Genomic DNA, 55,861 nt, shown 5'->3' with positions numbered 1-55,861 from the left:
ACAATGGGGTTAGTGAGTCGAAAGCCTATACAGATATGAAATTTGAGACATTAAATTATGCAGTTGAGGATGTCCGTAAGGAGGCAAGACAGGCGGCAGCTATTGGCTTGGCGGTATCTAATTTACGCTACTATGATATACCAGGATCTTTAAGTGTTTCATTTGGTAGTGGTATATGGCGCAGTCAATCTGCCTTTGCTATCGGTGCTGGTTATACATCGGAAGATGGAAATATCCGCTCTAGCCTATCTGTAACAAGTGCTGGAGGTCATTGGGGTGTAGGTGCTGGAATTACTCTGAGGCTTAAATGATGATAAAAAAACAAACTATTTTTGTGAAGATTTTGTTAGTTCTTGCCTTATTAGGTAAGGGAGAAAGTTTTGCCAACGACAACAATAATATTTATACGGTGCAACCACCGCATTTAACTATTCCTAAGGGAGAACCTGGTGAAACGCGTCGTATTATTATGCAGTTTTATCATTGGACTTTGATTTGCGATGAAAAACAAGATAACAAACAAAAGCTTAAGCAAGGCATATGTAATGTAACGCAGACGGTTCATGATCAGGAAGATAATACTATTTTTAGTTGGTCTCTTGTTTCTACGAAAAATGGTCAAGCAATAATGCTCTTTCGAACATTGCCTAATGCTGATACAACCGTTCCCATTCGAATATTTATGGAAGGCATTAAAAAGCCTCTTCTCGTTCACTATAAGCAATGTAATGAAATGATCTGTTTGGCTCAATCGCCGGTAGAATCAATTCTTAGTAAACAAATAGAGCAAAATAAAAAAGTGCGTATTTCCTATAAGGTTAAAGAGGGAAAAGTATTTTCTTTGGTTGTGCCATTTAAAGGGTTAAGTGCAGCAATTAACTCTCTCCAACGATAGATGACATAGGGTGTTTTAACGAAGGATTTTTTCATAAATTAGTGTGTTGCATTGCAGATTTATAAGAGTAAGAAATTCTACATGATATGATATAGATGCGGATTCAAAAAAGAATACATTTTATAAATGTACAATTACACTAAGAATTATATGTAAGAGAAAAATTAGGTGTTTTTCTAGAAAGCTTATAGAGCTAATTATGTTAGTTGTTAATCATAAAAACTATAAAGATAGTTAGTTTAAAATATTCAGAATATGGTTTTCTTGAACACGAAAGAAGGCCGGCCTATTTTATTTCTATAAGAGCTCTTTACGGATGTTAGAGTGATCTGATTTGATATCAATAACTCTTCAATTGAAATACTGTAGTCATTTTATAAAATACAATTATAACACTAAGATCTCGTGAATACAAAGGACAATAATAGTTTAAAAATACTCTAAGAATATAAATTTATCTGTATAAAATAAAGTTACATTCCATACGAGTGATGTGATATAAAAAGAAATTGGCAAATTGCAAAAATAGCTAGAAAATCTTGATAGTAGAAAAAGCAAAAATGTTTTCTTGATATTTGTCATTTAATACCGCATTGTTACTTTAGCTTTATAAGTGAACAGAGGAGTTTTCGCGTTTATTTATTGGGGGAAACGCTTAAGGAATAAGGAAAAATGACCCCATTAGATTATGATTTAAAAGAGTCAAAGCGAGGAAAAGTATCTGATACTAAAGCAAAGCAAAAGCAATTGTGTAATCACGGCAGGTGCCACCAAAATAATCGTTCTGTATTGTTACAAACACAGATGTGCTCCATTTCTGTTGATATAGAAAAACAGCAGCGAAAAAGACAAGATAAACAGAAACGGGCATTTTTGCAATCGAATACAACTTTTGAATTACATGAGCGAGCAATTTTAAGTGTAAAAAAAACAAAACGTTTCAAAACGCCTTTTCTTCTACGTTCTTCTCAACTAAAATCTCCGCCTCTTTATGCTGCACTTGATTTAGGAACGAATAATTGTCGTCTTCTTATAGCATCTCCTAGTAAACCAGGATACTTTCACGTTGTGGATGCTTTTTCACGTATTGTACGATTGGGAGAAGGTTTAGTAAATAACGGATTTCTTAATACACAAGCGATGGATCGTGCAATTGAAGCATTAAAGATTTGTCATTTAAAGTTAAAACAAAGGCGTATTAAAAGTTATCGTTTAGTAGCAACAGAAGCTTGCCGTTCGGCGAAAAATGGTAGACATTTTATTCAACGTGTTTTGGATGAAACTGGCCTTGAATTAGAAATAGTTGATCGTAAAACAGAAGCGCGTTTTGCTGTTGCAGGATGTGGTACGCTTGTTGAGCACAATACCGATGCAATTGTGCTTTTTGATATTGGAGGAGGCTCATCAGAAATTGTACTTCTTGATGTTTCCAAAAAGCGTTCTTTTCGTTTAGCTGAACAAATTACAGCGTGGACTTCTCTCCCCGTTGGTGTTGTCACGCTTGCTGAGCGCTTTGGAGGAAATGAAGTTAGTGTAGACGATTTTGAAAACATGAAAAGCTATGTACGAGGTTTTTTAAATAATTTTTCAGATCGTCATAAATTAGGAGCTTTAACGCAGAGTTCGAATTTTCATCTTTTGGGAACCTCTGGTACGATTACAACTTTAGCAGGAATACATCTTAATTTAGAGCGTTATGATCGGAAAAAAGTTGATGGCATGTGGATGAATGATGCAGACATTACTCTTATGACAAAACGCTTATTATCATGGGATATAAAGAAACGTGTAATAAATCCTTGTATTGGACGAGAGAGAGCAGATTTAGTTTTAGCTGGTTGTGCAATTTTAGATGTTATTCGAGAAGTTTGGCCAAGTCAGCGTTTAAGAGTTGCTGATCGTGGGTTGCGAGAAGGAATTTTGATAGAGTTGATGCTGCGCGATGGTGTATGGTGCCGTCATAGGAAAGGAAAAAACTTCAAAAACTAGGGATTATTAAGAATAGGAAGGTGAATGAATAACAATGAAGAAAACGATAAAAACACCGACTGGCGGCTATGGTGGTTCAGGATCGCATGAATTATATCAGCGTGTAAAAAAAAAGGCAGGAACCATTAAAGCATCGTCACGGCGATGGTTAGAAAGGCATTTGAATGATCCTTATGTCCATCAGTCGAAAGTGGATGGTTATCGTTCCCGTGCAGCCTATAAGCTCATTGAAATTAATGAGCGCTATAAGTTTCTCAAAAAAGGTCAAAAGATTATTGATTTAGGAGCGGCTCCAGGAGGATGGTGTCAGGTGGTAAGCCGTGTCGTAGGTTCAAGTGAGCAAAATCCTAATGTGGTTGGCATTGATTATTTACATGTTGCTCCATTGCCTGGAGTTGTTATGCTAGAAATGGATTTTTTACACGCTGAAGCTCCGCAAAAATTAGTTGATGCTTTAGGAGCCAAACCGGATGTGGTACTTTCTGATATGGCAGCACCAACAACAGGTCATCGTCAGACAGATCATTTAAGGACAATTTATTTATGTGAAGTTGCAGCTGATTTTGCTCTTTCAGTTCTCAAACCTGGAGGGCATTTTTTAGCAAAGGCTTTTCAAGGTGGGGCAGAAAACAATCTTCTTACAACATTGAAACAGAATTTTAAAACAGTTCATCATGTTAAACCACCGGCAAGTCGATCAGAATCTGTAGAGCTTTATCTTTTAGCACTTGGATTTAAAGGAAAAAACAAAAACACAAAAATAGCTTCTTTTCAGTAAGCTTGAGTTTACTTCACATTGAGAATGCAAGGGTATTTTCAATACGCTTACCGATGATATTGTAAGGAGTTTTTTTTATTTAAATAATGAAAAACTGGTAAAATGAACATATTGCCTATAGAGATAGAAAAATTGATTCTTCAGTGAGTATTTCTAATGAAATTTCTTGATCAAGCTAAAATCTATATCCGTTCTGGTAATGGAGGAGCAGGGGCAGTATCATTTCGTCGTGAAAAATTCATTGAATTTGGGGGACCTGATGGGGGCAATGGAGGACGTGGAGGTGATGTTTGGGTGCTTGTTGTTGATGGGCTCAACACACTGATTGATTACCGTTATCAGCAACATTTTAGAGCAAAAATAGGAGGGCATGGTAAGGGACGGAACATGACGGGAGAAAAGGGCGATGATATTGTCCTTAAAGTACCGGTTGGAACACAAATTTTTGAAGAAGATAATGAAACATTAATTTGTGACTTAACACAAGTGGGGCAACGTTATCGTTTAGCAAAAGGCGGGAATGGTGGTTTTGGAAATTTGCATTTTACGACATCGACAAATCGAGCACCTCGCCGTGCAAATCCTGGATTGGCAGGAGAAGAGCGTACACTGTGGCTTCGTTTAAAATTAATTGCTGATGGTGGACTTATTGGTTTACCTAACGCTGGAAAATCCACTTTTTTAGCTTCTGTGACAGCAGCAAAACCCAAAGTTGCGGATTATCCTTTTACCACTTTATATCCTCATCTTGGTGTTGCTCGTATTGATGGCCGTGAGTTTGTTTTGGCTGATATTCCGGGTCTGATTGAAGGAGCACATGAAGGTATAGGAATTGGAGATCGTTTTTTAGGACATGTAGAACGTTGTCGTGTTTTACTCCACTTGATTTCTGCTCAAGAAGAAAATGTGGCGAAGGCATACCAAATTGTGCGTAATGAATTAGAAGCTTATGGAAACAATCTGAGTGATAAGACTGAAATTATAGCTTTAAGTCAGATAGATACTCTCACCATTGAGGAACGGAGAGCTAAACAAGAGGTTTTGCAAAACGTAACGGGTAAATCTGTGATGATGTTTTCTGCTGTGAGTCGTGAGGGTCTAGAAAATGTATTGCGTGCGGTTGCACATATTATCGAAACGGCATGTGGAGAGGAAGATGGTAAAGAAAAGTAGGATTGCTTAAAATGGCCATTGGATTACAAAAACTCGCGCAATATAAACGCATTGTGATCAAAGTTGGATCGGCACTTTTGGTTGACTCTCAGACAGGTTTACGGGCTGAATGGCTCAACAGTTTGATAAGTGATGTTGCCAAATTGCGCCAAAAAGGCGTCGAGATTTTATTGGTGTCTTCAGGTGCTATTGCTTTGGGAAGAACATTGCTACAACTTCCTAAGGGAGCTTTGAAATTAGAAGAGAGTCAAGCATGTGCTGCTTTAGGGCAAATCGAATTAGCCAAGACCTATGGTGATGCACTTGCACGGTATGGATTAAAAACGGGACAAATTTTACTCACTCTATTTGATACAGAAGAACGACGGCGTTATCTTAATGCACGTGCTACGATTAACGTACTTTTGCGTTTTGGAGCTGTGCCTGTTATCAACGAAAATGATACTGTTGCAACAAGTGAAATTCGCTATGGTGATAATGATCGTTTAGCGGCACGTGTAGCGACAATGATGGGTTCAGATCTTCTGATACTTTTATCAGATATTGATGGTCTTTATACCAGATCTCCCCATCGTGATCCGACGGCTGAATTTATTCCTTTTATTGCATCAATTACCGGCGATATCGAAAAAATGGCAGATGTTGCTGCTTCAGAACTCTCTCGCGGAGGAATGAAGACCAAGCTTGAAGCTGGGAAAATAGCAAATTCTGCTGGAACAGCGATGGTTATTACTTCGGGCAAGCGTATGAATCCTCTTACAGCCCTTGATAAAGGGGAACGTAGCAGTTTTTTTGCTGCCGGTGAAAAGTCTGTTAATGCTTGGAAAACTTGGATTTCAGGTCATTTAGATCCTTCTGGTATTTTGACGATTGATCAGGGAGCGGTTAAAGCTCTTGAAGCTGGGAAATCATTATTGGCTGCAGGAGTTATTGCGGTTGAAGGAAAGTTCAATCGTGGAGATAGCGTTGCGATTGTTGATATAAAGGGCGTTGAGATTGCTCGTGGGCTTGTAAGCTATGGTAAAGAGGAAGTTGTACGCATTATGGGGCGTAAAAGTGAAGAAATTGAATCTATCCTTGGATATGCGGCGCGTTCTGCTATGGTACATCGTAACGATATGGCTTTACGCTGCTTGACCGATTCTGCTTGAAAAAGTTATCTTTTACTTTCTTTATTGTTTTGGCAGAATGGATGATACTATGGCTTTAAAAGAACAGATGCAAGAGATGGGGAAAAAAGCACGTCGTGCTGCCGCTGCGTTGGCTGTAATGTCTTCTGAAGAGAAGAACCAAGCGTTAAAAATGATAGCTTTAAGTTTAGAGGCTCAATCAGCTGAAATCTTACGGGCGAATCGTCAAGATTTAGAAAATGCTGTTCAAAATAATTTGAAGGCAGCATTGATTGATAGACTTAAATTAGATGAAGCGCGTTTGCATGCAATTATAGAAAGTGTTCGCCAAATTATTTCTTTGCCTGATCCTGTTGGACAAGTGATGAATGAATGGACTCGTCCCAATGGACTTCATATAAGCCGTGTTCGTACACCTCTTGGTGTGATTGGTATTATTTATGAGAGCAGGCCAAATGTTACAATTGATGCAAGTGCTTTATGCTTAAAAGCTGGGAATGCTGCAATTTTACGCGGTGGTTCGGATAGCTTTCATTCTTCCCATGCTCTGCATTGTGCATTGGTGAGAGGATTGGAGAAGGCTGGTTTCTCTAAAGATACCATTCAAATGGTTGAGACGAAAGATCGTGATGCCGTTGGAGAAATGCTCAGAGGGTTGGATGGAACAATTGATGTGATTGTGCCTCGTGGAGGAAAAAATCTCGTTGCACGCGTTCAGTCTGATGCGCGCATTCCAACTTTTGCACATTTAGAGGGGCTCTGTCATATCTATATTGATCAATCGGCAGATTTAGATATGGCGCGTAATGTTGTTTTAAATGCAAAGCTGCGACGAACAGGGATATGTGGTGCTGTTGAAACAGCTCTCATTGATCGTCGGGCATTAAAAAAGTTTCTGCCTGTTTTAACTGCATTACAGGAGAAAGGATGTGAAATTCGTGCAACAGAAGATATTGTTTGTCTTTTGCCCGATCTCAAATTAGCTTCTGAAGAAGATTGGTCGCATGAGTATCTTGATGCAATTCTTTCTGTCAAAACAGTTGAAGGTATTGAGGGAGCCATTGCGCACATTCAGCGTTATTCATCGGGGCATACAGAATCAATTATTGCTGAGGATATGAGGGTGGTCAAAATATTTTTTAATCGTTTAGATTCAGCTATTTTGCTGCATAATACATCAACACAATTTGCTGATGGGGGTGAATTTGGTTTTGGGGCAGAAATTGGTATAGCAACAGGAAAAATGCATGCGCGTGGTCCTATAGGTGTCGAACAACTCACGTCATTTCAATATCATGTTAAAGGAAATGGACAGGTTCGGCTTTGAAAAATTCATTTTTCCCGTGGAAAGATCGTATGCCCCATGTTGAGAGATCGAATGTTGTGGGGCTTTTTGGCGGATCTTTTAATCCTCCCCATGCTGGACATCTCCTTGTTGCAAAAATTGCTATCCGGCGTTTGCGACTTGATCAATTATGGTGGATGGTAACTCCAGGAAATCCCTTAAAAGATTGTACAAAGTTAGCCTCTTTAGAGGAGAGAATGCATTTGAGTGTTGGACTTGTTGATCATCCGAAGATTCGTGTCACGGGTTTTGAGCAGGCAATAGGTAGTAAAGTGTCCGTAGATACAATTTCTTATATTCTGGCACATTGCCCCGGGGTTCGTTTTGTGTGGGTTATAGGTGCAGATAGTTTTGTAACAATTCATCATTGGTATAGATGGCATAATATTATATCGATGCTTCCTATTGCGGTTGTTGATCGTCCTTTTGTGCATATGCCAGCACTCTCTTCTCCTATGGCACATATCTACCGTTCTTTTCGTTTAGATGAAAGAGAAAGTGTACGATTACCTTTTATCAAACCACCTGCTTGGACTTATTTGCATGGACCTTTGTCTTTTCAGTCTTCAACGGATCTTCGTTTAAAGGAGAATGATTTTTCTTGAACATTTTATCTGTAATGCTGTAATATGCCGCGTTTGAGATGGTAATATAGGGCATATATATGTATATTAAGGATACAATGATATTTTCATCTGATTTTAATTTTTGCATCAATGAAATGTAAAAAAATGAAATTAAACAGAATATTCAAGGTAAAGCTTGCTCTATAAGTTTATAACGTGAAGCAAATAATGAGCCGATGAAATAAATTTGAGAGAACACCAATCTGATGATAGATTGGTTAGGATTGAAAAATTTTCGTCATATAAAGGGCAAAGAGGAGAGCTAAAATTTTTCTCTCTTGAGAATGCTCTCTCTTCATTATGTTTTAAATGATAAGAAAGGATATGGGACTGGAAAACATTTGCCAAAAAAACTCTTATATTATTGCATCACGCGTAGAAAAGAATTTTTTTTCTGCGCGTGATGGTCTTGAAATTATTCTCAAGAGCTTAGAAGATATAAAAGCAGAAGATATTATCTCTATCGATATTCGGAAGAAGTCATCTTTAGCTGATTACATGATTATAGCCTCAGCACATTCACAGCGCCATGTATCTGCTATTGCTGACCATTTATTACGCACTTGGAAAGACAGTGGGTGTGGTCTTGCAAGTGTAGAAGGACTTGCGGGAGGTGATTGGGTATTAATTGATACAGGTGATATTATCATTCATCTTTTTCGTCCAGAAATTCGTCTCTTTTATAATTTAGAGAAGATATGGCAGGCTCCAGATTTTGACAATACAAAACCGCTTTTCTTCGGGGATCATTAACATGCAAATTTCTATTTTTGCTGTTGGTCGTATGAAAAAAGGGGCGGAGCAAAAGTTGGTTGATCATTATTTGGATCGTTTTTCTAAAGGTTCTGGAGCTGTAGGGTTTCATTTGAAAAAATTGCAGGAAATATCAGAAAGTCGTGCGCAAACAGTGTGCCAGCGTATGGAAGAGGAAGGAAGAAAGCTTATTGAATTTTTGCCTGAAAAATGTCGATTAATCGTTTTAGATGAACGTGGAAAATCGATTTCATCATCTGCTTTTTCTGAGAAACTGGTATTTTATCGTGATGGAGGTATTCGTGATCTCATCATTGCTTTGGGGGGACCTGATGGGCATAGCGAAGAGATAAGACATCGTGCTGATTTTCTTTTATCTTTTGGTTTTATGACATGGCCACATCAAATTGCACGTATACTTCTTACAGAACAACTTTATCGTGCTGTAACGATTTTAAGTAATCATCCTTATCATCGTTTTTAGAATTTTTATGCAATTTTTAGCACTTATTGATATATTTGTTAATATTGTTTTAGCTGACATTCTTTAAAGCATCGCTAGTTTATGCGATGATGCTTAATGGTTGGGCAAATGAAGAAGCTTCTTCATAAAAAGATACGATGTTTATATGAGGAATGCGTGATATTTGTTTTGCTGTTCTTGAGTATAGGGCTTTGTTTTTCTGTATCGCATGCTGAAAATACAATCGGGAGTATAGAAGAAGCACAAAAAGCATTGGGAGAAATTCGCCAAAATATTTCCATTTCGCGTGAACGTTCTGCTTTTCTTGTGAAGCAAGTTGAGCGTTTAAAAAAAGATCAGCGAGCTTTGAGTGATGCACTTATAAAAACTGCTAAAGGAGAACGTGTAATAGCAAATGATATTGCTGAAAGAGAAGCAAAACTAAAAAAAATGATAGAAAAGCGGACAAAAGTTCATCAAATTTTAAAAAGTCGTCGCGCTGAATTTGCAGAAGTTCTTGCCATTTTAGAACGTATGGGATTAAAGCCGCCTCCTGCTCTTATAGTTCGGCCTGAGGATATCTTAGCTTCTGTACGGAGTTCTGTTTTATTAGGAGCTGTTGTTCCTCAGATGCAAGAGAAAACACGAGATTTAACAGAGAGTCTCAAGGAATTGACAATTTTGAGCAATTCGATTGCTATGGAATATGCAACATTAAAGACTAAAATGCAAAATCAAGCAGAGCAGCGAAAACATTTAGAGCTTTTATTAGAGGAAAAAGCAAAACTGCAAAAGAAGTCAGAAGTAGAACTTACAGACCAACAACAAAAAAATATTATTTTTGCTAAAAAAGCTCAATCTTTGGAAGAATTGATTTTAGAACTTGACCGCCAATCAAAACTTAGTTCTGATACATCAATACAGATGCAGAAAAATTTACAATTATTAGAGCAATCTAATTTTGAAAGCCGAAAAGGCTCTTTGTTATTTCCTGTTTTGGGAACAAGGGTTCTGCATGCCCATAAGAGTTCGCAGATTACGCGCTTTGGTGAAATGATTGAAACAGAAGCATCAGCAGTTGTTATATCGCCTGCTGATGCTCTTGTGGCTTTTGCTGGCCCATTTCGTTCTTATGGACAGTTAATTATTCTTAATGTTGGAAATGGTTATCATATTATTCTTATTGGAATGTCGAGAATTAATGTTACTCAGGGACAGTTTGTTCTTGCGGGTGAACCTCTTGGAACGATGGGGATGCAATTTATTGCGAACAGTGTTGCATTGGATATAGGCAAAACTGTTCCAATGCTTTACATTGAGTTTAGAAAGCAGGGTAAGCCTGTAAATCCAACTCCTTGGTGGCGTACTGAAAAAAACGAGAAGGAACCAAAATGATTCGTAAAGTTATTCTTTTGGTCGCTGGGGTATTGCTCGGCGCCAGTTCAATGATTATGGTGCAGTCAGTTGCTGCCAATAATGAAGGTGATGCGTATAGAGAGCTGGCCCTTTTTGGCGATGTTTTTGAGCGAGTACGTATGCAATACGTAACAGTTCCAGATGATAAAAAGCTTGTTGAAAATGCTATCAATGGAATGCTTACATCACTTGATCCCCACTCATCTTATATGAATGCGCAAGAAGCCAAAGAGATGCGGGATTCTACGAAAGGAGAATTTGGAGGGCTTGGTATTGAAGTAACTATGGAGAAAGGTTTAATTAAAGTTGTTTCTCCAATGGATGATACACCCGCTGCAAAAGCAGGGATTTTGGCGGGAGATCTTATTTCAAAAATCGATGGTGAGCAGACCAATGGCCATACATTAAATGAAGCTGTTAATAAGATGCGAGGTGCTCCTGGAACTCCCATTACGTTGACGATTATTCGTTCTGATGTTGATAAGCCACTCGAAATTAAAGTTGTTCGTGATATCATCAAAGTGAAGGCGGTTAAATATCGTGTTGAGGATGATCTTGGTTATTTAAGAATCATCCAATTTTCTGAGCAGACTTTTGGTAATCTTCAAGCTGCAATTAAAGATATTCAATCTAAAATTCCTCAAGATAAGTTGAAAGGGTATGTTCTTGATTTACGACTTAATCCTGGTGGGCTTTTAGACCAAGCTGTTAATGTTTCGAGTGCCTTTCTCAATAAAGGTGAGATTGTCTCAACCAGAGGACGTAAAAAGAGTGATATAACGAGATTTGATGCCAAGCCTGGGGATATCATCAACGGAAAACCTCTCATAGTGCTCATTAATGGTGGCTCAGCTAGTGCTTCTGAAATTGTTGCAGGTGCATTACAAGATCATCGTCGTGCGACAATTTTAGGAACGCAATCTTTTGGTAAAGGGTCTGTTCAAACGATTATCCCTTTGGGTGAAGATGGTGCTTTACGCTTAACAACAGCGCTTTACTACACGCCGTCTGGTACTTCAATTCAAGGAACAGGGATCACGCCTGATATTATTGTAGAGCAACCATTACCTGAAAAATATAAAGGCTATGATGTAAAGGTCGGTGAATCTGCATTAAAAGGGCATATCAAAGGAAAACGAGAAGACAATAAAGGGTCTGGTTCAGCTGCTTTTGTTCCGCAAGATCCGAAAGATGATGTTCAATTGCATGAGGCTTATAAGCTGTTACGAGGTGAAATGGCAAATGCAGCATTTCCGTCCGATCCCCATAAGGATGTTTTGAAGTAAAAAAGGCGTGTATAGCGCATGCATTTGGGAGATAATTGAATGAATGCGGTGGTTGATCTGAAGGCTCTTCCTTATCGAAAATCTGTTGGGATTGTTGTTTTTAATGATGTGGGTAAAGTTTGGGTTGGGCGTCGTTTAATGGCATGCGCTCATACTGATACTGAAATGTCTCATCGTTGGCAGTTTCCTCAAGGGGGGATCGATGAGAATGAAGAGCCTTTTGACGCAGCATGTCGTGAACTTTATGAAGAAACAGGTATCCGATCTATAAAGTTAATTAAAGAAGCACGGGATTGGTTCCATTATGATTTTCCACAAGAACTTGTTGGATGTACATTAAACAATAAATATCGTGGACAAATACAAAAATGGTTTGCTTTTCAATTTACTGGAGATCCATATGAAATCATGATAAACCCTCCACCGGATGGGAATAAAGCAGAGTTTGACCAATGGAAATGGGTTGACTTAGAAATTCTTCCTTCGATAGTGGTTTCTTTCAAAAAGCACGTTTATATGAAAATTGTTAACGAATTCCGAGGTAGCCTTAAAAAATTATAAAAGCTATATAAGAATAGAAGGCTCTTTTTTATTAAGATGTTTTATATTATGTAAATCATTGAAAGATAATAGATGTGTCTCTCTTTTATGTAAAGAACTGGAATATAAGATGAAAAAGTTATTTAATTTACTTATAGTTTTTACTCTTTTGAGTATTTCTTCTATAGCATTTGCTTCAGATTCAAAGCCAACTGCAACCAAACCTGCGGCATCTACATTGCCCAATGGTGCTTCTTCTTTGACTGAGACTTATGACTTGTGGAGCCTTAATTGCGGTATGCAGGAAGGTAAGAAAATTTGTTTTATGGGACGTCAGGAAGTGAATGATCAGGGCCGTGTTGTTGTGGCTATGAACGTTATTCTCAATGCTGATGGTATTGTCTCTGGTAATTTAACGGTTCCTTTTGGTATTTTGGTCTCTAAACCTGTTCGTTTACAAGTCGATGAGGGAAAAGCTGTGATTGAAACCGGTATTCGGACTTGTGTACCAGCAGGTTGTATTGTTCCAATAGTTTTTGACAAAAATCATGTAGCAGCTTTACGTGCTGGAAAACATTTGAAGTTAGCTATGACAATTGCTGCTCCAGGCGAACCACCTTTGAATGATTTATTCATTCAATTAAAGGGTTTTAGTAATGCTCTAAATCGTTTAGCTGCTTTACAGAAATAATCTTTGAAATAGAACTAAAGACGGCCTTAAAGGCCGTTTTTTGTTTAAGCGTTTTCTTAAACTTACGGTTAAGACAACGAGATTAAAGGATATTCAGAGTTTTTTGAGGGTTCTCTAGATAATTTGCTGTTTTTCTGCTTTGTCCAGCTATTTTTATTTCGATATTTGTTTTTTTGAGGTTCATTGTCAATGAGAGAAATGAAGCATTTTTTCTATTCATAGAAAAGGAACGATGAAGTATAAAACCATTGTTCGATAAACAGGCTTATTTTAATGAAAATTCTTAATATCTTCTATTTCTTTGCTTAAAAGAAGGATAGGGTATGGTTTATACATTGTTTCAAGTGATTGATTTAATTCTTAATATCTATCTTGATATTCTCATTGCGAGTGTCATTTTTTCTTGGCTTTGTATTTTTAATATTATAAATGTACGCAATCGTTTTGCTGTTTTAATAGGAAGATTTTTGTATCGCCTTACAGAACCAGTTTTAAGCCGTATAAGGCAGATTTTGCCAAATCTTGGAACAATTGATATTTCACCTGTTGTCGTGTTTGTGATTATTTATTTTATTCGCACTTTTATGTGGCGCGCTTATGCGAACATCTATCTGTAAAATATTGCATGAGGCAAATGCAAATGTTTTATCAAGTTGATAAAAATGGTTTGATTTTGTTTGTATATCTCACTCCAAAATCTTCTGTAGATCAAATAATGGGGGTTGAATGTAGGAATAATGGAAAGCAATATTTAACTATACGCCTTCGTGCTGTTCCTGAGGATGGCAAGGCAAATAAGGCACTCATTAAATTTTTAGCTAAGCAATGGAAAATTCCAGCTTTTTGTATTTCTTTAAAAAGTGGTACAACATCACGCTATAAACAGCTTCATTTTTCAATACACTTAGAAAAGCTAAAGCAAATATGGCAATTTTTAGGAGATAGTAGTTCAAAAGAAAAGCCTATTTTTTAAATAGGCTTTATTTTTAAAAAAATCACACTTCTTTATTTTGATTGCGCTCGATAGCTTGTTTAATGAGTTCATGGGCAAAATCTTTATTACGCCAACCTTCAATTTTGGCCCATTTTCCAGGTTCAAGATCTTTATAATGTTCGAAGAAATGCTCAATTTTCTTGAGTGTAATTTCGGGAAGATCTGTATAGTCATGAATATTGATATAATGTTGTGTTAATTTTGGGGTAGGAACAGCAATAATTTTTTCGTCTTTACCACCATCATCTTCCATAATCAGAGCCCCGATGGGAAGCACATTGATAACACAACCAGGAAAGAGAGGACGGGTATTACAGATAAGAACATCAATAGGATCACCATCCTCTGAAAGTGTATGCGGGACAAAACCGTAATTTCCAGGATAAACCATTGATGTATGAAGAAAACGGTCAACAAATAATGCTCCCGATTTTTTGTCCATTTCATATTTTATTGGCTGGCAACCAAGAGAGACTTCTACAATAACATTGACGTCTTCTGGTGGATTTTTACCAACGGGGATTTCTTTAATATTCATATAAATATCCTTTCCGGAGTATGAGGAAGTAAAGTCTCATAAAATCTTTAATCGAAGAGGTTATAAGATTAGTTTGAAATTGATGCACGTGTTTTTTCAAAACGTTTACGTTCATTGGGATCGAGATAGAGTTTACGGAGACGAATATTTTTAGGGGTTACCTCTACAAGCTCATCATCTTGTATCCACGATAGAGCACGTTCTAATGTCATTTTCAGAGGAGGGGTTAATTTTACGGCTTCATCTTTTCCAGAAGCACGCATGTTGGTTAGCTTTTTTCCTTTTAATACATTGACTTCTAAGTCATTATCACGTGAATGAATGCCAATAATCATACCTTGATAGACTTTCACACCGGCATCGATTATCATAGGCCCACGGTCTTCAAGATTAAAAAGAGCATAAGCAACGGATTCACCATTATCATTTGAAATCATCACACCATTAACACGACCACTAATATCTCCTTTATAAGGTTCATAGGCATGGAAAAGACGATTCATAATGGCGGTACCGCGTGTATCAGTTAAAAGCTCCGATTGGTAGCCGATAAGTCCTCGCGTTGGTGCATAAAAAACAAGACGGACTCGATTTCCTCCGGAGGGGCGCAATTCAACCATTTCCGCTTTACGTTCAGACATTTTTTGCACGACAGTGCCAGAATATTCTTCGTCAACGTCAATAACAACTTCTTCAATTGGTTCAAGAGTGGTTCCGTTTGCATCTTTTTGCATAACAACACGTGGACGTGAAACACTTAGTTCAAATCCTTCACGGCGCATATTTTCAATCAATACAGCAAGTTGCAATTCTCCTCGTCCTGAAACATAGAAAGAATCTTTATCAGCTGATTCTTCAATTTTAAGGGCGACATTGCCTTCTGCTTCTTTTAACAAACGATCACGAATAACACGGCTTGTTACTTTATCGCCTTCAGTTCCTGCAAGGGGGCTATCATTAACAAGAAAGCTCATAGTCACTGTAGGAGGATCAATAGGTTGAGCGGTAAGTGGTTCATTGACGCTAAGATCACAAAAAGTATCAGCAACGGTACCTTTTTGTAGGCCTGCAATTGCTATAATATCCCCAGCAATACTTTCTTCGATAGCTTGCCGTTCCAGTCCACGAAATGCCAAAATTTTCGAAATACGTCCAGTTTCCAAAAGCTTGCCATCTTGTCCGAGAACTTTCACATTTTGATTAGGTTTTATGGAACCTGAATGGATACGGCCTGTAATAATACGTCCAAGAAATGGATCTGCTTCAAGAATAGTCCCAATCATACGGAACGGTCCTTCCGCTACATTAGGAGCAGGGACATGGCGGATTACAAGATCAAATAAAGGACTAAGTCCTTGATCTTTTTGTCCCTCAGGGGTTTCTGCCATCCATCCATCACGACCTGACCCGTAAAGAATAGGAAAGTCAAGCTGTTCATCATTTGCGTCAAGAGCAGCAAAAAGATCAAAAACCTCGTTAATCACTTCATCAGCACGCGCATCTGCTCGGTCAATTTTATTGATAGCAACAATGGGGCGTAACCCCACTTTCAATGCTTTACCAACGACAAATTTTGTTTGCGGCATAGGACCTTCAGCAGCATCGACAAGCACGATGACTCCATCTACCATGTTCAAAATACGTTCAACTTCTCCACCAAAATCGGCGTGTCCTGGTGTATCAACAATGTTAATTCGCGTGTTTTTCCAAACAACGGATGTTACCTTTGCTAGAATTGTAATGCCACGTTCTTTTTCGATGTCATTTGAATCCATCATACGTTCACTGGTCCGCTGATTATCGCGAAAGTTCCCTGATTGTTTGAGAAGCTCGTCTACGAGTGTTGTTTTGCCATGGTCAACGTGGGCAATGATGGCGATATTGCGCAATTGCATAAATTTTCTTCTTTTCGTTTAGTGAGATCTTATCTGAAGCAACAATTTTGCATTTGTTACCTTACTATTAAAGGAACCTTTTACATGTTTTTTTATAATTTTGGAAGAGGAGGAAATATTTTTATGGCAAAGTGTTTATAAAGGCTTTTTGATGGTTTGTTGGTTTAGAAAAATTTCAGCGTAGGAACCTTTCCTATGAGGTATGCACTAAAAAAGTAAGTACGCAATTTTCTTTCTTAATAATCAAATTATGTATTTTAGCTATTGCCTGATTTATTTTTTGTTTACACACAATTCCGTTTCTGAAGTTCACTCAAAAATATCACAAAGCAAGATCTATTGAATATAGTAGTATTATATTTGCAATTATAAGCATGCTTTATTTTTAATTGCCTCTTATGCTACATCAATTTATGTATTTAAACGGTATTAAAAGTACTTTTCTTTACGTGCTGATTGCTCTTTTTTATCTTAATCATTGAAACGTTTTTTCTCATTCAGAACTACAAAATATTTGAAACAGCATAATATGCATCATGCTGTTTGTGTTTAACAATTGAGTTGCGCTTTTATAAGAAGAAATTTGAGGTTATATAAGAAACTTTTTGCTTCCTATGTTAGAGTAGAGTACCAGAGAGAATAAGAGAAGCAACAGAAAAATAGATAACGATCCCCATTACATCTACTAAAGTTGCGACAAGAGGAGCTGAAGCACTTGCTGGATCAAATCTAAGACCTTTAAGGATAAAGGGAAGCATAGAGCCGGATAAAGAACCAAAGGTGACAATTCCAACTAAAGCAGCACCTACTGTTATGGCTATGAAAATCCAATGTTCACCATAGTTGTAAATACCCAGTTCTTGCCAAAGAGCAATACGCATCATTCCAATAATTCCCAGTAAAAGACCAAGAGATATACCAGCTGGAATTTCACGAAGAATAATTTTCCACCAGTCTTTGAGTGTAAGTTCACGTAATGCGAGTGCACGAATAATAAGAGATGTTGCTTGCGAACCAGAGTTTCCCCCCGAGCTCATAATAAGTGGGATAAAAAGTGTTAGAGTAATGGCTTTTTCAAGTTCTGTTTCGAAATATTGCATAGCACTTGCTGTGAGCATTTCGCCAAGAAAAAGCAAAGCAAGCCATCCCCCGCGTTTTTTCATCATCCCAAAGAAATTGATCTGCATATAGGGTTTATCAAGGGCTTCCATACCTGCGAATTTATAAGCATCTTCACTCATTTCATCAACCATTGTATCAAGCACGTCATCGACTGTTACAATGCCAATGACGTGATTGTCATCATCAATCACTGGTACAGAGAGAAGATCATGGCGCTGAAAAAGACGCGCGATATCTTCATGATGTGTAAAGGGAGATATTGTAATAGGAGTATCGTGTGTGTAGACATTTAAAATTTGTTCATCAGGTGAGGCAAGGATGAGGTTACGCAATGAAACAGCCTTGAGAAGAGTACCAGTTTTGGGATCAATGACATAGCTTGTATAAACTGTTTCACGGGTTCGTTCGACATCACGAATGTGATCAAGAGTTTTTTTTACGGTCCAGTTTGCAGGTACAGCTATAAACTCTGTTGTCATTAGTGCTCCAGCTGTATGTTCAGGGTAGCTGGTCAGTTTTTTTATCTCAGCACGTGTTAAGGGTTTAAGCAATGCATAAAGCCGCGTGCGGGTTTCTTTATCCATTTCCTGAAAAACGTCGGTGGCAGCGTCAGCAGACATACCGTCAAGAATTTCAACGGAACGATTGACAGGAAGAAGTTCAAGAATAGCTGCTGGTTGTTCAAGTTCTGGTTTGTCAAAGAGTTCAATGGTATAATCAAGAGGTAAAAGGCTTAAAATAGCCACGCGTTCCATGATATCGAGATCATTAATGATATCAATTGAATCAGCAAAGTGATGATTTTTTAATTCTTCGGCGAGAGCTCTAGGAGAAGAATTTTTAAAGTCGAAGGTCGTTTTAATTTCAGTCATAATAAAGTACCTTCTGAAAGGTTAGAGAATGGTAAATTCAAATCATGGATTAAGATAAAACAAAACTTGTGGAAGATTTTTAAAAGCCCTCCCCAATTGTATTCTCCCAATTGTTAATATTTGCAATAAAGTCAAGGATAGATCACAGGTTATAAACAATTTCATGAATCAAACAGGCAGTGATTCTTGTTTTTGTTTATCGCAGAGAGTTAAAAATATCCTTTATTTTTGCTCCTACAATAGTAGTCTGAAAGGCATTTTAAAACACACGAACAGGTTTAGTGTACCAATTTATATCGTAAGTAATGATTATACCTTAAATTTATAATTGGAGATAGGTCATATTATGACAAAAGCAGCAGTACTGGACTGGAAGGGATTTTCAGGGCTTCCTGATTTCTCTGCGATAGGTGATGAAGATTTCAAACCCGCTTTTGAACAGGCGCTTCAAGAAGCAGAAGAAGAAATGGAAATGATTGCAACAGTGCAGCAAACGCCAACAGTTGAGAATTTTTTGCAGCCTTTTGAGCTTTCTAGCAAAGCACTTAATCATGTATGTTCAATATTTTTCTTGCGCTCTGGTGCTCATAGTAACGCTCTTATTCAGCAATTAGAACAAGAATTTGTTGTAAAACTTTCCCGTTATTCTTCGAAAATAATGATGGATGCACGGATATTTGCAAAAATAGATTGCCTTTATAAACAATCGCAGCAGGGCATGTATGATAGTGAAACAACACGTGTACTTGAGTTATGGTGGAAAAAATTTGTTTGTAATGGTGCAAAACTGGATGAAGCAGGAAAGAAACGGCTTGTAGAAATTAATGAAAAGCTTGCTTTTTTAAATGCTACTTTTGGCCAAAATGTCTTAAAAGATGAAGCTGAATGGGTTTTATTTTTAAAACAAACAGATTTGTCTGGTTTGCCTGATGATCTCATAGCTTCAATGAAAGAAATTGCACGTGAAAGAGGAAATGAAGGAGCGTATGCTTTAACATTAGCGCGCTCTGTTGTTGAACCTTTTTTGAAATTCTCTCAGCGCCGTGATTTACGTGAGAATGCTTTCCAAGCTTGGTCTAAACGTGGTGAAAATGAGAACGAGAATGATAATCGAGCAATTATTATAGAGATTGTTTCACTTCGAGATGAAAAGGCTAAATTACTAGGATATCAATCCTTTGCAGATTTGAAACTTGATCATACCATGGCCAAAAATGTTGATGCGGTTATGGATTTGCTCAGACCTATATGGGAACGAGCAAAAGCTAAGGCTTTTAGCGAACAAGCTGAATTGCAAAACTTTGCAAATAATCAGGGAAGCAATGAAACTTTAAAAGCTTGGGATTGGCGTTATTACGCAGAAAAATTACGTGCAGAAAAATTTTCTTTTGATGGCTCTGAAATTAAATATTATTTTCAACTTGATAACATGATTAAAGCGGTTTTTTGGGTGGCAGAACAACTTTTTGGCATTACATTTGAAGAAAAGAGCGCTGTTACACTTTGGCATCCTGATGTACGTTTGTGGGAAGTAAAGAAATCCGATGGCAGTTTACTTGGGCATTTTATTGGTGATTATTTTGCGCGCTCATCCAAACGCTCTGGAGCATGGATGAACAGTTTGCAATTGCAACATCACTTAAATGGTGGACAAAAGCCTATTATTTACAATATTTGTAATTTTGCTAAGCCCCCCAAAGGGGAGATTGCTCTTTTATCCCTTGATGATGCACACACACTTTTCCACGAGTTTGGCCATGCATTACATGGCTTACTTTCTGATGTTACATGGCCTTCCATTGCGGGAACGTCAGTTGCGCGTGATTTTGTTGAACTTCCTTCTCAACTGTACGAACATTGGTTAACGGTACCAGAGGTCTTAAAATCTTTTGCTATCCATACAAAAACAGGGCTTTCTATGCCACAAACTTTGATAGATAAGGTTTTGGCAGCACAGACATTTAATGCTGGTTTTTCTGCAGTTGAATTTATCTCATCAGCTCTCATAGATATGGCGTTTCATCGAGGAGAAACAGTAACTGATCCAACAATATTTGAACTCCAAGAATTAGAAAAGTTACAAATGCCTGATGCAATTATCATGCGTCATCGTTCCCCACATTTTACACATGTTTTTTCAGGTGATGGATATGCCGCTGGTTACTATTCTTATATGTGGTCGGAAGTGCTTGATGCTGATGCTTTTCAGGCTTTCGAAGAAATGGGTAATGTTTTTAGTTCAGAACTTGCTGATCGCTTAAAGCGTTTTGTTTATTCTGCTGGTGGAAGTCGTGATCCCGAGGAACTCTATAAAGCTTTTCGAGGACGGCTACCTTCACCAGAAGCGATGATTCAAAAACGCGGATTATAAGAATAGAACGGTATCGTGTGAGCTATACCGTTTTCATATTCTTGTGACCATTGAGGTTGTTGCAAACTCTTATCCCATCAGTAGCCGGCACCATCATACTATTTGCTATTTGCCAGCGCTCAATGTTGTGACAGATCTTGACATCTGAGACGGTTCATAAGAAGCATTTTTACTCTTTTTTATAGTTTTACCCACGCGCTAATCTTGCTTGTAACGTATAAGCGAATAGTTTTAGTTAATTCGATATCAACAGATTTAAAATGAGAAAATCTTACAGTATAAAAGCCTCTCATTTCAAGTTGAATAATACTAAATTATGATTTGTAAATCAATGCATTATTAGCATATAATAGAATTTTTAATTTGTGAAATATTTGAAAAGACATCAGGGGAAGGAAAAATTATCAGCACGGTCTTTTTGATGTCCATTTGTAGGCGACCATAACTTTTTTATGAAATTTGGCTCTATTTTATCCAATAAACGGGTATTTTGTTGTGCTATGTCATCGAGGCTCATTGGCGCTTGGCGCACAATATTATTTGGCTGTTGTGGAAGGAGTGGAGTGTTGCCATTGAGTAAAATGAGATTTTCTTGAGAGAATGTATGAAGATTTAAAATATTTTCTAATTTTTTTTCTAAATAAGAAGCAAGTTTTCTCTTTCCTGCAATAGTAAAATTGATACCATCATGTGTGCGTAATCTCATAAATTGACCATTTATATCGTAGCCAGAAAAAGAAAATTGTCCTTGTTCATCAGTAAAGCCACTCCAGATATCAATGAAATACCCTCCTGCTTTTTCTGTTTCTTGCTTGTAGAGCGCATTAAAAATTTTCATTTTTTGTGTCAAATGATCATTTTCAAAAGCAGGTTGCCCCATCCATATCCATGGTTTTCCCGAATTGTAAAGGTTTTCAACAATTTCAATAATTCTTTGCCTATAGATGTTGAGCCATTCTGGCTGAACTGTACTCAATATACCGTAAGGTGTTGTGATTGATTGATTGTCATTTGCACCGATCATCATGATAAGAACATCGGGTTTATTTTTATAAATATGTTGAGAAATAATGTTTTGCCAAGAAACGAGATCAGTTCTAACCAAACCAGAATCTGGTATTGTATCATTTGTGACGATAATATCGGTATTATCAATAAAAAGTGTTTTGAGCGCATCAGCGACAGTAGAAGCAACAAAATCTCCTACGATAAGAATACGCTTTGCATTCTCTTTTTTTAGTTTTTGTACAGCTTTTTGTGTGACAATTTTTTTTTGCGGTTTGTATCTCTTTTGTTGTATAATTTGTGGCTGTTGTTGTGGTTGTTCTTGTTTGTTATGTTGTGACAACCATTTAAAAAAGTTTGTTGCATGACTTGGAGAGGGGTATATGATCCCTATGGCAAAGAGAGTAAAAAGTAAGAAAATCGAATATATTGAGCGGGAATGGGACAAACATTTTACTCCAAATTATTGTTTTCGTAGAAGAGAGAGAACTTCATGGGTTGGATATCCATTTGCTGTTAAGCCATAGTGCAGTTGAAAAGCTTTAATTGCTTTTTGAGAGACAATACCAATTTTTCCGTCAATTTCCCCTTTGTAATAGCCAAGAGTAGCTAAGCGAGATTGCAATTCTTTGCGCTCACGAAAATTAAGAGGTTGAAATGGTCGTTGCCAATCTTGAACCAATCCAGGACGTCCAGCAATGCGGTTAGCAAGAAGAGCGACAGCGAAAGCATAACGATCTGCATTATTATAACGTTTAAGAACAAAAAAGTTTTTTGTGACTAAGAATAGAGGTCCTTCTGGTCCATCTGGATATTTTAATATGGCTTGTTCAGAAGATGAAGGCAAAGGTTGGCCATTTGCCTGTTTTATCCCGAGCTTAGTCCATTCTTCAAAAGAATGCCAATTCTCAGAGAAGTTTTTACCTTTCGGTAATTTTACTTCTACTCCCCAAGGAAGTTGGGGTTGCCAACCATTCATATGGAGCAGATTAGCTGCAGTAGCCAAAGCATCTGGAATAGAGGTCCAAATATCACGCCGTCCATCTCCGTCCATGTCAATGGCATAAGCGAGATAACTGCTTGGGATAAATTGCGTATGTCCCATTGCTCCGGCCCAGGATCCAGTAAGTTGTGTGCGTGTAATTTCATTCCTTTGGAGAATTTTCATGGCAGCAATCAATTGTGCGTGCGCGTATTTTGCACGTTTTTTATCAGCATAGGCGAGGGTTGCAAGGGAGCGAATGGTGTCACGCATCACAGCTTTATTTGCTAAAATCTTTCCATAATTGCTTTCCATTGACCAAATAGCGAGGAGGATATTGCGATCAACACCAAAACGTTTTTCAATTTGAGGAAGCCACTTTTTCCATTTTTGTGCTTGGTGTTGTCCTTCCACAATTGCAATATCATGAACACGATTATCGAAATAATTCCATGAAAAATCAACAAATTCTGGTTGATATGCAGCTCTTTTTAAAACTTCTGGATCAATTGCGTTGACGCCCTTAAAAGCTATGTCAAAGGTAGAGGAAGAAATATTATTGGCAAGAGCTGTTTTTTTAAATTCTTTAATCCAAAGTTTAAAACCACTATCAGCATATAAAAATGATGTTGAAAATATGCAAAAGATACAAAAAAGAGTGGTTAAACCTATGATAAAAGTTTTCCGATTGAGGAATTCCTTTAAAGAAGAGAAAATTTTAGAGTTTGTTTTTTGCATTTAAAAGTTTCCCTCAATATCCAAGTATTTTAACGTACCGTGATTTCATTTTTGTATTTTGTCTTATTGAGAATATTACCAAACAAAAAAGAAATGTTAAAATGGACTATTTATTTTGAAGGAATATTCTCAAGAAATTATCATACTCTTGCATCTCTTTTCTGTCCATTATAATGGCAAACAAAATAATAAGGTATCTTTTTTACTAGTTTGTAAAAACATATGTTAAATCAAATCATAAATTTACACGATTAATTAAGAAGTAGGAGAGTGAGTGTGCGTAAAATTCGGAAAGCAGTATTCCCCGTGGCTGGTCTTGGCACACGTTTTCTACCTGCAACAAAAACCGTTCCTAAAGAAATGCTCACAGTTGTTGATAAGCCTGTTATCCAATATGTTGTAGATGAAGCACGTGAAGCTGGTATTGAGCATTTTATTTTTGTGACTGGACGCAATAAAGCAGTCATTGAGGATTATTTTGATGCACAAATTGAATTATATGCAACTCTTGCTGAACGCGGTAAAAAAGAAGAACTTAAGCATTTATATGGTTTACAGCCTTCACCAGGTACCACTTCTTTTACGCGGCAACAACAGCCTTTAGGGCTAGGGCATGCTCTTTGGTGTGCACGTGAATTAGTTGGAAATGAGCCTTTTGCTTTATTGCTACCCGATATGCTTATACAAGCGAAAAAGGGGTGCCTTTCTGAAATGATCAATCTTTATGAAGAAATCGGTGGAGGAAATATTGTTGCGGTCCAAGAATGTGATCCAAAAGAAGCGCATAATTATGGTATTGTTGGACAAGGCAAATCGGTGGCGACCGGTTTTAAAATCACAACAATGGTAGAAAAACCAATAAAGGGAAGAGCACCCTCAAATCTGTACATCAATGGACGTTATATCTTGCAACCAGAAATTTTTAATATTCTCTCCAATCAGGAACGAGGAACAGGAAATGAAATTCAATTGACAGATGCGATGGTGCGGCTTTCAAATGAGCAAGAATTTTTTGGTTTCCAGTTAGAGGGGCGTACATTTGATTGTGGGTCTAAAGCTGGTTTTATTGAAGCTAACGTTGCATTTTCTTTAGCACGTGCTGATATGCATAGCCAAATTTCTGCTGCATTAAAAAATTTACTAGAAGTTTATTAAAATTGAGAAATGATATAGACCTCTTGTGTAATTTCATTTATCAAATTTAAATATGATCATACAGTCTCCTCATACGGCTTTACAGGGTGTTATTGCTTCGGCGCTTAAAACGCTTGACAGTGAAAAGCAAGGGCTACAAGCCCTTGAAGTTGCTTTTCTTGGAAATCTTTCTTTTTCTTTTGAAGCTGCTGTTCAAACCATCAGAAATGCGCGCGGTCATGTAGTGATTACAGGTCTTGGGAAAAGTGGGCATATAGGGACAAAAATTGCAGCGACTTTAGCCTCCACAGGAACACCTGCTTTTTTTGTTCACGCTGCAGAAGCCAATCATGGTGATCTTGGTATGATTGGGGCTGATGATGTTATTCTTGCCTTATCATGGTCAGGTGAAACTATGGAATTAAGTGGCATTATTAATTATGCAGCGCGTTTTCGCATACCACTTATTGCCATGACATCGGGTGAAAATTCTGTATTAGGAAGACAAGCAGATATTGTACTTTTGTTGCCCAAAATAGAAGAAGCTTGTCCTCACGGGCTCGCTCCTACGACTTCAACCATTATGCAATTAGCAATGGGGGATGCATTAGCTGTTGCTCTCTTAGAAATACGTGGATTTAGTGCAACGGATTTCAAAATGTATCATCCTGGTGGTTCTCTTGGTGCAAGCCTAAAATATGTACGTGATATCATGCATGAAGGCGATCATATTCCTTTAGTTGTGCAGGGAACAACCATGACGAAAGCGATGAATGTTTTGGTTGAAAAACATTTTGGCTGTGTTGGTGTTGTCAATCAAAAAGGAGAATTAATTGGAATTGTGACTGATGGCGATCTTGCACGCAATATGCACTTGAATTTATCAGAATTTAATGTTGATGAAGTAATGACAAAAAGTCCCAAAAGTGTAGAGCCAAATACACTGGTTGGTGCTGCAACAGCATTTATTAATGATCACCATATTGGTGCTTTTTTCGTGATTGAGGATAAAAAACCAGTGGGTATAGTTCATTTTCATGATCTTTTGCGTATTGGTGCAGTGTAAATGGAAGAGCTCATATGAGATCAAATTTATTTCCAAATTAAAAAAGTAAAATTTTATTGTACAGTGGCTTTATTGATATTTTTTAGAAAAGACATTTGCTTTACGCAATTTTATTGTATTTGCAAATTTTGCTAGCAGAGGATCGTATCAGTGTTTTTGTGTATTTTGAAAGGGAAGCTCATCAGGAGGAGAATTTATACCTCCTGATATGTAAGTTCGCTCTGTTTTGAAGAGAAGCTATGGTTTTTATTTTATTAAAGTTTTCTCTTAAGAGCAAATTGTGCTCCTGTATATGATGTGCAGAGAAGTTGCGTTGCATCTTGTGATATCATACAACTCACTTTAGAGATTGTTCCACGGAGAATGGAGCGTATTTCAATTTCTATATGTTGGGCGCTGACATAATTATAGGTGCCTTCTGACAGTTTTTCTTCTGTATCTGCAGCGCGTGTTTCAAAAATCCCTTCACGGAAAGAAGAAATAATGCCGTTTTTATCAACCCATTTACCATCAATTCTAGCCGGCATATTTGAACCATAATATTGTGAAAAGCCACAGGCACTTAATAGCAAAGTGGTGATTGTAAGACATAAAATACGACCGATGTGTTTCATTTATTTTACTCTAAATTTATGTTATTTTGCTCTCTATCTTCTATAACATTGTTAAATTACTCTCTGAGTCAAGATGAAAAATTTGATAAAAATCAATGAAAAAGCAAAAGAATAGAAAAAAATGCCTTAATGTTGTATTTAATTAACAGCTTTATGAAGTTCGTAGATAAAACACAAGAGGTGAATATTTCTTATGGTTTACAACAATTTTTATAATAAGCTGTTTAGTAGTCTCAAAGGAGATTATTAAAATTATGATTGGCCCCATTCTTGTTGCGAGTGAAGATTATGGAAGACGTATACAGCTTTCTTCTATGCTCCGAGGTTTTGGTCACCGTGTCATTGAGGCGGAAAATGGTCTGCGTACGATTGATCTTTTACAAAGACGTAAAAATATTGTGCTTGCACTCATTGATGTCGCTATGAGTGATTTGAGTGTGGGGGATTTGATTAAAATGATTAGAGTTGCAGGTGTTTCTGTTCCTATAGTTGTGATAGCAAAACAAGAGAATCAAGAGTTACTCCAGAAAGCTTTAACAGCAGGAGCTATTGATTATTGGATTTATCCAGTTACACCACTACGGTTAAGGGTTACTTTGGATAATCTTTCTCTTCTTTCTGCATTGGAACGTGAGGTGAGTTATATTCGGCGCAAAAATGAGAATCATTTGCGATTTTCTGATCTTTGCATAAAAAGCAAGGCTATGCAGATAGTTCTAGATCAATCAAGGAATGCAGCGGCTTCTCTACAGAATCTTTTGATAGAAGGTGAAGGTGGTACTGGCCGCGAAACATTAGCGCGCATTATTCATCATGAGAGTTTATTATCGGAGGGGACTTTTATTCGCTTCCAATGTTCAGCTATCGTAGATCCGGAGGAAGAAGATCGTCAGTGGTTTAAAGAATTTCTACCACTGGTTTCTTCTCTTGAGAAGGGTACTCTTTGTCTTTGTGATGTTGAGCGTCTGGAACCTATACAGCAAAAGCGGTTTTCAAATTATCTGCAGGAGAGGGAGAAGGCTACAAAGAATAATCCTCTTTCTTTTCGTATTATGGCTATTTCAGCATCACGGCTTTTAGATTTGGTTAAAGAAGGTTGTTTTTTGCGTAGTTTGTTTTTACAACTTTCCCAATTATCGATCAGTGTTCCCGCTTTACGAGAATTGAGAGATGATTTTCCAGAGCTCACGCAACGTTTGATTGATCGTATCGTTGTCGAAACGGGGCGATCGCATGTACATGGTTTAACAGGGTCGGCTCTTTCATTGCTTATGCAATATGATTGGCCTGGTAATCGGAACGAACTTGAAAATTTTTTATTTCGTGCGGTTTTACTCAGTGATGGACCATTATTAACTGTTCGGGATTTTCCCCAATTAATGGGGAACCCATTTATAAATATTCCTAATAATATTGAGAGTGATGTTCAAAAAGATCATGAACAAGAATCGATACAGTTTTTAAATGCTGATGGTCATGTTCGAGCTTTTGCAGAGATGGAACATGATATTATTGAGAAAGCGGTTAAACATTATAAGGGGCATATGAGTGAGATTGCTCGCCGTCTTCATATTGGTCGCTCTACACTTTATCGAAAAATAGAAGGATTAAGAGTAAGAAGAAGCCAAGAACAGAAATAAAATCTATGCTCAATCTTCATTCATGAGAAGCATAATTTTTTAAATTAGAGTAGAGTTGCTTTTGATACGAGCAGTAAGGAATATTTTTATTTTAAAAGACATATTATTTACTGTGTGTCTTATCTATTGAGGATAATTTTGAAAATTTAAGAAGTATTAGTTTATTTTATAGAAACACTTTCAACTCTATTTTTCTTTTAATCTTTACGATATGAGTTGAGTTTACCATCTTTTAAGATAAGAGATGAATTTATACTTTTAGCAGTGAAATTGAAATTTAAAAAGCATTGATGTTAAGTTCATATTCTTTTAAGCAAGAAATGACATTCTGTCCACTGCAATGATTAAGATACGATCATTATTTTAATATTGTAGTTTGTAGCACGAGTGGTGCAATGGTTTTAAAATGGAAAGCTTATCCTCTTTGACTCTATTACAGATTATTATCGGTTTTATCTTCTTTTTTTTTGCTGCCTCTATGTTGGCGATTTACACATATGGGCGTTTTATGAAAAATGCTAGGGGGGGATGTTCCTATGCATTGACTATTAAGAAAGATGAAACCAAGCTTGATCGTATAGTAAGTCAATTGGCAGAAGAAACAGGTGGATTAGGGGTTGATAAAGACGCTCTTTCATTGATCATTAGCAATTTGGATGCATTTTGTGTTCGTGCGATAGGAGCAGCACAGGCTGGGCGTAGCCTTGATCTGATGTATTATATTTGGGATGATGATTTAACAGGGCGCTTATTATTAAGTGAAATAGTAGAAGCAGCAGATCGTGGTGTTCGGGTACGTCTTCTTTTAGACGATATTAATGCTCAAGCACGTGATCCAGCTTATATTGCGCTGGATAAACATCCTCATATTGAGGTAAGAGTATTTAATCCAGGGCGATCACGTCAGGGGAGATTTCGCCGTGGTTTAGAGATTATCTTGCGGGCAATTAGTGTAACACGTAGGATGCATAATAAAGCTTTTATTGTAGATGGCCGAGTGGCTTTTATAGGAGGGCGCAATATTGCAGATTCTTATTTTGATGCTGGTAACGAATCACATTTTCGAGATTTAGATTTGATGTTAATTGGCCCTTCAGTTAAAAAAGTGGAAAGCATTTTTGATGACTTTTGGAATAGCGCTGTTGTTTTACCGATTCATACTTTAGTTGTTCCGAAAAGTGCAAGTGATCTTGGTCATTGGAAGGAAAAATTACGCAAGTTTCGTGATTCTAAAGTTGCGAAAGTTTATTTAGATTATGTCAAAGAGCATATTAGTTTTGATTGTTTTATTCAGGCAGGAAAGCGCTTATTTTTAGCAGATAAAGTTGTCGTTCTTTCTGATCCTCCAGAAAAAGCATTACGCAAAAAAGCAGGAAATTGGCTCATGAAGGCACTCTCACAGGTTATTCATGATGCCAAGAAAACAGTCCAAATTACATCACCTTATTTTGTTCCTGGTAAGTTAGGTACGCAGAATCTGCGCAATTTGATTTCAAAGGGTGTTGATGTAAAAATTCTTACAAATTCTTTGGCAGCCACTGATGTGGCGCTGGTACATGGTGGTTATGTACCATATCGTAAAGCATTATTGAAAAGTGGTGTTAAGCTTTATGAGTTAAAACCAGATGGAAATGCGCATGGATTACGTTTATTTCGCTCAAGTAAAGCAAGTTTACATACAAAAGCTTTTTTAGTTGATCGTAAAACTGCTTTTATTGGATCTTTAAATTTTGATCCCAGATCTGCGGCACTCAATACGGAAATGGGTATTCTTTTTGAATGTGCACCAATTACAGCAAGATTAGATTTGCTTTTTTCTGAAGAAACAACGGGCGAAATGAGTTATCATCTCCGTCTTGGTAATAATAACCGTATTTATTGGGACTTTATTGAAAATGAAAAACAGCATAGCATTGATTATGAACCAGAAAGCAGTTTTTGGCGCCGTGCATTTGCAAAAATAATAAGTTGGTTACCTATTGAATCACAATTGTAGATTTTATAAACTATAATCAGGGGATTGTTTTAATTTTTCTTTTCATTTTTTTTGTAGCGTGGCATAATTTTGTGCCAGTCCACAACGTATGAAGACCGCAGTTGTATAAAACTACTTGCGGTATTTTATTATAAAAGGAATTTGGTCATGGCAAAGATTGTTGAAACGGGAACAGGCGCATTGGCATTGACTTTTGATGATGTGCTTTTACAGCCTGGCCATTCTCTTGTTATGCCTAGCCAAGTGGATTTGAGAACGCGTATTGCAGCCGATATTAAGCTCAATTTGCCGTTGCTTTCTGCGGCAATGGATACTGTAACAGAATCACGTTTGGCAATTGCTATGGCTCAAGCGGGTGGTCTTGGTGTTATTCATCGTAATATGTCTCCTGCAGAGCAAGCTGAAGAAGTCCGTCAAGTTAAAAAATTTGAATCTGGTATGGTTGTTAATCCAGTAACAATTGGGCCGGATGCAACACTTGAAGAAGCAAAAGCTTTGATGCGCTTTCATGGTATTTCAGGTATTCCGGTGGTTAAAAATGGTATTAAAGGTGAGACTGCTGGACGACTTGTTGGTATTTTGACCAATAGGGATGTGCGTTTTGCATCGGATCCAAAACAAAAAATTTATGAATTGATGACCCATGAAAATTTGATCACAGTACGTGAAAATGTCCAACTCAGTGAGGCAAAGTATCTCTTACATCATCACCGTATAGAAAAATTATTGGTTGTGGATGAACAAAATCGCTGTGTTGGTTTAATAACAGTTAAGGATATTGAAAAAGCAAAATTAAATCCAAATGCAGCGAAAGATTCTCAAGGACGCTTGCGTGTTGGAGCTGCTAGTAGTGTGGGAAATGATGGGATTGAACGGGCTGAACGGCTCATTGATGCAGGTGTTGATGTGCTGGTGATTGATACAGCGCATGGGCATTCTCAACGTGTGTTAGAAACTGTTGAGCGAATAAAAAAAATGGTGCCCTCTCCAGTTGTTATTGCTGGCAATGTAGCGACTTCTCAGGCAACGCAAGCATTAATTGATAGTGGTGCAGATGCAGTAAAGGTTGGTATTGGTCCTGGTTCTATTTGTACAACACGAATTGTTGCAGGTGTTGGTGTGCCTCAACTTGCAGCCATTATGAATGCTGCAGAGGTTGCTGAAAAAGCAGGTATTCCTGTTATCGCTGATGGAGGGATCAAAGCTTCGGGTGATTTTGCTAAAGCTTTAGCAGGGGGGGCTTGTGCGGCTATGATTGGTTCTCTTTTAGCAGGCACAGATGAAAGTCCCGGGGAAGTTTATCTTTATCAGGGGCGGTCTTTTAAAGCCTATCGTGGTATGGGATCGGTTGGTGCTATGGCAAGAGGATCAGCAGATCGCTATTTTCAAGATGAAGTACGTGATGAACTTAAGTTAGTGCCTGAAGGTGTAGAAGGACAAGTCGCTTATAAAGGTCCTATAGCATCGGTTTTACACCAGCTGGCTGGTGGATTGCGCGCTTCAATGGGGTATGTTGGAGCGAAAGACCTTGTAGAATTTCGTAAAAAAGCAACATTTGTTCGGATCACTAATGCTGGACTCCATGAAAGCCATACACATGATGTTGCTATTACACGAGAAAGTCCAAATTACCGCGGTCCTGTTTGATGTATAAGAGCGTAGAACTCTATTACATCATATAAAAATCTTTAAAAAAAATATGGGCAGGTTATCATTTTTCTTTTTATGTTTTGGTGTATAATTGCATGAAAGAAAGAATTGGAGGCTAATATTCCAATTCTTTCCGTTGGTTATATGAAATTAAAGGAATTAACTTTTTGTTGTCTTCCGAGCCGACTTTGACGCGCGTTGGCGAGTGTTAGCTTGATCACCCTGCATGGATTTCTTTCCGTTGTTTGAGGGCATTGTATTGTGACGGCTTTTAGATGAAGTTGTTTTCCCATTATTGTAAGTACTCATTATTTTCTCCTTTTAAATTATCTGGCGTAAAGCCAGTAGAATAAAAACGATTATGCCAAATAGTGGTTCCAAGCATTTTGTAAAAAGTTAATATTTTATTGGGAATAAGATACGTTTATCTAGTTCTATAAGAGGTGTTTTTCTCCAGTTTTAAAAGAATAGCACTTTAAAGATATAAGATATTTCTAGTATATACCCTTGAAAGTTATAAAACTTTCATTTTTCGCAGTAATTAAGAAGCTTGATGTTTTTTACATAACACATGACTAGAAGAGAGCTTTTATGGAGGATATCCTATTTTTTCGTTCAAGATTTTATCTTAAAAAAAAATAAAAGGTAAAAAATAGAGAATACATAAAAGAAATAGTTTGCTCTTCTATGCATATTTGCAAGGGTTTTGAGATAGCTTTATTGGCAAATAAGAGAAATAATATTTTTTTACTTAAAATGTTCAGAATTTTATGGAAATTAAATAGGAGAAATGAATGCGATTAGGTGGGCGTTTGCAGGCAGCAATAGATGTTCTAAAAGAAGTAGAAATTCGGCATCGCCCAGCGGGAGAAGCTTTAAAAGATTGGGGGCTTTCTCACCGTTTTGCTGGTGCAGGTGATCGCGCAGCAATCGGTACAATTGTTTATGATGTTTTGAGACGACGTTATTCTTTACAATGGCGTATGGAGAGTGATGATATTCGGGAGATCGTTTTCGGTGCTTTATTAGATACTGGAAAAATGATGATTGAACAAATTGACAGTGAATTAGAAGGAGATCGGTTTGCTCCGCAGTTATTGGGGAACAAGCAGCGCCAATCGTGGCAAAAGCGGCAATTAGGTGATGCACCAGACTATATTCGTGGCGACATTCCTCAGTGGTGTCAAGCGCATCTGTATCCTGTATTTTCCGATAATTGGGTTGTGGAAGCTGCTGCGTTAGCAACGCGTCCTTCTTTAGATTTACGGGTAAATAGTTTGAAGACAACACCAGAAAAAGTTCTGCAGGAATTAGCCAAAACCAAACTTCAATCTTTGTCATGGTTCCGCCAAGCTTTAAGAATTGCAGCGAGTGAAAAATTTGATCGTCATCCTAATGTTCAAGTTGAACCAGCTTTTCAAAAAGGGCACTTTGAAATACAGGATTTAGGGTCACAAATTGTTTCTCACCTTGTAGAAGCAAGGGAAAGCATGCAAGTGTTGGATTATTGTGCAGGCGCTGGTGGGAAGACATTAGCTTTGGCTGCCAATATGAATAATCGTGGGCAAATTTATGCTTATGATTTAGAGAAAACGCGCTTGGCTCCTATTTTTGATCGTCTTCGTCGTGCTGGTGTTCGTAATGTACAGATACGGGCGCAGAAAGAAGAATTGAAGCCGTTAGTAGGTCAGATAGATAGAGTTCTGCTAGATGTACCATGTAGTGGTACAGGAACATGGCGTCGTCGTCCTGATACAAAATGGCGTTTAACATTAGAACAGGTAAAACAACGCCAGAGCACACAAAAGGCTATTTTAAATGAGTCTATAGATTATCTTAAACCAAATGGGTATTTAATCTATATCACATGTTCTCTTTTTGCGGATGAAAATGAGCAACAAATTTCCCATTTTCTTCAGCAGCACGCCAATTTTTATCCGATCGATATGCATGCACTTTGGCAGAAACATTTTAGTCTTTCGAATGTACAACCGATCTTTTCAAATTATGGACTTATCTTATCGCCAGCAACAACAAAAACAGACGGTTTCTTTTTATCTGTGTTGCAAAAAAAACATTGATATATATTTTTGCATTTTTTATTCCTTCTTTATGTAAGAATAGTTTTTTTCTTAAGAAAATAGACTTGTGAAAAGAGGCAGATTGAATAATAACCCTTATTGGTTCTCTTTTACAATTGTTGAGTGGTTTTCCATGAGCATATCATCTCTAGACACTGTTCTCATTATTGATTTTGGTTCACAAGTGACACAACTTATTGCACGCCGAGTACGAGCAATGGGTGTGTACTCCGAAATTATTCCTTTTCAATCTGCTTTAAAAGCCGTGCAGAGAATAAGACCTAAAGCTATTATTTTATCAGGTAGTCCCTATTCAGTGATTGATGAGGGTTCACCACGTATTCCGATGGAAATTTTTGAAAATGGTATTCCAATTCTTGGTATTTGTTATGGTGAACAGGTAATGTGTATGCAGCTTGGAGGAAAAGTTGAAGCTGGACATGCGCGTGAATTTGGGCGCGCTTTTTTGGAGGTGCAAGAAGAGAGTGCACTTTTTGATGGTGTGTGGGAAAAAGGATCTTGTTATCAAGTATGGATGAGTCACGGTGATCGTGTAACGGTTTTGCCAGAAGGTTTTCATGTCATAGGAACATCAAAAGGCGCTCCTTATGCTGCTATTGCTGATGCAAAAAGACACTTTTACGCAGTGCAGTTTCATCCTGAAGTGGTTCATACACCCGATGGTACAAAACTTTTGCAAAATTTTGTTCATAAAATCTCTGGCCTTAAAAGCCATTGGTCAATGGCTTCTTATCGTGAACAAGCCATTGCTGAGATACGACAAAAAGTTGGAAAAAGTCGTGTAATTTGTGGTCTTTCCGGTGGTGTGGACTCCTCCGTTGTTGCTGTACTCCTCCATGAAGCAATAGGAGATCAACTAACATGTGTTTTTGTAGACCATGGGTTAATGCGTAAGAATGAAGCTGAAGAAGTTCTTACGTTATTTCGTAATCATTATAATATAGAGCTCATTCATGTAAATGCTGCCAACATGTTCCTCAGTGCTCTAGAAGGAGAGACAGATCCAGAGAAAAAGCGCAAAACGATAGGGCGTCTTTTTATTGACGTTTTTGAAGAAGAAACTAAAAAGATGGGGGGAGCAGAATTTTTAGCACAGGGTACGCTTTATCCAGATGTTATAGAGAGTGTTTCAGTAATTGGTGAAGCGGTCACAATTAAAAGTCATCATAATGTAGGGGGATTACCGGAACGGATGAATATGAAACTTGTAGAACCGTTACGTGAACTGTTTAAAGATGAGGTTCGCTCATTGGGGCGAGAATTAGGATTACCTGAACAGTTTATAGGGCGTCATCCTTTTCCTGGTCCTGGTCTTGCAATTCGCTGTCCAGGAATAGTAACACGTGAAAAATTAGAAATTTTACGTGAAGCAGACGCTATTTATCTTGATGAAATCCGTAAAGCGGGTCTTTATGATGAAATTTGGCAGGCTTTTGCTGTGCTACTTCCTGTTCAGACTGTTGGTGTGATGGGTGATGGGCGTACTTACGAATTTGTTTGCGCTCTTCGTGCAGTGACATCTGTAGATGGTATGACCGCTGATTTTTATCACTATGATATGGCGTTTTTAAGCAAAACAGCAGCACGTATTATTAACGAAATAAGAGGTATAAATCGTGTTGTCTATGATATAACTTCAAAACCTCCCGGTACTATTGAATGGGAATGATTAAAATGGGGAACAAAGCTTATTGCATTGTGTATGATGAGCAGAGTAGAGGGAATTAATCATATTCTCTGTGATATAACTTCAAAGTCTTTCAAAAATAAGAGTATTGTTTAAAGTTTAATCTTCAGAAGAGTAGACACAAACAATTTTTTTAAATCATTGTTTTGTTTATATCAGCCGATATTTTATTCTAAAATTAAGAAGTGTGAAATTTTATATGCCTAAGAAAAAAATTGTTGCACACCGTGGTGGAGCGTATCTTTATTCTGAAAATACCCTTTCTGCATTTCGTAACGCTATAGCGTTAGACGTTGATGAAATTGAATGTGATGTTCATTTACTTAAAAGCGGTGAAGTGGTTGTATTTCATGATTTTCGTTTAGAACAACTTGTTGGAAAAACAGGATATATTCATGATATTGATAATGAAACACGCAAAAAACTCTGCGTAAAAGGAAGTATGGAAACACCTCCTTTACTAGAAGAGGTACTGGATCTTTTAGGACCCACGAATGTTGCATTACGTCTTGAAATTAAAACATGTGGTAAAGTTGAGCGTGAGACGATTTTATCCCAAAAAGCACTTGCATTGATAAAAAGCCGGAATTTAGAAAAACGCGTTTCGGCAATCAGTTTTGATCCTGCAAGCCTTCGCCCTTTTATTGAAGCAGGAATAACATCTGGCCCATGTCTTGATAACTTTTCTAGTAATATGAGCGCTCATTTTTCTGAGTGGAAACAATTGGGATATTCTGATTTGAGTTTAGATGGCTCCATTGTTCCACGGAACTTTATTGAATCTGCACTTGAAGCGGGCTTTATTTTGGGGGTATGGACCATCAATGGAAAAGCTCGGTTATCGCATTGGCTGGATATGCCTGTTCAGTATATCACAACAGACCAACCTGACTTAGCTTTACAATTGCGTGCACAAAGATAAAAAATATAACCTATAATACGAAGGAAATACTATTATGAGCAAGAATAGGATGAAATGGAGAAAGTGAAAAGCATCTTCTGATGCTTCTTATTCAATAAAATCTCCACTTTATTTCTTTATTTATGATTTGTTCGTTTTCCAGTGGCTTTGTTAAAAGTATGAAAATTCTGTTGAGGAACGGTGAAGCTTAGTTTTTGACCGTAGTCATGTGTCAAGCGCTCTTTTATTTCAATAGTAAAAATATTGTTATTCCAATGTGTTAAAACGTGGCACCCTGTCCCTACAAGCTTGATTAATTCAATTTGTGTATGAAATACAGGTCCTTGATCTGGATAAGCGCCTAATAAGATTACTTCAGGTCTGAATGCTAAAAGATCAGTATCCTTACAGTAAGATAATGAGTGACCTAAGTGTTGTTCTAGAATTTGGCGATCAAGAAAATTCATGGGAGGAGAACCGATAAAATCAGCAACAAATGTTGTTGCTGGATGATCGTAAATTTCCATTGGCGTTCCAATTTGCTCGATAGCGCCTTTATTCATAACAACGATTCTATCCGCTAGGGTCATTGCTTCTAGTTGATCATGGGTAACATACAGGCTTGTTGTACCCAGTGAACGCTGGAGTGTTTTAATCTCAATACACATTTGTGCTCGCAATTTTGCATCAAGATTTGAGAGAGGTTCATCAAAGAGAAAAACCCGTGGTTGACGAACAATCACGCGTCCCATTGCCACACGTTGGCGTTGTCCTCCCGATAATTGTCGTGGTTTACGATCTAAAAATGGCTCTATTTGCAAAAGTTTTGCAGCATGTGCAATACGTCTATTTATTTCATCTTTGGGTGTTTTACGATTTTTAAGACCATATTCTAAGTTTCCACGAACTGTCATATGAGGATAGAGTGCGTAATTTTGAAAAACCATCGCGATGTCACGATCAGCAGGTTCACGATTATTGATATACTCATTGTCAATATAGAGTTCTCCTGCTGTGACTTGTTCAAGCCCCGCAATAATGCGCAAGAGCGTTGATTTTCCACATCCCGAAGGGCCAACAAGAACAAGAAGCTCCCTATCAGCAACCGTTAAATTTAAATTATCAATGATCAGAATGCCGTTGTCATACTGTTTTTTTATATTTGATAACTGGATTATGGCCACAGTTATTTCTCCGTTTCAATAAGACCTTTTATAAAAAGCCGCTGCATAAAGATAACGACAAGAACAGGTGGCACCATAGCAACAACCGATACTGCCATAAGTATATTCCATTGAGGATCATGCTGAAGTGATTCTACAATAAGCTGTTTGAGAATAATCAGAATAGTTTGATGATTTTGATCTGTTGTAACTATAAGAGGCCAAAGATATTGTACCCATCCATAAATGAACATAATAATAAATAAAGCAGCAATATTGCTTTTGCTAAGAGGCAGCAAAATATCCTTAAAAAATTTAAATGGTCCTGCACCATCAACACGTGCTGCTTCTAAAAGTTCATCTGGAACAGTTAAAAAAAACTGGCGAAATAAAAATGTCGCAGTTGCAGAGGCGATGAGTGGAATAATCATTCCTCCATAAGTGTTTATCATGTTTAATTGTGCAACGATTGCATATGTTGGAATAATACGAACCTCAACGGGGAGCATCAAAGTGATAAAGATGAGAGCAAAAGCGGTTTTTCGGAAAGGAAAGCGCATATAAACAATTGCATAAGCAGACAGGAGCGAAATAATAATTTTTCCAATACTAATTCCAAGTGCCATAATAAGTGAATTCATTAAAAGTGGCCAGAGATTGGGGAGTCCAAGTTGCACGAGACCATCACCAAAGATTGTTTTATAATTTTCTAGAGTATGATTTCCCGGTAAAAGTGGGAGTGTTCCTGAACTAAATGCAGCTGAACTATGGGTGGAAGCAATGATAGCAACATAAACTGGAAAGCAAATAATGATAATTCCAACAATAAGAGTGAGATGAGTTAGAAATTTCAAAATAGGGCGATTTTCAACCATAATTTGCTTCCTAATATTGTACACGTCGTTCTATCCAGCGAAACTGAATAAATGTTAAAACAATAACCATCAACATTAACATTACTGATTGCGCTGCTGATGCACCAATGATTTGATTTTTAAAACCATCATCATACACTTTGTAGACAAGAGTGCTTGTTGCACGTGCAGGACCTCCAGAAGTTAAGTTATCAATAATACCAAATGTATCAAACATAACATATTGGATATTAACGATAAGAAGAAAAAAGGATGTTGGTGAAATTTGCGGAAAAACCACAGTCCAAAATCGTTTAAAAGGACCAGCTCCATCAATCGCTGCTGCCTCTATTTGGGAACGTGGAACAGATTGAAGACCGGCAAGAAAAAAGAGAAAATTGTATGAGATTTGTTTCCAACTGGCTGCAATCACAATAAGAATCATTGCTTGTATGCCACTAATACGATAATTCCATATAATACCTATTTTTCCCAAAAGAATAGGGATAATTCCGATGGTAGGATGAAAAATAAATAACCATAATATACCTGCTAATACTGGAGCTACAGCATAAGGCCAGAGCAGAAGGGTTGTGTAAGCTTTTTTTGCACGTATAACACGATCAACACAGACAGCTAAAAGAAGCGCTATCGTCATTGAAACGGCAGTAACCGAAATGGAAAATACTGCAGTTGTAAGCAGTGATTTTAAATAAGCAAAATCAGAGAAAAGAGTGATATAGTTTTCAAAACCAATAAAAATTGTTGTAAAACCAAAAGAATCCTCACGCTCAAAAGATGATTTTATTGCTTGGGCAGCAGGCCAAAAGAAAAATAAAAAAGTCACAATGAGCTGAGGAAACAACATCCAGTAAGGGAGTAAACTATTTTTAAAATATGCGTGTTTTTCTTGCATTCGTAGGGTTCTTTAAATCAGAGATTTTAGAGAGGAGAACAAAAAAAGAACTACAAGGATTCACATGCTTAACTAACCTTTTGATATTTAACAATAAGTATAAACCTTAATGATTGGCTTTTTCAAATTCACGTAAAAGCTTATTACCACGTTCAACGGTTTCATCTAATCCATCTTTGGGTGTTTTTGAACCACTAAGAACCGCTTCTAATTCCTGATCAAGAATAGAACGAATTTGTGGTAAATTACCAAATCGTATTCCTTTTGAATTAACGGTTGGTGGATTAAGATTAATCTGTTTAATAGCAATATCTGCACCAACATTTTTATCGTAGTAATGCTGTTGTTTGCTCAATTCATAAGCAGCTTTTGTTGTTGGAAGATAACCTGTTATTTGGTGCCATTTAGCTTGATTATCTGCTCTTGAGAGGTATTTAAGAAAGGCAGCTGCACCAGCATATTCTTCAGGAGTATGACCTTTCAAGACCCAAATAGAAGCACCACCTATAATTGAATTTTGTGGTGTAGCTTTTACATCATCATAGTAGGGCAGCATACCAATTCCCACATTGAATTGCGCTTCAGATAGGATTCCAGAACGAGAACCTGAAGATTGCATAAAGATTGCGCAATTTTGCGTCATAAACATTGGTGTTGCATCTAATGCTCCAGCAGGGCCACCATAGCGAAAAATACCTTGGTCAGACCATCTTTTAAGATCGGTCCACATGCGCACTTGTAGAGGCCCATTAAAGGTAAGTTTTGAATCAAGACCACCGAAGCCATTTTCTTTGGTTCCAAAAGGCACATTATGCAATGCTGAAAAATTTTCTATACCAATCCATTGAGATGCATAAGACATTGTGAAACCACAACTTGCTGATTTAGTTTCAAGAATCTTTTTGGAGAAGTTTTCAATATCTTGCCATGTTTTAGGAGGCTGTTCTGGATCAAGTCCTGCTTTTTTAAAGATATCTTTATTATAATAAAGGATTGGTGTTGAAGCGTTGAATGGCATAGAAAGCATTCGCCCCTGAACATCTGAATAATAACCACTAATAGCAGGCAAATAATCTGTAGGATCAAATTTTTGCTTTGTATCAGCCATGAGCTGATAAATAGGGTAAACAGCACCTTTTGCAGCCATCATGGTTCCCGTACCAATTTCATAAATTTGGGCAAGAACTGGCTGTTGTTTTCCGCGAAATGCTGCAATAAGTGCAACCATACCTTCTTCGTATTCACCACGAAATGAAGGAACAACTTTATATTCAGACTGACTGGCATTAAAGTCGTCAATAAGGTGCTCCGTTTGTTTTCCTAGCTCCCCGCTCATAGAATGCCAAAAACTAATTTTTGTTTGTGCAAATCCTGTTGTTGCCATACTGGTGGCAATTGCAAATGCCGCTAGAGAAAAATAAAAACGACTACTCATAGTTCCCCCTTTCTGAAGTGATGGAATATAGGTTGTCCTAATTTTATAGTATTACACATGAATACGCCATGACAATTTTGTTTCAGAAATATCTTGGCTCATTTAAACGGGAACCGTCAAAAGGTCAAACGAATTTGTGTAGATTTGCCCGTTTTCCTTTGTGAAAGCTATCCTGATGTTAATGAGGTAGTATTTGTAAATATCTGAAAAAAGCTGAAAGAGTGCAAATGCACAGTCGTAAAATCAAGGATACAAACAGTAAATTCCATCCTGTTATAGTTATTCAGTATACAGATTTAGAGAGAGTCGTGCATTCTACTATGTTATTTGCCTTGTAACTTTTGAAAGATAACTTTACGATGAATTGTTCGCATTCAGCTTAAATAATACTCTCTGTTAAGGATTTTTTTAATTTATTGAACAGGTTATATCATTTTTCAAAACTTTTTTGATACATCATTCAAAATGGTATTAGAATCATGCTTTTTATGCATATGGTTAAGGGATTTTGAGTGATACTATTAAAAAAACTTTTATGTTTTCTTTGTGTAGAGACATCTTAGTGTTTTGTTATCGCATTGATGATAGTATTAACATTATGTTCCATCATATCGAGATAAGTTGCAGCAGGGCCATTTTCATTTGACAATGCATCAGAATACAATGTCCCACCAATTTTAAAGCCTGTTTCGTTTGCAATCTGTTTTATAAGACGCGGATTAGAGATATTTTCAACGAACAGCGCGGCTGCTTTATTGGTTTTAATTTGTTTGATAAGTTTGGCCACATCGGCTGGTGTTGCTTCAGCTTCTGTTGAAGTACTTTGAGGTGCAAGTATAGTAAAGCCGTATTCTTGAGCAAAATATCCAAAGGCATCATGAGATGTGATAATAGTACGTTGATTTTTTGGGATAGTGGCAATTTTTGTTTTAAGTTTTTCTTGCGTTACCTTAAGCTTTTGAAGGTAAGTTTCAGCATTTTGGTTGTAGCTTATACAGGATTGTTGATCAATTTTACAAAAAGCAGCAGCGATATTTTTGATATAAATTTCAACATTCGGGATAGTTTGCCAAGCATGTGGATCGATATTATTGTTGTGGTGATGTTGTTGGGCATTTTGTTCTTGAGTTTTAGTTTCAAGAGGGGGGATGTTGGCGCTTGCTTCGATAAGAGGTGCTTTTGTATCGCTTGCTGTGATGAGGCGATCAATAAAACCCTCTAAATGAAGTCCGTTGATGAAAATAATTTGCGCATTTCTAAGAGCTTGGACATCATGGGGCGTTGGTTCATAAGTATGAGTATTTGTATTGGGTCCGACAAAAGTCGTCATAGAAATATGGTCACCTCCTACATTTTTTACTAAATCTGCAAGAATAGAGAAGCTCACGACAACTCTAATCTTATCCTGCTTATATGCAGTCGCAGAAAGTGGAAAAAGGGTGAGCAATAAGAGTGCTCCAAGCAGAATAAAGCGCTGAATAAGTTTAGACATATTATTTCCTAAAACTAGGGAAGGTCGTATAAAAGAAGTGAGGAAACCATGCTACAATGAAGCCGCGTGGACTTATGAAACAGGAAAAAAGATAAATACATCCTGCGACAATAATGATAGCGGGACCGGAAGGAAGTGATAGATGAAAAGAAAGCAATAGACCACATATGCTAACAATGATTCCCAAAAAGGTGGAAAGTATACAAATAGGACCAAGACGCGAAAGCCAAAAACGTGCTGTAATAGCTGGAATCATCATAATACCAACAGAAAGGAGTGTTCCTAGTGATTGAAAACCGCCAACCAGATTCAAGACGACAAGTCCCAGCAATAATATATGAACATATTTGCTCAATGGAGAAAGTGATTTAAAAAAGAGTGGATCAAAGCTTTCTAGTACAAGTGCGCGCCAGAAAATGAAAAGACTGCATATTGTGATGAGCGTGATAGTGGTGATGAGTAAAAGGGCTTGTGTATCAAGGGCAAGTACCGAACCAAATAAGAGATGAAGTAGTTCAGTGGTTGAGTTTTTCAGAGAAACAATAATAACACCTGCTGCAAGCGCAATGAGATAAAAGACTGTCATTGATGCGTCTTCTTTTTGAAAGCTATTTCGTGAAATGAGGGCTGTTGCCAAAGCAACAATGATGCCAGCTAAAATGCCACCAAGTGTCATAGATAATAGCGAAAATCCATGAATCAGAAAAGCAGTTGCAACACCAGGAAGGATGGCATGGGATATAGCATCTCCTGTGAGACTCATTCCGCGTAGCATCAAAAAGACACCAACAGGACAGGCGCTGATGGACAGAAGGATTGCACCGATGAGAGCATTCTGCATAAAGTGGAAGTCAATAAAAGGGGCAAGAAAAAATGCGTACACGTATTATAACCTAATAGAATGAGAAACATTGAGGGGAAAGTGTTTTTTGAGTGCGTTGGTATGCAAAGAGCTGGATGGAAATGGTAGGATAATATGATGAATATTATCATGGAAGAAAAGAGCTGTTTCTCCATAATGGGCTTTTTGTTGATGAATGTGAATCATTTGGGGAAAACATTTTTGCACGATGAGGGGATCATGGAGTGCTGTAAGAACGGTTCGTCCTTGTTGTTGCCAATGTATCATCAAAGCAAGAAGATCCTTTTGGGTATTACGATCGACGCCATTAAAAGGTTCATCGAGCAAGATAATCTCGGCATCTTGTACAATAATACGAGCGAAGAGAGCGCGTTGTAATTGACCGCTTGAGAGTGTGTTAAGGGGGCGGCTGGCAAGTTCCGTAAGTCCTACCATTTCAAGTGCATTCTGAATTTTAGAAGAATAGGGGCGCTGTTTTTTCCACAAACCACAAAAAGACCACAGTCCTGTTTTGACAAGCGCTTTCACATCAATTGGAAATGTTTGATCTATATCACATTGTTGAGCAAGATAAGCAGTTCGGCTTTTTTTCGGCTTTATGATTTTACCTTTAAGTGGTTTGATTAAGCCAGCAATGGTTTTCAGCAGTGTAGATTTTCCCGCACCATTATCACCGGTTATTGCCACCAATGAACCAGTCTTTAATTGCGCTGAAAAGCTCTTTATTGCTATTCTATTTCCATACCCTAATGTTGCACTGTCAAAATGCAGTTTCATAGTTTATACCATCTTTCATATTTACCTCGTGAACATATGTAATAATATAACGCTTGTCAATAAAACGTTATATTATTACATATGTTTTGAGTGTTGATAATTTTAGTGGGAAGATCGTGGAAAATTCAAAATAATGATTGAATTCACCTTGACGAAAGAGAGAGTGTGTATACTATATATAGTATCAAAATGATTGGTGATTCTAAATAAGCACAAGTGAGGGTAGAGTGTGTTTCGTTTGGTTTCTAAGTTATTTCCATAATGTAATTGTAAAGAGTTTATTAACCAAGGGTAAAGCAGTGTTCCTGTTGAGCTACCTCTTTTGGAAGAGTTTCCTTTCATTTTTGTAAGTTGGTTTTTGTCATGAAAGAGTAAAGCTTAGCTATTAAAAAATGTGGAGTGAGGCTTTATCTTTTTAGACCACAGGAGGGAATTGTAATGCAAACAAAAGATTATTTTATAACTGGGGGATGTCATTTAAGTTGTAGAATGATCACTTAATTCTCATCATAATTTTTAAGTTATTTGATGGGGATTTCTATTATTTTTGGGAAGCTATGTGTTTATCTAAATAGAGTATAGCTGTGTGTTTGCGTACGATTTCTACTTTTTGTTATCCTTGAGTATCTATAAAGTTATCAGAATGAGCCCTTTGAGGGGTAATTTTTAAAAAAATTGAAAGTTGAAGAAAATGTCAGTCACTATTTACAGCAAACCATCTTGCGTCCAATGTGATGCTACGCGCCGTGCCTTTGATGCTAAAGGGATTAACTATCGTATTGTAGATATTTCCCGCGATGAACAGGCATATATTTTTGTTCAATCTTTGGGATATCGTCAGGTTCCTGTCGTTGTTTGTGGTGAAAGTCATTGGTCTGGTTTTAGACCAGATATGATTAGTGGTCTTTGTGTTTAATGGGCCTTATTGTTTATTATTCGAGTGCAACGGGTAATACTGAATATTTTGTTTTGCAGCTTGCTCAACGACTCTTCAAAATTGATAAAAAAAAACCGTCTGTGTTAGTTGGTGAACCTTATGTGTTGGTTGTTCCTACCTATGCAGATGGTGAAGGAAGGGGAGCTGTGCCGAAGGCAGTGATTCATTTTCTTAATGAGGCAGAGAACCGCAAATTTATTCGTGGTGTCATTGGTGGTGGGAATCGTAATTTTGGTCGCTATTATAATTTAGCAAGCAAGATCATTTCTGAAAAATGTTGTGTGCCTTGCCTTTATCGTTTTGAGTTACGTGGAACTGATGAAGACGTTATTTGTGTAAAAAAGGGATTGGAAAGATTTTGGAAACAATTGGGATAGAACAGTCGCAGAAATCAGGTCAGATCACAGATTATCATGCATTGAATGCTATGCTTAATCTTTATGATGAAAATGGTCATATTCAGTTTGATATGGATCGGCTTGCTGCACGGCAATATTTTCTTCAGCATGTTAACCAAAATACGGTTTTTTTTCATAATTTGAAAGAAAAAATAGATTATTTGATAGAGGAAGGTTATTACGAGAAGTCTTTATTTGAACTTTATGATTTTTCTTTTATTAAAAAGCTTTTTAAGCGAGCTTATACATTTAAGTTTCGTTTTCCTACTTTTTTAGGAGCATTTAAGTATTATACGAGCTATACACTGAAGACTTTTGATGGGAAGCGCTATCTTGAGCGTTATGAAGACCGTGTCTGCCTTGTTGCTTTATATTTAGCACAAGGGAATAAAGCTCTTGCTGAGATTTTTGTGGATGAAATTATTACAGGTCGGTTTCAACCTGCAACCCCGACATTTTTAAATGCGGGAAAAAAGCAGCGTGGCGAATTGGTATCATGTTTTTTGTTGCGTGTTGAAGATAATATGGAATCGATAGGTCGTTCGGTCAATTCAGCTTTACAGCTTTCGAAACGGGGTGGAGGTGTAGCGCTTTGTTTGACAAATTTGCGGGAAACGGGAGCTCCAATTAAGCAAATAGAAAACCAGTCTTCAGGTGTATTACCTGTAATGAAACTCTTAGAGGATTCTTTTTCTTATGCCAATCAACTTGGTGCACGGCAAGGGGCTGGTGCTGTTTATTTACATGCACATCATCTAGATATTATGAAGTTTTTAGATACGAAGCGCGAGAATGCTGATGAGAAAGTGAGAATTAAAACCCTTTCACTTGGTGTTGTGATTCCTGATATTACTTTTGAGCTCGCACGTAATAATGAGGATATGTATTTGTTCTCATCTTATGATATTGAGCGTGTGATAGGAAAGCCCTTTAGCGATATTTCTTTGACAGAGCATTATCGATCTTTTGTTGATGATGCAAGAATTCGTAAAAAGAAAATAAATGCACGTGTTTTTTTCCAAACTTTAGCAGAAATTCAATTTGAATCAGGTTATCCCTATATTTTATTTGAGGATACCGCAAACAGAGCTAATCCGATAGCTGGACGTATAAGCATGAGCAATTTATGTTCAGAAGTTTTGCAAGTCAATGAGGCGAGCGAATTAGAAACGGATTTGACTTATCGCGCTGTTGGAAGTGATATATCTTGTAATCTTGGTTCAATGAATATTGCAAAAGCAATGGAAAGTCCTGATTTTGGTAAGACAGTGGAGGCTGCTGTTCGTGCTCTTACTGCTGTTTCTGATATGAGTGATATTGCCTGTGTGCCGTCAATTGCGAAAGGCAATGCTGAAAGTCATGCGATTGGTTTGGGACAGATGAATTTGCATGGTTTTTTAGCGCGTGAGCAGATCTATTATGGATCTCCAGAAGCAATTGATTTTACCAATATCTATTTTTATACTGTAACCTATCACGCTATACGTGCTTCTAATTTAATTGCACGCGAGCGTCAGGAAACTTTTGTAGGATTTGAACAGTCAGCTTATGCAGATGGTCGTTTTTTTACCAAATATATTGAGGAAGAATGGAAGCCACAATTTCCACTGGTAAAAGAGCTATTTGCACGTAGTAATATTATCATACCATCTCAAAAAGATTGGCAGGAACTTAAGGATTTAGTTGTTGAGTATGGACTTTATAACCGCAATCTGCAAGCAGTTCCTCCCACTGGGTCTATTTCCTATATTAATAATGCAACATCTTCTATTCACCCAATTGCTTCAAAAATTGAAATTCGCAAAGAGGGAAAAATTGGGCGCGTTTATTATCCTGCTCCTTACATGGATAATACGAATTTGAGTTTTTATCAGGATGCTTATGAGATTGGTCCTGAAAAAATTATTGATACCTATGCTGCTGCTACACAGCATGTTGATCAAGGTCTTTCATTAACATTATTTTTTCCTGATACCGCTACCACACGTGATATTAATCGTGCCCAAATTTATGCTTGGAAAAAGGGTATAAAGAGTATTTATTATATACGATTGCGGCAAGTAGCGTTGAGTGGCACAGAAGTGGATGGCTGTGTTTCGTGCAGTCTATAGGAGATAACTCATATGACAAAGATTACAACCAAAAATCCTGTTGTTTGCGCTGTCAATTGGAATAGATTGCATGATGAGAAAGATTTGGAAGTATGGAATCGTTTAACTGGAAATTTTTGGTTGCCTGAAAAGGTTCCGCTTTCTAATGATATTCCTTCATGGTCAAGTTTGACAGAGGAAGAACGCAAGCTAACGATTCGTGTTTTTACTGGATTAACTCTTCTAGATACCATTCAAAACACCGTGGGTGCCATTTCATTACTTGCTGATGCAATCACAGAGCATGAAGAGGCAGTTTTGACGAATATTGCCTTCATGGAAGCGGTTCATGCACGTTCTTATTCCTCTATTTTTTCAACTCTTTGTTCGACGATAGAGGTTGATGATGCATTTAGGTGGTCGGAAGAAAATATTCATTTGCAGAAAAAAGCTAAATTAGTCCTTGAACGTTATGAAGGAAATGATCCACTAAAGAAAAAAATTGCCTCGACTTTGCTAGAAAGTTTTTTATTCTATTCTGGTTTTTATTTGCCTATGTATTGGGCCAGTCGTGCTAAATTGACCAATACAGCTGATCTTATTCGGCTTATCATTCGTGATGAAGCTGTACATGGTTACTATATTGGTTATAAATTTCAATTGGGATATGCAAAACTTGATGATGCCAAAAAGCAGGAAGTGAAAGATTTTGCTTTTAACTTGCTCTTTGATCTTTATAATATTGAATGCAAATATACTCAAGATCTTTATGATACACTTGGATTGACAGAAGATGTTAAGATTTTTCTTCACTATAATGCAAACAAGGCTTTGATGAATTTAGGTTTTGAAGCTCTTTTCCCTCCTGAAGTTTGCCGTGTTAATCCGGCTATTCTAGCTGCTTTATCACCAAATTCTGATGAGAATCATGACTTTTTTTCAGGCGCTGGTTCTTCCTATGTCATTGGTAAGGCAGTTGCGACCACGGATGATGATTGGGCATTTTAAGGCTTGCGTACAAAGAGAAGGGCACGGGGTATACTATTTAAGTCTTTGCGCATTTCTACACACTTAAAACCGTTTTTTTCAAACAAGTTACAGACTTCTTTTTCTTGAGAGTAACCGATTTCGACAGCGATAGAGCCTTTTTCTTTTAAGTAGTTTTCTGCTTGATGGGCAAGTTTTCGATAAAAATCAAGGCCATCTTTTCCACCAATCAGTGCGCGCAATGGATCATAGAGCCGGACTTCTTTAGCAAGATTTGGAATATCTTTTTCTGGAATATAGGGTGGATTGGAAATAATAAGATCAAATTGACCAGTGACAGAAGTAAACCAATCACTCAGAAGAGGTGTAAAACGATTGATAACGCCTGCATTTTCTGCATTTTTTGTTGCTATTTTAAGGGCATCTTCAGAAATATCAACAGCCACCGCGTGTGATATAGGAATTTGTTTAAGGAGCGTAATAGCAAGAACACCACTGCCTGTTCCCATATCAAGTAGTGTTATTTTTTCTGATTTTTCAGTATGTTTTTTCAGCAGCGGGAGAACGAGATCCACCAATGTTTCTGTATCAGGACGTGGTTCTAATGTTTCTTGAGAGAGTGTGAAAGAAATACCATAAAATTCTCTCGCTCCTATAATACGATAAACAGGTTCGCCAGCAACACGTCGTTGTATGAGTTGTTCTAATTGTGTCATGTGTGCAAAAGAGAGGCACATATCTGGTCGGAGAATTCTATCAAAGGAATTTATACCTGTTACCCATTCGACCAGTATTTTTGCCTCAAGCTTGGCTTCAGAAATTCCTTTTCTGTGCAATTTTTCTTGAGTTTTTTGGATAACATTGTTGAGAGAGTATTTGTTCATTCATTATTATCCATTTCCATCAGAAGTGCTGTTTGATTGTCAGAGATGAGTGCATGAATGATTTCATCAAGCTCGCCTTCTAGGATACGGTCAAGTTTATACAGAGTGAGATTAATACGGTGATCCGTGACTCGTCCTTGTGGAAAATTATAGGTTCGAATACGCTCTGAGCGATCACCAGAGCCGACTTGATTTTTACGAGAAGCTGAACGCTCATTTTCTGCTTTCTGTCGTTCAATATCAAACAAGCGTGCACGTAAAATTTGCAGCGCCCGTGCACGGTTTTGGTGTTGTGATTTTTCTGCTTGTACAACCATAATTCCCGTTGGAATATGCGTGATACGAACAGCTGAGTCTGTTGTATTGACATGCTGTCCTCCTGCACCAGAGGCACGCATGGTATCGATGCGAATATCCTCTGGGCGAATTTCAATATCAATTTCTTCAGCCTCTGGAAGGACAGCAACCGTAGCAGCAGAGGTATGGATACGCCCACCGGTTTCTGTTTCAGGGATACGTTGTACACGATGAACACCTGATTCAAATTTCAGTTTAGAAAAGACACCTTTTCCTGAAATGCTGGCAATAATTTCTTTATATCCACCAACTTCTCCCTCATTAAGTGAAACAACTTCTACTTTCCAGTTATGAGAAGCGGCATAACGTTCATACATGCGAAAGAGATCACCAGCAAAAAGTGCGGCTTCTGATCCACCTGTTCCTGCTCGAATTTCTACAATGGCACTTTTTTCATCAGCAACATCTTTAGGTAAAAGAAGAATCTGGAGTTCTTTCTCAAGTTGTTGCATTTTCTGACATAATAACGGGAGTTCCTCTTGAGCAAGATGACGCATCTCTGCATCTGTTAGTTTATCACTGATGATTGTTTCCAGCTCTGTGATTTCTCCGTAAAGAGCATTTAATGTCCGTATAGAGGCAACAATTGGCTGTAGTTCTGCATATTCAGAAGCTAATTTTACATATGTTTCAGCATCTAGATTTTGAGCCATTTGGCTCTCAATGATTTCAAAACGCTTTTCAAGCCGTTTTATGCGATCTTTTGGTAAAGAAACCATAATGATATTGACCTAATTTATTATAATTTTTATGATACGAGCAATTGATGAGTTTATAGCATCAGATAAAATGGGGTAATAGAGCAGAAAAATGTTCTTGCCAATGGAAACGATAACTTTTTCAGGTAAACTTATAGAAAATATGCTTTTTATAAGGCGTTTTTTGACGACATATACAAGATCAGCTACTTAAGAGTTATTTTTTTTCCATAAAGCTCAAGGCGATGATGGATAATATCATAGCCAAGGGATTTAGCAATTTCTTCTTGCAACTTTTCAATGATATCAGAATGAAACTCGATAACTTGTCCTGTTTCCACATCAATAAGGTGATCGTGGTGTTGCCCATCTGCTTGTTCGAAACGAGAGGGCCCACCACTAAAGCTATGACGATGAATTGTTCCATTTCCTTCTAATGTTTTCATTGTTCTATAAACAGTAGAAAGCGAAATACTCGAATCTATTTTGTGAGCACACTGAAAAATTTCAAATGCATTCGGATGATCTTTTGTTTCAGCTAAAATATCAAGAATAATGCGTCTTTGACGTGTTACTCTTAAACCTGCAGTGCGTAATTCCTGTTCATAATTTCGTTTTTTATTCATCTTCTCATTGTTTTTTCAAACGAAGGCACCGTGGCAATGTTTATATTTTTTTTCTGAACCACAGGGGCAACGCTCGTTTCGTCCAACTTTTCCCCATGTGGTTACATCGTTAGGATCACGGTCTTTTGGGTTAACAATTCTATTTTCTTGTGTTCGTGCCCACAGGGTAGAAGTATTTTTTTCTCCTTGATCATGGAAGATAGAGTTATCAGCATCTACCTGTTCAGGCATGAGAGGCTCTGTGGGTTGTTGAATGATTTCAAAACGCATAAGCTTAGAAGTTACAATTCTGCGTAAATTTCTCAGCATGCTTTGAAAAAGTTCAAAGGACTCTGTTTTATATTCGTTAAGTGGATCTCTTTGGGCATAGCCACGAAAACCAACCACAGAACGCAAATGGTCTAAACTGACAAGATGTTCACGCCATAGCGTGTCAATAGTTTCAAGTAATATGGCCTTATGAAAATAAGCCATAACTTCTGGAGTATAGCGTTCAGTACGTTCGTTTTCAAGTTTTGTAACAGCATCTGATACGCGTTCTAAAATTTGTTCTTCGGCAATTCCATCTTCCTTTGCCCATGTCTCGATTGGAAGCTCAAGATTGAAGAGTTGGCGAATTTCCTCTTGTAGAGCTTTCACATCCCACTTTTCAGAATATGTTCCAGAAGGGATGTAGTTTTCCACAAGATCTTCAACCACTTCATTGCGCATTTCAAGGATCATTTCTGTTAAATCATCCGCATTCATGACTTCCATACGCTGTTCGAAAATAACCTTACGCTGATCATTCATGACATCATCGTATTTTAACAAATTTTTACGGATTTCAAAATTTCGTGCTTCGACTTTTTTTTGCGCTTTTTCAAGAGCTTTATTAATCCATGGATGGGTAATCGCTTCATTTTCTTTTAATCCAAGCTTCTTCAACATACCATCCATACGATTAGAACCAAAGATACGCATGAGATCATCTTGAAGAGAAAGAAAGAATTTTGAGCGACCAGGATCACCTTGACGACCAGAACGGCCACGCAGTTGATTGTCAATGCGACGACTTTCATGACGTTCAGTAGCGATGACGTAAAGACCACCAGCAGCCAGTGCTTTTTCTTTAAGCTGCTTGACATCTTTTTTTATTTCTTCAATTTTTGCAGTTCGCTCTTCTCCATCTAGCATATCCTGTAATTCTTGTTTGATACGCATCTCAATATTCCCACCAAGTTGTATATCAGTACCACGTCCAGCCATGTTTGTTGCGATGGTGAGAGCTCCAGGAACCCCTGCTTGTGCAATAATATAGGCTTCTTGTTCGTGATAGCGGGCATTTAAAACTCTAAAATCAGTAATGCCTTCTTTTCGTAAACGTTCTGCTAATTGTTCTGACTTTTCAATAGATGTTGTTCCAACAAGAATAGGTTGCCCTTTTTCGTGTGCTTGACGGATATCACATACAATAGCACGATATTTTTCTTCTGCTGTTCGATAGATTTCATCATCTTCATCAAGACGCTGGATGGGCAAGTTTGTGGGGATTTCTACAACCTCAAGACCATAAATATTACTGAATTCTTCGGCTTCTGTTGTAGCAGTTCCAGTCATCCCAGACAGTTTTCGATACATACGGAAATAATTTTGGAAAGTGATAGAAGCGAGTGTCTGATTTTCTGGTTGGATAGCAACATGTTCTTTAGCTTCTAGAGCTTGATGAAGTCCTTCAGAATAACGCCGACCAGGCATCATACGACCTGTAAATTCGTCAATGATAACAATTTCACCATTGCGTACAATGTAATCCTTATCACGGACAAACAGTTTATGGGCTTTAAGTGCGTTATTGACATGATGGACGATAGCAACATTTTCTATGTCATAAAGACTTTCACCTTTAAGATAGCCAGCTTGTTCGAGCATTTTTTCAATTTTTTCGGTACCAATTTCAGTAAAGGTTGTCGTTTTTTGTTTTTCGTCTATTTCATAGTCTTCAGGAGATAAGTCAGGAATAAATGTATCAATAAGGTTGTAGAAATCAGTACGATCTTCTAGAGGGCCAGAAATGATGAGAGGGGTACGTGCTTCATCAATGAGAATCGAATCAACTTCATCAACAATTGCATAATGATGTCCCCGTTGAACCATTTGATTACGATCAAATGCCATATTATCGCGCAGGTAATCAAAGCCTAATTCATTATTTGTTGCGTAAGTGATGTCACATGCATAAGCTGCTCGGCGGGCATCATTATCAAGTTCATGCAGAATCACACCTGTTGTTAATCCTAAAAAACTGAAGATTTTTCCCATTGTTTCAGCATCACGACTAGCAAGATAATCATTTACTGTTACAACATGAACACCTTTTCCTTCCAATGCATTGAGGTAAATTGGCAAAGTTGCCATTAATGTTTTACCTTCACCAGTGCGCATTTCAGCAATACCACAGTCATGAAGCACCATTCCACCAATCAGCTGTACATCAAAAAGGCGCATATCATAAACACGTTTTGCTGCTTCACGAACTGTTGCAAAAGCTTCTGGTAGGAGCACCTCAGCGGTTTCACCTGTAGCAAGACGTTTGCGAAACTCATCCGTTTTTTGGCAGAGCTGCGTATCACTTAATTTCACGAATTGTTCTTCTAAAGCATTAATTTGTATAACTTTTTGGCGAAGAACCTTGAGACGTCTCTCATGAGCTGAACCAAAAAATTTACGTGCAAAGACACCTAAATTGACCATCTCTGGTCCTTTCTTTTAATTGTTGCCACTATGATGAGGTAATTCATATGCTCTCCTCATATTTTGTATCCTTCAAGGTGTTTAATATAATTAGAAGCAAGTGATACCATTATACTTGTGGATGTGCAATTTTTCACTTTGATTGTAGAGTAGAGATAAGAGACGAAGTGCATCGTGTCAACTTTGGGTATGCTATTCAGCAGACATAATACAAAGTAATTTAAGATACAATATGTCATTTTTTCTATTATCATATTTCCTATAAACATTAGATAGGGTGAAATAAACGGAGATAAAAGGACAAATTTATGCTTTTTAAAATAAAATTACTGATTTATTTATCTCTGTTTAGAGATTAAACTGTTACAGTCAAAGAAAATAAGAATCTTGAACCTGCCTTCATTTTTAAGGAGTATATTTATGAAATTTAACTTTATCACGCTGTTTTTGACATCAGCCTTATTAACAAGTACGAGTTTAGGAGTGATAGCTCAAGAAAGTTTGAATTCATCGTCAAATGATTTAAAGACTTTGGAGAAAGCTTCGGAAAAGGCAGTTTCTCCTTCTCATGTTATGGCCGTTATTGATGGTAAGGATATTACCGCAGGGCAATTGGATGAGTTAGCACTTGAAATAAACCCTAATTTAGTACGTTTTCCTGATGAACAACGCCGTATAATGGTTTTAAAAGCTTACCTAGATATGCAAGCACTTTCTAAAGCAGCAAAGGGTAAGGGCATAGATAAGACGGAGGCTTATGATAAGCGTATGGCAGTTATGCGCGATAATGTTCTCCAACAGCTTTATTTTAAACAGACAATTGTTGATCAGATTTCAGATAATGATTTGGAAGCCCTTTACAAAAAGGAAGTTGCTGCTTTCCCCAAAGAGGATGAGATTAAAGCGCGTCATATTTTGGTAAAAACGAAAAAAGAAGCAGAAGCTATCATTAAACGTTTAAATAAAGGGGAAAATTTTGAAGAGATTGCAAAAAAGACTTCAACAGATGGTTCCGCTGCTGTGGGAGGGGACCTTGGCTATTTTAGTCATGGTCAAATGGTTAAGCCTTTTGAAGATGCTGCGTTTGGCTTGAAAGTTGGCGAATATACGAAAAATCCCGTTGAAAGTCCTTTTGGTTGGCATATTATCAAAGTAGAAGATCGTCGTTTGAAACAACCTCCTGCATTTGACGATGTTAAAGAGATGTTGCGTACACAGCTAATAAAAGAGCACTATCAGAAACTGATTGTTGATTTGCGTAGCAAAATGGATGTGAAATATCCTGATCCTAATGTTATAAAACTCATGCAATCTCTTAATCAAAACGGAACACCGCTTTCGGATGGAACACCAGACGGAGAAGATACAGAATAGCAAAGAAGAAAAGGTAGATAATATTTGGGCTAGGTGATTTGAGAAATGCGTTTTGTTCAAAAAGCCTAGCAGTTATTTTATGAAAAATTATTACTCTGCAATCATTTTATTTGTTTTTATGGAAAGCATAGTGTGGTTTTAAAAATATCTCCTTTATCTCCGCAAAACATACAGGAGCTTCCGCCTCTATCTGGTGTACGGATAGCGACAGCTGAAGCTGGGATTAAATATAAAGGTCGTACAGATCTTCTTTTCATCATCTTTGATAAACCAGCAAGTGTTGCAGGTGTTTTTACTCGTTCGAAATGTCCGTCTGCTCCTGTGGAACATTGTCGGATATCGCTTCCTCATGGAGTTGCGAGGGGAGTTGTGGTTAATTCTGGGAATGCAAATGCTTTTACAGGACGTAAAGGAAGAGATACAACCAATGAAATCATATGCGCAGCGGCGAGTGCTTTGAAGGTGAGAGAAAATGAAATTTTTATAGCTTCTACAGGTGTTATTGGTGAGCCAATGGATTCATCGTCTATTGTAAGTCTTTTACCAAATATGCTAGAAACAGCAGAAGAGGGGCATTGGTTAGAGGCTGCAAAAGCCATTATGACGACTGATACGTTTCCAAAACTTGCTACGCGTAGATTTGACTACGGGGGAGAGATTGTTACCATTAATGGGATTGCAAAGGGTGCTGGTATGATCGCACCAGATATGGCAACGATGCTTTCTTTTGTTGTAAGCGATGCAGGAATTTCTTCGGATATACTTCAATTAATGTTATCAGAAGCGGTTCAGAGCTCTTTCAATTCGATTACTGTCGATAGTGATACTTCAACATCAGACACACTCATGATATTTGCGATAGGAAAAGAAAAATTTTCTCCCCTTA

47 protein-coding genes and 2 pseudogenes (1 of these 49 only partly in view) are annotated in these 55,861 nt (G+C 37.5%); 31 read left to right on the top strand and 18 right to left on the bottom strand.

Annotation, left to right across the window (positions count from 1 at the left end; genetic code table 11):
* From ABD909_RS05045 to ABD909_RS04970, 16 genes and pseudogenes are all read left to right on the top strand, one after another.
* The coding region (locus tag ABD909_RS05045) for a YadA-like family protein (protein WP_345096877.1) at nucleotides 1–311 on the top strand (311 nt) is incomplete at its 5' end.
* Entirely contained in the window at nucleotides 311–895 is a 585-nt protein-coding gene (locus tag ABD909_RS05040) for an invasion associated locus B family protein (RefSeq protein ID WP_425547944.1), read from the top strand. The genes ABD909_RS05045 and ABD909_RS05040, both read left to right, overlap by 1 nt.
* A 672-nt stretch (nucleotides 896–1,567) precedes the next feature.
* Entirely contained in the window at nucleotides 1,568–2,884 is a 1,317-nt protein-coding gene (locus ABD909_RS05035; protein ID WP_345096875.1) for a Ppx/GppA phosphatase family protein, read from the top strand.
* Between the two features lie 34 nt (nucleotides 2,885–2,918).
* Nucleotides 2,919–3,662: an RlmE family RNA methyltransferase gene (locus ABD909_RS05030; RefSeq protein WP_345096874.1), complete on the top strand. Its 744-nt coding sequence runs from the start codon at nucleotides 2,919–2,921 to the stop codon at nucleotides 3,660–3,662.
* A gap of 156 nt (nucleotides 3,663–3,818) precedes the next feature.
* Complete coding sequence (gene obgE / locus ABD909_RS05025) at nucleotides 3,819–4,835, top strand: GTPase ObgE (RefSeq protein WP_345096873.1); 1,017 nt, start codon at nucleotides 3,819–3,821, stop codon at nucleotides 4,833–4,835.
* 11 nt (nucleotides 4,836–4,846) lie between these two features.
* The gene (gene proB / locus ABD909_RS05020) at nucleotides 4,847–5,986 is read left to right on the top strand and encodes a glutamate 5-kinase (RefSeq protein WP_345096872.1); all 1,140 of its coding nucleotides are present in this window, start codon (nucleotides 4,847–4,849) and stop codon (nucleotides 5,984–5,986) included.
* 49 nt (nucleotides 5,987–6,035) lie between these two features.
* Nucleotides 6,036–7,292 (top strand): glutamate-5-semialdehyde dehydrogenase, encoded by a 1,257-nt coding sequence (locus tag ABD909_RS05015; protein ID WP_345096871.1) that lies wholly within the window; start codon nucleotides 6,036–6,038, stop codon nucleotides 7,290–7,292.
* Between the two features lie 29 nt (nucleotides 7,293–7,321).
* A complete protein-coding gene (locus tag ABD909_RS05010) occupies nucleotides 7,322–7,915 on the top strand; it encodes a nicotinate-nucleotide adenylyltransferase (RefSeq protein ID WP_345096870.1) in 594 nt (197 codons plus the stop codon).
* 330 nt (nucleotides 7,916–8,245) lie between these two features.
* Nucleotides 8,246–8,689, top strand: a complete 444-nt coding sequence (gene rsfS, locus ABD909_RS05005; RefSeq protein ID WP_345096869.1) for a ribosome silencing factor — start codon at nucleotides 8,246–8,248, stop codon at nucleotides 8,687–8,689.
* 1 nt (nucleotide 8,690) lies between these two features.
* On the top strand, nucleotides 8,691–9,173 hold the full coding sequence (gene rlmH / locus ABD909_RS05000) for a 23S rRNA (pseudouridine(1915)-N(3))-methyltransferase RlmH (protein ID WP_345096868.1): 483 nt from the start codon (nucleotides 8,691–8,693) through the stop codon (nucleotides 9,171–9,173).
* 96 nt (nucleotides 9,174–9,269) lie between these two features.
* A pseudogene (locus ABD909_RS04995) lies at nucleotides 9,270–10,554 on the top strand (murein hydrolase activator EnvC family protein).
* Complete coding sequence (locus ABD909_RS04990; protein WP_345096867.1) at nucleotides 10,544–11,854, top strand: S41 family peptidase; 1,311 nt, start codon at nucleotides 10,544–10,546, stop codon at nucleotides 11,852–11,854. Before ABD909_RS04995 ends, ABD909_RS04990 begins: the two are co-directional and overlap by 11 nt.
* A 39-nt stretch (nucleotides 11,855–11,893) precedes the next feature.
* Entirely contained in the window at nucleotides 11,894–12,415 is a 522-nt protein-coding gene (locus ABD909_RS04985; protein ID WP_345096866.1) for an RNA pyrophosphohydrolase, read from the top strand.
* Between the two features lie 109 nt (nucleotides 12,416–12,524).
* Nucleotides 12,525–13,085 (top strand): invasion associated locus B family protein, encoded by a 561-nt coding sequence (locus tag ABD909_RS04980; RefSeq protein ID WP_345096865.1) that lies wholly within the window; start codon nucleotides 12,525–12,527, stop codon nucleotides 13,083–13,085.
* A gap of 323 nt (nucleotides 13,086–13,408) precedes the next feature.
* The gene (locus ABD909_RS04975) at nucleotides 13,409–13,702 is read left to right on the top strand and encodes a YggT family protein (protein WP_345096864.1); all 294 of its coding nucleotides are present in this window, start codon (nucleotides 13,409–13,411) and stop codon (nucleotides 13,700–13,702) included.
* Between the two features lie 23 nt (nucleotides 13,703–13,725).
* Nucleotides 13,726–14,058 (top strand): DUF167 domain-containing protein, encoded by a 333-nt coding sequence (locus tag ABD909_RS04970; protein WP_345096863.1) that lies wholly within the window; start codon nucleotides 13,726–13,728, stop codon nucleotides 14,056–14,058.
* Nucleotides 14,059–14,080: 22 nt separating this feature from the next.
* On the opposite strand, the gene ppa is transcribed toward ABD909_RS04970, so the two are convergent.
* The 3 genes from ppa to mgtE form a co-directional block, all read right to left on the bottom strand.
* Complete coding sequence (gene ppa / locus ABD909_RS04965) at nucleotides 14,081–14,617, bottom strand: inorganic diphosphatase (protein WP_345096862.1); 537 nt, start codon at nucleotides 14,615–14,617, stop codon at nucleotides 14,081–14,083.
* 68 nt (nucleotides 14,618–14,685) lie between these two features.
* On the bottom strand, nucleotides 14,686–16,512 hold the full coding sequence (gene typA, locus ABD909_RS04960; RefSeq protein ID WP_345096861.1) for a translational GTPase TypA: 1,827 nt from the start codon (nucleotides 16,510–16,512) through the stop codon (nucleotides 14,686–14,688).
* Nucleotides 16,513–17,129: 617 nt separating this feature from the next.
* A complete protein-coding gene (gene mgtE, locus ABD909_RS04955) occupies nucleotides 17,130–18,506 on the bottom strand; it encodes a magnesium transporter (protein ID WP_345096860.1) in 1,377 nt (458 codons plus the stop codon).
* 346 nt (nucleotides 18,507–18,852) lie between these two features.
* Here mgtE and ABD909_RS04950 point away from each other — a divergent pair, with 346 nt between their 5' ends.
* On the top strand, nucleotides 18,853–20,877 hold the full coding sequence (locus tag ABD909_RS04950; RefSeq protein ID WP_345096859.1) for a M3 family metallopeptidase: 2,025 nt from the start codon (nucleotides 18,853–18,855) through the stop codon (nucleotides 20,875–20,877).
* A 385-nt stretch (nucleotides 20,878–21,262) separates the two neighbouring features.
* Here the strand turns inward: ABD909_RS04950 and ABD909_RS04945 are convergent, their stop codons facing one another.
* Both ABD909_RS04945 and ABD909_RS04940 read right to left on the bottom strand, forming a co-directional pair.
* A complete protein-coding gene (locus tag ABD909_RS04945; RefSeq protein WP_345096858.1) occupies nucleotides 21,263–22,330 on the bottom strand; it encodes an SGNH/GDSL hydrolase family protein in 1,068 nt (355 codons plus the stop codon).
* Nucleotides 22,331–22,345: 15 nt separating this feature from the next.
* Complete coding sequence (locus tag ABD909_RS04940) at nucleotides 22,346–23,602, bottom strand: lytic murein transglycosylase (protein WP_345096857.1); 1,257 nt, start codon at nucleotides 23,600–23,602, stop codon at nucleotides 22,346–22,348.
* 276 nt (nucleotides 23,603–23,878) lie between these two features.
* Here ABD909_RS04940 and galU point away from each other — a divergent pair, with 276 nt between their 5' ends.
* Both galU and ABD909_RS04930 read left to right on the top strand, forming a co-directional pair.
* On the top strand, nucleotides 23,879–24,757 hold the full coding sequence (gene galU, locus ABD909_RS04935) for a UTP--glucose-1-phosphate uridylyltransferase GalU (protein ID WP_345096856.1): 879 nt from the start codon (nucleotides 23,879–23,881) through the stop codon (nucleotides 24,755–24,757).
* Nucleotides 24,758–24,809: 52 nt separating this feature from the next.
* Nucleotides 24,810–25,802, top strand: coding sequence for a KpsF/GutQ family sugar-phosphate isomerase (locus ABD909_RS04930; RefSeq protein WP_345096855.1), 993 nt, complete (start codon nucleotides 24,810–24,812; stop codon nucleotides 25,800–25,802).
* Nucleotides 25,803–26,056: 254 nt separating this feature from the next.
* Here the strand turns inward: ABD909_RS04930 and omp10 are convergent, their stop codons facing one another.
* Nucleotides 26,057–26,416 (bottom strand): outer membrane lipoprotein Omp10, encoded by a 360-nt coding sequence (omp10, locus tag ABD909_RS04925; RefSeq protein ID WP_345096854.1) that lies wholly within the window; start codon nucleotides 26,414–26,416, stop codon nucleotides 26,057–26,059.
* Nucleotides 26,417–26,670: 254 nt separating this feature from the next.
* Between omp10 and ABD909_RS04920 the strand changes: the two genes are divergently transcribed.
* The 3 genes from ABD909_RS04920 (at nucleotide 26,671) to guaB (ending at nucleotide 31,699) form a co-directional block, all read left to right on the top strand.
* Nucleotides 26,671–28,056, top strand: a complete 1,386-nt coding sequence (locus tag ABD909_RS04920; protein WP_345096853.1) for a sigma-54-dependent transcriptional regulator — start codon at nucleotides 26,671–26,673, stop codon at nucleotides 28,054–28,056.
* A gap of 424 nt (nucleotides 28,057–28,480) precedes the next feature.
* Nucleotides 28,481–30,052 carry a phospholipase D family protein gene (locus tag ABD909_RS04915; RefSeq protein WP_345096884.1) on the top strand — a complete coding sequence of 524 codons (1,572 nt, stop codon included), beginning with the start codon at nucleotides 28,481–28,483 and terminating at the stop codon, nucleotides 30,050–30,052.
* A 147-nt stretch (nucleotides 30,053–30,199) separates the two neighbouring features.
* On the top strand, nucleotides 30,200–31,699 hold the full coding sequence (gene guaB, locus ABD909_RS04910; RefSeq protein ID WP_345096852.1) for an IMP dehydrogenase: 1,500 nt from the start codon (nucleotides 30,200–30,202) through the stop codon (nucleotides 31,697–31,699).
* A gap of 162 nt (nucleotides 31,700–31,861) precedes the next feature.
* Here the strand turns inward: guaB and ABD909_RS04905 are convergent, their stop codons facing one another.
* Nucleotides 31,862–32,011, bottom strand: a complete 150-nt coding sequence (locus ABD909_RS04905; protein ID WP_345096850.1) for a hypothetical protein — start codon at nucleotides 32,009–32,011, stop codon at nucleotides 31,862–31,864.
* Nucleotides 32,012–32,496: 485 nt separating this feature from the next.
* On the opposite strand from ABD909_RS04905, the gene ABD909_RS04900 reads away from it, so the two are divergent.
* The 3 genes from ABD909_RS04900 to ABD909_RS04890 all read left to right on the top strand — a co-directional run bounded on the left by ABD909_RS04900 (nucleotide 32,497) and on the right by ABD909_RS04890 (nucleotide 36,413).
* Nucleotides 32,497–33,783 carry an RsmB/NOP family class I SAM-dependent RNA methyltransferase gene (locus ABD909_RS04900; RefSeq protein WP_345096849.1) on the top strand — a complete coding sequence of 429 codons (1,287 nt, stop codon included), beginning with the start codon at nucleotides 32,497–32,499 and terminating at the stop codon, nucleotides 33,781–33,783.
* Between the two features lie 133 nt (nucleotides 33,784–33,916).
* The gene (guaA, locus tag ABD909_RS04895; RefSeq protein ID WP_345096883.1) at nucleotides 33,917–35,473 is read left to right on the top strand and encodes a glutamine-hydrolyzing GMP synthase; all 1,557 of its coding nucleotides are present in this window, start codon (nucleotides 33,917–33,919) and stop codon (nucleotides 35,471–35,473) included.
* A 217-nt stretch (nucleotides 35,474–35,690) separates the two neighbouring features.
* Nucleotides 35,691–36,413, top strand: coding sequence for a glycerophosphodiester phosphodiesterase (locus ABD909_RS04890; protein WP_345096848.1), 723 nt, complete (start codon nucleotides 35,691–35,693; stop codon nucleotides 36,411–36,413).
* A 116-nt stretch (nucleotides 36,414–36,529) separates the two neighbouring features.
* Here the strand turns inward: ABD909_RS04890 and ABD909_RS04885 are convergent, their stop codons facing one another.
* From ABD909_RS04885 to ABD909_RS04855, 7 genes are all read right to left on the bottom strand, one after another.
* Nucleotides 36,530–37,576: a sn-glycerol-3-phosphate import ATP-binding protein UgpC gene (locus ABD909_RS04885; protein WP_345096847.1), complete on the bottom strand. Its 1,047-nt coding sequence runs from the start codon at nucleotides 37,574–37,576 to the stop codon at nucleotides 36,530–36,532.
* 2 nt (nucleotides 37,577–37,578) lie between these two features.
* Nucleotides 37,579–38,430 (bottom strand): sn-glycerol-3-phosphate ABC transporter permease UgpE, encoded by an 852-nt coding sequence (gene ugpE, locus ABD909_RS04880; protein ID WP_345096846.1) that lies wholly within the window; start codon nucleotides 38,428–38,430, stop codon nucleotides 37,579–37,581.
* Nucleotides 38,431–38,440: 10 nt separating this feature from the next.
* Nucleotides 38,441–39,325, bottom strand: coding sequence for a sn-glycerol-3-phosphate ABC transporter permease UgpA (ugpA, locus tag ABD909_RS04875; protein ID WP_345096844.1), 885 nt, complete (start codon nucleotides 39,323–39,325; stop codon nucleotides 38,441–38,443).
* Nucleotides 39,326–39,431: 106 nt separating this feature from the next.
* A complete protein-coding gene (ugpB, locus tag ABD909_RS04870; protein ID WP_345096842.1) occupies nucleotides 39,432–40,760 on the bottom strand; it encodes a sn-glycerol-3-phosphate ABC transporter substrate-binding protein UgpB in 1,329 nt (442 codons plus the stop codon).
* Between the two features lie 559 nt (nucleotides 40,761–41,319).
* The gene (locus ABD909_RS04865; protein WP_345096841.1) at nucleotides 41,320–42,252 is read right to left on the bottom strand and encodes a metal ABC transporter solute-binding protein, Zn/Mn family; all 933 of its coding nucleotides are present in this window, start codon (nucleotides 42,250–42,252) and stop codon (nucleotides 41,320–41,322) included.
* 1 nt (nucleotide 42,253) lies between these two features.
* Nucleotides 42,254–43,135 (bottom strand): metal ABC transporter permease, encoded by an 882-nt coding sequence (locus ABD909_RS04860; RefSeq protein ID WP_345096840.1) that lies wholly within the window; start codon nucleotides 43,133–43,135, stop codon nucleotides 42,254–42,256.
* Between the two features lie 3 nt (nucleotides 43,136–43,138).
* Nucleotides 43,139–43,891, bottom strand: coding sequence for an ABC transporter ATP-binding protein (locus tag ABD909_RS04855; RefSeq protein ID WP_345096839.1), 753 nt, complete (start codon nucleotides 43,889–43,891; stop codon nucleotides 43,139–43,141).
* A gap of 691 nt (nucleotides 43,892–44,582) precedes the next feature.
* On the opposite strand from ABD909_RS04855, the gene nrdH reads away from it, so the two are divergent.
* Genes nrdH through nrdF form a run of 4 tightly spaced genes read left to right on the top strand, consistent with a single transcriptional unit; the run spans nucleotide 44,583 to nucleotide 48,324 of the window.
* Nucleotides 44,583–44,807 carry a glutaredoxin-like protein NrdH gene (gene nrdH, locus ABD909_RS04850; RefSeq protein WP_345096838.1) on the top strand — a complete coding sequence of 75 codons (225 nt, stop codon included), beginning with the start codon at nucleotides 44,583–44,585 and terminating at the stop codon, nucleotides 44,805–44,807.
* Nucleotides 44,807–45,205, top strand: coding sequence for a class Ib ribonucleoside-diphosphate reductase assembly flavoprotein NrdI (gene nrdI, locus ABD909_RS04845; RefSeq protein ID WP_345096837.1), 399 nt, complete (start codon nucleotides 44,807–44,809; stop codon nucleotides 45,203–45,205). The genes nrdH and nrdI overlap by 1 nt, the downstream gene beginning before the upstream one ends.
* Nucleotides 45,187–47,337 (top strand): class 1b ribonucleoside-diphosphate reductase subunit alpha, encoded by a 2,151-nt coding sequence (nrdE, locus tag ABD909_RS04840; RefSeq protein ID WP_345096836.1) that lies wholly within the window; start codon nucleotides 45,187–45,189, stop codon nucleotides 47,335–47,337. The genes nrdI and nrdE overlap by 19 nt, the downstream gene beginning before the upstream one ends.
* Before the next feature lie 12 nt (nucleotides 47,338–47,349).
* Nucleotides 47,350–48,324, top strand: a complete 975-nt coding sequence (nrdF, locus tag ABD909_RS04835) for a class 1b ribonucleoside-diphosphate reductase subunit beta (protein ID WP_345096835.1) — start codon at nucleotides 47,350–47,352, stop codon at nucleotides 48,322–48,324.
* Here the strand turns inward: nrdF and prmC are convergent.
* The 4 genes and pseudogenes from prmC to secA form a co-directional block, all read right to left on the bottom strand.
* On the bottom strand, nucleotides 48,321–49,187 hold the full coding sequence (gene prmC, locus ABD909_RS04830) for a peptide chain release factor N(5)-glutamine methyltransferase (protein WP_345096834.1): 867 nt from the start codon (nucleotides 49,185–49,187) through the stop codon (nucleotides 48,321–48,323). The genes nrdF and prmC overlap by 4 nt on opposite strands.
* Nucleotides 49,184–50,263 (bottom strand): peptide chain release factor 1, encoded by a 1,080-nt coding sequence (prfA, locus tag ABD909_RS04825; RefSeq protein ID WP_345096833.1) that lies wholly within the window; start codon nucleotides 50,261–50,263, stop codon nucleotides 49,184–49,186. The genes prmC and prfA overlap by 4 nt, the downstream gene beginning before the upstream one ends.
* Nucleotides 50,264–50,448: 185 nt before the next feature.
* Nucleotides 50,449–50,930: pseudogene (locus ABD909_RS04820) on the bottom strand (Fur family transcriptional regulator).
* Nucleotides 50,884–53,601, bottom strand: coding sequence for a preprotein translocase subunit SecA (gene secA, locus ABD909_RS04815; RefSeq protein ID WP_345096832.1), 2,718 nt, complete (start codon nucleotides 53,599–53,601; stop codon nucleotides 50,884–50,886). Before secA ends, ABD909_RS04820 begins: the two are co-directional and overlap by 47 nt.
* A 420-nt stretch (nucleotides 53,602–54,021) precedes the next feature.
* Here secA and ABD909_RS04810 point away from each other — a divergent pair, with 420 nt between their 5' ends.
* The gene (locus ABD909_RS04810; protein ID WP_345096830.1) at nucleotides 54,022–54,975 is read left to right on the top strand and encodes a peptidylprolyl isomerase; all 954 of its coding nucleotides are present in this window, start codon (nucleotides 54,022–54,024) and stop codon (nucleotides 54,973–54,975) included.
* 132 nt (nucleotides 54,976–55,107) lie between these two features.
* On the top strand, nucleotides 55,108–55,861 hold the 5' portion of the coding sequence (argJ, locus tag ABD909_RS04805; RefSeq protein WP_345096829.1) for a bifunctional glutamate N-acetyltransferase/amino-acid acetyltransferase ArgJ. 479 nt of this gene lie beyond the right edge of the window; the window shows 754 of its 1,233 coding nt (coding positions 1–754); the start codon lies at nucleotides 55,108–55,110; the stop codon falls past the right edge of the window.

Origin of the sequence: Bartonella acomydis (assembly GCF_039543025.1) — a bacterium.
Classification (GTDB): Bacteria; Pseudomonadota; Alphaproteobacteria; order Rhizobiales; family Rhizobiaceae; genus Bartonella; species Bartonella acomydis.
This window is presented reverse-complemented; position numbering and strand designations above follow the sequence as displayed.

Bases quoted from the DNA above. Each gene is read 5' to 3' on its own strand.
- ABD909_RS05040 (WP_425547944.1), top strand. From the start codon at position 311: ATGATAAAAAAACAAACTATTTTTGTGAAGATTTTGTTAGTTCTTGCC.
- ABD909_RS05035 (WP_345096875.1), top strand. From the start codon at position 1,568: ATGACCCCATTAGATTATGATTTAAAAGAGTCAAAGCGAGGAAAAGTA.
- ABD909_RS05030 (WP_345096874.1), top strand. From the start codon at position 2,919: ATGAAGAAAACGATAAAAACACCGACTGGCGGCTATGGTGGTTCAGGA.
- obgE (WP_345096873.1), top strand. From the start codon at position 3,819: ATGAAATTTCTTGATCAAGCTAAAATCTATATCCGTTCTGGTAATGGA.
- proB (WP_345096872.1), top strand. From the start codon at position 4,847: ATGGCCATTGGATTACAAAAACTCGCGCAATATAAACGCATTGTGATC.
- ABD909_RS05015 (WP_345096871.1), top strand. From the start codon at position 6,036: ATGGCTTTAAAAGAACAGATGCAAGAGATGGGGAAAAAAGCACGTCGT.
- ABD909_RS05010 (WP_345096870.1), top strand. From the start codon at position 7,322: ATGCCCCATGTTGAGAGATCGAATGTTGTGGGGCTTTTTGGCGGATCT.
- rsfS (WP_345096869.1), top strand. From the start codon at position 8,246: ATGATAAGAAAGGATATGGGACTGGAAAACATTTGCCAAAAAAACTCT.
- rlmH (WP_345096868.1), top strand. From the start codon at position 8,691: ATGCAAATTTCTATTTTTGCTGTTGGTCGTATGAAAAAAGGGGCGGAG.
- ABD909_RS04990 (WP_345096867.1), top strand. From the start codon at position 10,544: ATGATTCGTAAAGTTATTCTTTTGGTCGCTGGGGTATTGCTCGGCGCC.
- ABD909_RS04985 (WP_345096866.1), top strand. From the start codon at position 11,894: ATGAATGCGGTGGTTGATCTGAAGGCTCTTCCTTATCGAAAATCTGTT.
- ABD909_RS04980 (WP_345096865.1), top strand. From the start codon at position 12,525: ATGAAAAAGTTATTTAATTTACTTATAGTTTTTACTCTTTTGAGTATT.
- ABD909_RS04975 (WP_345096864.1), top strand. From the start codon at position 13,409: ATGGTTTATACATTGTTTCAAGTGATTGATTTAATTCTTAATATCTAT.
- ABD909_RS04970 (WP_345096863.1), top strand. From the start codon at position 13,726: ATGTTTTATCAAGTTGATAAAAATGGTTTGATTTTGTTTGTATATCTC.
- ppa (WP_345096862.1), bottom strand. From the start codon at position 14,617: ATGAATATTAAAGAAATCCCCGTTGGTAAAAATCCACCAGAAGACGTC.
- typA (WP_345096861.1), bottom strand. From the start codon at position 16,512: ATGCAATTGCGCAATATCGCCATCATTGCCCACGTTGACCATGGCAAA.
- mgtE (WP_345096860.1), bottom strand. From the start codon at position 18,506: ATGACTGAAATTAAAACGACCTTCGACTTTAAAAATTCTTCTCCTAGA.
- ABD909_RS04950 (WP_345096859.1), top strand. From the start codon at position 18,853: ATGACAAAAGCAGCAGTACTGGACTGGAAGGGATTTTCAGGGCTTCCT.
- ABD909_RS04940 (WP_345096857.1), bottom strand. From the start codon at position 23,602: ATGCAAAAAACAAACTCTAAAATTTTCTCTTCTTTAAAGGAATTCCTC.
- ABD909_RS04930 (WP_345096855.1), top strand. From the start codon at position 24,810: ATGATCATACAGTCTCCTCATACGGCTTTACAGGGTGTTATTGCTTCG.
- omp10 (WP_345096854.1), bottom strand. From the start codon at position 26,416: ATGAAACACATCGGTCGTATTTTATGTCTTACAATCACCACTTTGCTA.
- ABD909_RS04920 (WP_345096853.1), top strand. From the start codon at position 26,671: ATGATTGGCCCCATTCTTGTTGCGAGTGAAGATTATGGAAGACGTATA.
- guaB (WP_345096852.1), top strand. From the start codon at position 30,200: ATGGCAAAGATTGTTGAAACGGGAACAGGCGCATTGGCATTGACTTTT.
- ABD909_RS04905 (WP_345096850.1), bottom strand. From the start codon at position 32,011: ATGAGTACTTACAATAATGGGAAAACAACTTCATCTAAAAGCCGTCAC.
- ABD909_RS04900 (WP_345096849.1), top strand. From the start codon at position 32,497: ATGCGATTAGGTGGGCGTTTGCAGGCAGCAATAGATGTTCTAAAAGAA.
- guaA (WP_345096883.1), top strand. From the start codon at position 33,917: ATGAGCATATCATCTCTAGACACTGTTCTCATTATTGATTTTGGTTCA.
- ABD909_RS04890 (WP_345096848.1), top strand. From the start codon at position 35,691: ATGCCTAAGAAAAAAATTGTTGCACACCGTGGTGGAGCGTATCTTTAT.
- ugpE (WP_345096846.1), bottom strand. From the start codon at position 38,430: ATGGTTGAAAATCGCCCTATTTTGAAATTTCTAACTCATCTCACTCTT.
- ugpA (WP_345096844.1), bottom strand. From the start codon at position 39,325: ATGCAAGAAAAACACGCATATTTTAAAAATAGTTTACTCCCTTACTGG.
- ugpB (WP_345096842.1), bottom strand. From the start codon at position 40,760: ATGAGTAGTCGTTTTTATTTTTCTCTAGCGGCATTTGCAATTGCCACC.
- ABD909_RS04865 (WP_345096841.1), bottom strand. From the start codon at position 42,252: ATGTCTAAACTTATTCAGCGCTTTATTCTGCTTGGAGCACTCTTATTG.
- ABD909_RS04855 (WP_345096839.1), bottom strand. From the start codon at position 43,891: ATGAAACTGCATTTTGACAGTGCAACATTAGGGTATGGAAATAGAATA.
- nrdH (WP_345096838.1), top strand. From the start codon at position 44,583: ATGTCAGTCACTATTTACAGCAAACCATCTTGCGTCCAATGTGATGCT.
- nrdI (WP_345096837.1), top strand. From the start codon at position 44,807: ATGGGCCTTATTGTTTATTATTCGAGTGCAACGGGTAATACTGAATAT.
- nrdF (WP_345096835.1), top strand. From the start codon at position 47,350: ATGACAAAGATTACAACCAAAAATCCTGTTGTTTGCGCTGTCAATTGG.
- prmC (WP_345096834.1), bottom strand. From the start codon at position 49,187: ATGAACAAATACTCTCTCAACAATGTTATCCAAAAAACTCAAGAAAAA.
- prfA (WP_345096833.1), bottom strand. From the start codon at position 50,263: ATGGTTTCTTTACCAAAAGATCGCATAAAACGGCTTGAAAAGCGTTTT.
- secA (WP_345096832.1), bottom strand. From the start codon at position 53,601: ATGGTCAATTTAGGTGTCTTTGCACGTAAATTTTTTGGTTCAGCTCAT.
- ABD909_RS04810 (WP_345096830.1), top strand. From the start codon at position 54,022: ATGAAATTTAACTTTATCACGCTGTTTTTGACATCAGCCTTATTAACA.